Source organism: Bradyrhizobium sp. 35 (assembly GCF_023073215.1).
In the GTDB taxonomy this organism is placed as follows: Bacteria; Pseudomonadota; Alphaproteobacteria; order Rhizobiales; family Xanthobacteraceae; genus Bradyrhizobium; species Bradyrhizobium canariense_D.
This window is the reverse complement of the sequence record NZ_JADPJC010000010.1, coordinates 1-57671: the sequence shown is the minus strand read 5'-3', so window position 1 is coordinate 57671 and position 57671 is coordinate 1. Positions and strand designations below refer to the sequence as shown.

The 57671-nt window shown below is 61.5% G+C and carries 46 protein-coding genes and 1 tRNA gene (1 of these 47 running past the window's edge); 23 read left to right on the top strand and 24 right to left on the bottom strand.

Annotation, left to right across the window (positions count from 1 at the left end):
• The 3 genes in view from IVB36_RS00880 to IVB36_RS00870 are tightly spaced (at most 17 nt apart) and all read left to right on the top strand, a layout consistent with a single transcriptional unit that may run on beyond the window.
• On the top strand, positions 1-1220 hold the 3' portion of the coding sequence (locus IVB36_RS00880) for an MFS transporter (RefSeq protein WP_018458110.1). The gene continues 139 nt to the left of window position 1, outside the view; 1220 of the gene's 1359 nt are visible here — the last part of the coding sequence; its start codon lies beyond the left edge, outside the window; the stop codon is at positions 1218-1220.
• Positions 1217-1714, top strand: a complete 498-nt coding sequence (locus tag IVB36_RS00875) for a GAF domain-containing protein (protein WP_247362237.1) — start codon at positions 1217-1219, stop codon at positions 1712-1714. The genes IVB36_RS00880 and IVB36_RS00875 overlap by 4 nt, the downstream gene beginning before the upstream one ends.
• Positions 1715-1731: 17 nt before the next feature.
• Positions 1732-2985, top strand: a complete 1254-nt coding sequence (locus IVB36_RS00870; protein WP_247385904.1) for an amidohydrolase family protein — start codon at positions 1732-1734, stop codon at positions 2983-2985.
• Positions 2986-2987: 2 nt separating this feature from the next.
• Here IVB36_RS00870 and IVB36_RS00865 read toward each other — a convergent pair whose 3' ends face one another.
• A complete protein-coding gene (locus IVB36_RS00865) occupies positions 2988-3968 on the bottom strand; it encodes an NADPH:quinone oxidoreductase family protein (protein WP_247385908.1) in 981 nt (326 codons plus the stop codon).
• A gap of 56 nt (positions 3969-4024) precedes the next feature.
• A complete protein-coding gene (locus IVB36_RS00860) occupies positions 4025-6082 on the bottom strand; it encodes an ATP-dependent helicase (RefSeq protein WP_247385911.1) in 2058 nt (685 codons plus the stop codon).
• A 127-nt stretch (positions 6083-6209) separates the two neighbouring features.
• Between IVB36_RS00860 and IVB36_RS00855 the strand changes: the two genes are divergently transcribed.
• The gene (locus tag IVB36_RS00855; protein WP_085351217.1) at positions 6210-6800 is read left to right on the top strand and encodes a TMEM175 family protein; all 591 of its coding nucleotides are present in this window, start codon (positions 6210-6212) and stop codon (positions 6798-6800) included.
• 9 nt (positions 6801-6809) lie between these two features.
• Here the strand turns inward: IVB36_RS00855 and IVB36_RS00850 are convergent, their stop codons facing one another.
• A complete protein-coding gene (locus IVB36_RS00850) occupies positions 6810-7196 on the bottom strand; it encodes a YciI family protein (RefSeq protein ID WP_247336197.1) in 387 nt (128 codons plus the stop codon).
• A 197-nt stretch (positions 7197-7393) separates the two neighbouring features.
• On the opposite strand from IVB36_RS00850, the gene IVB36_RS00845 reads away from it, so the two are divergent.
• On the top strand, positions 7394-7573 hold the full coding sequence (locus IVB36_RS00845) for a hypothetical protein (protein ID WP_085351218.1): 180 nt from the start codon (positions 7394-7396) through the stop codon (positions 7571-7573).
• 29 nt (positions 7574-7602) lie between these two features.
• On the top strand, positions 7603-7806 hold the full coding sequence (locus IVB36_RS00840) for a hypothetical protein (protein WP_247385942.1): 204 nt from the start codon (positions 7603-7605) through the stop codon (positions 7804-7806).
• 7 nt (positions 7807-7813) lie between these two features.
• Here IVB36_RS00840 and IVB36_RS00835 read toward each other — a convergent pair whose 3' ends face one another.
• Entirely contained in the window at positions 7814-8527 is a 714-nt protein-coding gene (locus IVB36_RS00835) for a transporter substrate-binding domain-containing protein (RefSeq protein WP_247390239.1), read from the bottom strand.
• Between the two features lie 360 nt (positions 8528-8887).
• Between IVB36_RS00835 and IVB36_RS00830 the strand changes: the two genes are divergently transcribed.
• Positions 8888-11299, top strand: a complete 2412-nt coding sequence (locus IVB36_RS00830) for an ATP-binding protein (RefSeq protein WP_247385917.1) — start codon at positions 8888-8890, stop codon at positions 11297-11299.
• Between the two features lie 352 nt (positions 11300-11651).
• A tRNA-Gly gene (locus IVB36_RS00825) sits at positions 11652-11725 on the top strand.
• Here IVB36_RS00825 and IVB36_RS00820 read toward each other — a convergent pair.
• The 6 genes from IVB36_RS00820 to IVB36_RS00790 all read right to left on the bottom strand — a co-directional run bounded on the left by IVB36_RS00820 (position 11714) and on the right by IVB36_RS00790 (position 18723).
• On the bottom strand, positions 11714-12742 hold the full coding sequence (locus tag IVB36_RS00820; RefSeq protein WP_247390237.1) for a hypothetical protein: 1029 nt from the start codon (positions 12740-12742) through the stop codon (positions 11714-11716). The two genes, IVB36_RS00825 and IVB36_RS00820, sit on opposite strands and share 12 nt — an antisense overlap.
• 903 nt (positions 12743-13645) lie before the next feature.
• Complete coding sequence (locus IVB36_RS00815) at positions 13646-13867, bottom strand: hypothetical protein (RefSeq protein ID WP_247385921.1); 222 nt, start codon at positions 13865-13867, stop codon at positions 13646-13648.
• 2 nt (positions 13868-13869) lie between these two features.
• On the bottom strand, positions 13870-14229 hold the full coding sequence (locus IVB36_RS00810; RefSeq protein WP_247385923.1) for a hypothetical protein: 360 nt from the start codon (positions 14227-14229) through the stop codon (positions 13870-13872).
• A 782-nt stretch (positions 14230-15011) separates the two neighbouring features.
• Positions 15012-15236 (bottom strand): hypothetical protein, encoded by a 225-nt coding sequence (locus IVB36_RS00800; protein WP_247385927.1) that lies wholly within the window; start codon positions 15234-15236, stop codon positions 15012-15014.
• A 1769-nt stretch (positions 15237-17005) separates the two neighbouring features.
• Entirely contained in the window at positions 17006-17185 is a 180-nt protein-coding gene (locus IVB36_RS00795; protein WP_247385928.1) for a hypothetical protein, read from the bottom strand.
• Positions 17186-17844: 659 nt separating this feature from the next.
• Positions 17845-18723 carry a hypothetical protein gene (locus tag IVB36_RS00790; protein WP_247390235.1) on the bottom strand — a complete coding sequence of 293 codons (879 nt, stop codon included), beginning with the start codon at positions 18721-18723 and terminating at the stop codon, positions 17845-17847.
• Positions 18724-19023: 300 nt separating this feature from the next.
• Between IVB36_RS00790 and IVB36_RS00785 the strand changes: the two genes are divergently transcribed.
• Positions 19024-19566 (top strand): hypothetical protein, encoded by a 543-nt coding sequence (locus IVB36_RS00785; RefSeq protein ID WP_018457641.1) that lies wholly within the window; start codon positions 19024-19026, stop codon positions 19564-19566.
• 89 nt (positions 19567-19655) lie between these two features.
• Here the strand turns inward: IVB36_RS00785 and IVB36_RS00780 are convergent, their stop codons facing one another.
• From IVB36_RS00780 to IVB36_RS00740, 9 genes are all read right to left on the bottom strand, one after another.
• Positions 19656-21242: a class I SAM-dependent methyltransferase gene (locus IVB36_RS00780; RefSeq protein WP_247390341.1), complete on the bottom strand. Its 1587-nt coding sequence runs from the start codon at positions 21240-21242 to the stop codon at positions 19656-19658.
• A 5-nt stretch (positions 21243-21247) separates the two neighbouring features.
• Positions 21248-23887: a type VI secretion system ATPase TssH gene (gene tssH, locus IVB36_RS00775; protein ID WP_247362313.1), complete on the bottom strand. Its 2640-nt coding sequence runs from the start codon at positions 23885-23887 to the stop codon at positions 21248-21250.
• 97 nt (positions 23888-23984) lie between these two features.
• Positions 23985-25049: a type VI secretion system baseplate subunit TssG gene (gene tssG / locus IVB36_RS00770; RefSeq protein ID WP_018457638.1), complete on the bottom strand. Its 1065-nt coding sequence runs from the start codon at positions 25047-25049 to the stop codon at positions 23985-23987.
• Positions 25013-26980: a type VI secretion system baseplate subunit TssF gene (gene tssF, locus IVB36_RS00765; protein ID WP_247362314.1), complete on the bottom strand. Its 1968-nt coding sequence runs from the start codon at positions 26978-26980 to the stop codon at positions 25013-25015. The genes tssG and tssF overlap by 37 nt, the downstream gene beginning before the upstream one ends.
• A 1-nt stretch (position 26981) precedes the next feature.
• Positions 26982-27530: a type VI secretion system baseplate subunit TssE gene (gene tssE / locus IVB36_RS00760; RefSeq protein ID WP_026233415.1), complete on the bottom strand. Its 549-nt coding sequence runs from the start codon at positions 27528-27530 to the stop codon at positions 26982-26984.
• Positions 27531-27711: 181 nt separating this feature from the next.
• On the bottom strand, positions 27712-28197 hold the full coding sequence (locus tag IVB36_RS00755; RefSeq protein WP_018457635.1) for a type VI secretion system tube protein Hcp: 486 nt from the start codon (positions 28195-28197) through the stop codon (positions 27712-27714).
• 49 nt (positions 28198-28246) lie between these two features.
• Complete coding sequence (gene tssC / locus IVB36_RS00750) at positions 28247-29749, bottom strand: type VI secretion system contractile sheath large subunit (RefSeq protein WP_204511553.1); 1503 nt, start codon at positions 29747-29749, stop codon at positions 28247-28249.
• A gap of 16 nt (positions 29750-29765) precedes the next feature.
• Positions 29766-30293 carry a type VI secretion system contractile sheath small subunit gene (tssB, locus tag IVB36_RS00745; RefSeq protein WP_026233414.1) on the bottom strand — a complete coding sequence of 176 codons (528 nt, stop codon included), beginning with the start codon at positions 30291-30293 and terminating at the stop codon, positions 29766-29768.
• 124 nt (positions 30294-30417) lie between these two features.
• Positions 30418-31758 (bottom strand): type VI secretion system ImpA family N-terminal domain-containing protein, encoded by a 1341-nt coding sequence (locus IVB36_RS00740; RefSeq protein WP_247371738.1) that lies wholly within the window; start codon positions 31756-31758, stop codon positions 30418-30420.
• 321 nt (positions 31759-32079) lie between these two features.
• Between IVB36_RS00740 and tssI the strand changes: the two genes are divergently transcribed.
• From tssI to IVB36_RS00695, 9 genes are read left to right on the top strand one after another with little or no spacing between them, the layout of a single operon-like run.
• Positions 32080-33948: a type VI secretion system tip protein TssI/VgrG gene (tssI, locus tag IVB36_RS00735; protein ID WP_018457631.1), complete on the top strand. Its 1869-nt coding sequence runs from the start codon at positions 32080-32082 to the stop codon at positions 33946-33948.
• A gap of 5 nt (positions 33949-33953) precedes the next feature.
• On the top strand, positions 33954-34517 hold the full coding sequence (locus tag IVB36_RS00730; protein ID WP_026233412.1) for a hypothetical protein: 564 nt from the start codon (positions 33954-33956) through the stop codon (positions 34515-34517).
• Between the two features lie 12 nt (positions 34518-34529).
• Positions 34530-35900, top strand: a complete 1371-nt coding sequence (gene tagH, locus IVB36_RS00725) for a type VI secretion system-associated FHA domain protein TagH (RefSeq protein WP_018457629.1) — start codon at positions 34530-34532, stop codon at positions 35898-35900.
• A gap of 48 nt (positions 35901-35948) precedes the next feature.
• Entirely contained in the window at positions 35949-37286 is a 1338-nt protein-coding gene (gene tssK / locus IVB36_RS00720; protein WP_018457628.1) for a type VI secretion system baseplate subunit TssK, read from the top strand.
• Positions 37283-38809 carry a type VI secretion system protein TssL, long form gene (gene tssL, locus IVB36_RS00715; RefSeq protein WP_247390233.1) on the top strand — a complete coding sequence of 509 codons (1527 nt, stop codon included), beginning with the start codon at positions 37283-37285 and terminating at the stop codon, positions 38807-38809. The genes tssK and tssL overlap by 4 nt, the downstream gene beginning before the upstream one ends.
• A 44-nt stretch (positions 38810-38853) precedes the next feature.
• Positions 38854-42384: a type VI secretion system membrane subunit TssM gene (gene tssM / locus IVB36_RS00710; protein WP_247362320.1), complete on the top strand. Its 3531-nt coding sequence runs from the start codon at positions 38854-38856 to the stop codon at positions 42382-42384.
• Positions 42381-43082 (top strand): type VI secretion system-associated protein TagF, encoded by a 702-nt coding sequence (gene tagF, locus IVB36_RS00705; protein WP_018457625.1) that lies wholly within the window; start codon positions 42381-42383, stop codon positions 43080-43082. Before tssM ends, tagF begins: the two co-directional genes overlap by 4 nt.
• 6 nt (positions 43083-43088) lie before the next feature.
• Entirely contained in the window at positions 43089-43865 is a 777-nt protein-coding gene (locus IVB36_RS00700; protein ID WP_085348552.1) for a protein phosphatase 2C domain-containing protein, read from the top strand.
• Entirely contained in the window at positions 43862-45670 is a 1809-nt protein-coding gene (locus tag IVB36_RS00695) for a serine/threonine-protein kinase (protein WP_085348553.1), read from the top strand. Before IVB36_RS00700 ends, IVB36_RS00695 begins: the two co-directional genes overlap by 4 nt.
• Positions 45671-45679: 9 nt before the next feature.
• On the opposite strand, the gene IVB36_RS00690 is transcribed toward IVB36_RS00695, so the two are convergent.
• Both IVB36_RS00690 and IVB36_RS00685 read right to left on the bottom strand, forming a co-directional pair.
• Positions 45680-46663 (bottom strand): DUF4424 domain-containing protein, encoded by a 984-nt coding sequence (locus tag IVB36_RS00690; protein WP_018457622.1) that lies wholly within the window; start codon positions 46661-46663, stop codon positions 45680-45682.
• A gap of 98 nt (positions 46664-46761) precedes the next feature.
• Positions 46762-47322, bottom strand: a complete 561-nt coding sequence (locus IVB36_RS00685; RefSeq protein WP_247390347.1) for a hypothetical protein — start codon at positions 47320-47322, stop codon at positions 46762-46764.
• On the opposite strand from IVB36_RS00685, the gene IVB36_RS00680 reads away from it, so the two are divergent.
• Genes IVB36_RS00680 through IVB36_RS00670 form a run of 3 tightly spaced genes read left to right on the top strand, consistent with a single transcriptional unit; the run spans position 47204 to position 51433 of the window.
• Complete coding sequence (locus IVB36_RS00680) at positions 47204-48931, top strand: hypothetical protein (protein ID WP_247390232.1); 1728 nt, start codon at positions 47204-47206, stop codon at positions 48929-48931. The genes IVB36_RS00685 and IVB36_RS00680 overlap by 119 nt on opposite strands.
• 57 nt (positions 48932-48988) lie before the next feature.
• Positions 48989-50767: a caspase family protein gene (locus IVB36_RS00675; protein ID WP_039800154.1), complete on the top strand. Its 1779-nt coding sequence runs from the start codon at positions 48989-48991 to the stop codon at positions 50765-50767.
• A gap of 18 nt (positions 50768-50785) precedes the next feature.
• Positions 50786-51433, top strand: a complete 648-nt coding sequence (locus tag IVB36_RS00670; RefSeq protein WP_247390231.1) for a DUF4384 domain-containing protein — start codon at positions 50786-50788, stop codon at positions 51431-51433.
• An 18-nt stretch (positions 51434-51451) separates the two neighbouring features.
• Here IVB36_RS00670 and IVB36_RS00665 read toward each other — a convergent pair whose 3' ends face one another.
• Both IVB36_RS00665 and IVB36_RS00660 read right to left on the bottom strand, forming a co-directional pair.
• Positions 51452-52438, bottom strand: a complete 987-nt coding sequence (locus IVB36_RS00665; RefSeq protein WP_026233408.1) for a hypothetical protein — start codon at positions 52436-52438, stop codon at positions 51452-51454.
• Between the two features lie 154 nt (positions 52439-52592).
• A complete protein-coding gene (locus tag IVB36_RS00660) occupies positions 52593-54437 on the bottom strand; it encodes a caspase family protein (RefSeq protein WP_247368062.1) in 1845 nt (614 codons plus the stop codon).
• An 863-nt stretch (positions 54438-55300) separates the two neighbouring features.
• Here IVB36_RS00660 and IVB36_RS00655 point away from each other — a divergent pair.
• Together IVB36_RS00655 and IVB36_RS00650 are read left to right on the top strand one after the other, a co-directional pair.
• The gene (locus IVB36_RS00655; RefSeq protein ID WP_240543159.1) at positions 55301-55705 is read left to right on the top strand and encodes a hypothetical protein; all 405 of its coding nucleotides are present in this window, start codon (positions 55301-55303) and stop codon (positions 55703-55705) included.
• 644 nt (positions 55706-56349) lie between these two features.
• Positions 56350-57309, top strand: a complete 960-nt coding sequence (locus tag IVB36_RS00650; RefSeq protein WP_018457614.1) for an OmpA family protein — start codon at positions 56350-56352, stop codon at positions 57307-57309.
• Positions 57310-57388: 79 nt separating this feature from the next.
• On the opposite strand, the gene IVB36_RS00645 is transcribed toward IVB36_RS00650, so the two are convergent.
• The coding region (locus IVB36_RS00645) for a hypothetical protein (RefSeq protein WP_247390230.1) at positions 57389-57671 on the bottom strand (283 nt) is incomplete at its 5' end.

Genomic DNA, 57671 nt, shown 5'->3' with positions numbered 1-57671 from the left:
CGACCTGGAATCTGTCGAGCGTCCAGATCGGCGTGCTCGGCAGCAGCACCTATATCGGCTTCCTGTTCGGCGCGCTGCTGGCGGGCACGCTGGGTGACCTGATCGGCCGTCGCGCGGTGATGATGTCGGCGCTGGCACTCTATTGCGTCGCATCCATCGTCAGCGCTGCGGTGAACGACTGGTCGTCCTTCTTCGCCGCGCGCGTCGTCGCGGGCATGGGCACCGGCGCGGAGAGCGCGATCATTGCGCCCTATCTGGCGGAATTCGTCGCACGGCGTTACCGCGGCAGCTTTACCGGCGCGCTGGCCGGATTCTTCTCCTTCGGTTTCGTCGCGGCGGCCTTGCTCGGCTATTTCATCGTGCCCGCCTCTGAGAACGGCTGGCGCATCGTTCTGGTGATCACCGCGGTGCCGGTCGTCATGCTGCTGTGGTGGCGCAGGGCGCTGCCGGAATCGCCGCGCTGGCTGGAAAGCCGGGGCCGGGAGAAGGAAGCCGCAGCCGTGCTGGACAGGATCGAGGCCGGATTTGCGAGCCAAGGCCATGTCCTGCCGCAACCGGTCGTCGAAATCACGGCGCCTGCCGTGACTGGTGGGACGCTGCTTGCCAATTTCGCCGCGCTCCTCGCCGGCCGCCAGGCGCGCATCACCATCATGACCTGGATCATGTGGCTTACGATCACGTTCAGCTACTATTCCTTCTTCGTCTGGATCCCCGGCCTTCTGGTCCAGAACGGCATGAGCATCACCAAGAGCTTCGCCTATTCGATCGCGATCTATTGCGCGCAAATTCCCGGCTATTTCAGCGCTGCGTACTTCAACGAGCGCATCGGCCGGCAGGCGACGATTGCCTCCTACATGGTGCTCGGCGGCGCCAGCGCGCTTGGACTTGCATTCGCGCAGAGCGATCAGCACATCATGGTCGCCGGAATCTTGCTGTCCTTCTTCATGAACGGCACCTATGCGGGGGTCTATGCCTATACCGCCGAGGTATTTCCGACGGCCGTCAGAACCACCGGCGCCGGGCTCGCCTCCGCGATCGGCCGCATCGGTGCGATCGTCTCGCCGATCCTGGTCGGCTATCTCTATCCCAATTTCGGCTTCGCCGGCGTGTTCGGCCTCACCACGAGCGTGCTGCTGTTAGGCGCGCTCACCGTGGTGCTGATGGGCGTGCCGACACGCGGCCGTTCGCTGGAAGAGATCGCGGCAGGCGAAGTCGCATGAGGGAGACGAAACACCGATCCGATCCGCTGCTCTGCGCGGTGGCGGCCGCGCAGGGCAGGGCGGATCAGCCGGATGCCCTGTACTCGGCGCTGGACGGCGCCCTGAAGTCGGCGATCGGGCACAAGCTGTTCACGATCCTGACCTATGACGACGACACGAGGGAAGCCGCGCGGGTGTATTCCAATCTGCCCGGACCTTACCCCGCGGGCGGCCGCAAGCACCTGGCGCCGGGGCCGTGGACCGAGGCCGTGCTCGACCGCGGCGAGGCCTATATCGGCCGCACCCGGGACGATCTGCGCGAGGTGTTTTCCGATCACGAGCTGATCGCTTCGCTCGGCTGCGAGAGCGTGCTCAACATGCCCGTGCGCTGGCGCGGGCGCACGCTCGGCTCGCTCAATCTGCTCCATGAGGCAGGCTGGTACGGCGAGGACGATGTCGCTGCGTGTCTCCCATTCGCCCAGCTCGCCTTGCCCGCGCTGCTCATCCAGTCCTGATAAGACAGGAAGTCGTCATGTCCCGTGTGCTCTTCAAGAACGCCGCTCTGCTCGATCCGCTTCAGCCGGACCTCCTGGAGGGACATCACATACTGGTCGAGGACGGTCTGATCAAGGAGGTCTCCGATCGGCCGCTCCAGGTGGAAACCGACCGCACCGTCGATCTGAAGGGCAAGACGCTGATGCCCGGCCTGATCGACCTGCATGTGCATGCGATCGCCGTCGAACTCAATCTGGCGCAGCAGGTGCACATGCCGAACGTGCTGGTGACGCTGCGCTCGACGCTGCTGCTGCGCGGCATGCTGCGGCGGGGCTTCACCACCGTGCGCGACGCCGGCGGCGCCGGCCACGCACTGAAGCAGGCGATCGAGACCGGTCTCACCGACGGTCCGCGGCTGTTCGTCTCGGGACGTGCGCTCAGCCAGACCGGCGGCCACGGCGACATGCGGGCCCGCTCGGATTATCTTGCCAGCGACGCACCGTGCCCCTGCTGCGTGCGTGTCGGCGCGCTGGCGCGCGTTGCCGATGGTGTCGACGGCGTGCGCAGGGCGGCGCGCGAGGAACTGCAGATGGGCGCCGACCAGATCAAGATCATGGCCTCCGGCGGCGTTGCTTCACCGACCGATCCGGTCGGCGCCTTCGGCTACTCCGAGGACGAGATCCGCGCCATCGTCGAAGAGGCGCGCGGGCGTCAGACCTATGTGCTCGCCCACGCTTACACCGCTGCCGCGATCGAACGGGCGGTGCGCTGCGGGGTGCGCACCATCGAGCACGGCAATTTGGTCGATGCTCCGACCGCGCAGCTGATGGCCGAGAAGGGCGCCTATGTGGTGCCGACGCTCGTCACCTACGAGGCGCTGGCTAACGAGGGTGCCCAATATGGCCTGCCGCCCGAAAGCGTTGCCAAGATCGCCGATGTCCGCGACGCGGGCCTGCGTTCGCTCACGATCTACCGCGACGCCGGCGTGAAGATGGGGTTCGGCAGCGACCTGCTCGGACCGTCGCAGCGTCTGCAGAGCGACGAGTTCCGCATCCGTGCCGAGATTCTCGGTCCCCGCGCCGTCATCGCCAGCGCGACATTGGTCGGCGCCGAGGTGCTCGGCATGGAGGGCAAGCTCGGCCGCATCATGCCCGAAGCCATCGCGGACCTGCTGGTGGTCGACGGCAACCCGCTGCGCGACGTGGCCTGCCTGCTCGGCCAGGGCGAGCACATTCCGCTGGTGATGAAGGCAGGCAAGGTCCAGTTCGACCGGCTGGGGGCGCGTAGCTAATCCTATTTCGAGATGCGCACGACCATCTTGCCAAGCGCCCCGCGCGTCTGCATCGTCCTGAACGCTTCCCGGAAATCATCCAGCGCGAAGACGCGACCGACCACAGGCTTCAGCTGGCCCTCGACCAACCAGGCCGTCAGCTCCGACATCAGGCGCTTCTGCACCTCGGGCTCGCGGATTGGAAGCTGCGCGAGGTCGACGCCGAGCAGGGCGCCGCCCTTCAGCAGTGGCAGGTTGAATGGCAATGCCGGGATCGCGCCGGCGGCAAAACCGACCACGAGATGACGGCCGCGCCAGGCGATGGAGCGAAAGGCCTGTACCGAGACTTCGCCGCCGACGGGGTCGAAGATCACGTCTGCGCCGCGTCCTGAGGTCAATTCCTTCAGCGTGTCGCGCCAGTTGGTCTGCGTGTAGTCCACCACAGCGTCGGCGCCGTGCTGTCGCGCGAACGCGCGCTTGTCTGGTGTCGATGCCGCTGCGATCACACGGGCGCCGAGCAGCCTGCCAATCTGGACGGCCGCGATTCCCGTGCCGCCCGCTGCGCCCAGCACCAGAAGCTGTTCGCCTGCGCCGAGCGACGCGCGCGCACTCAGCGCATAGAGGGCGGTCAGGTAATTGGCACGAAACGAAGCGGCGACCTCCGCCGCGACGCTGTCCGGCAGGGGATAGAGCGCTTCGGGGGGGACGACGATCTCTTCGGCAAGCGCGCCCGAGCGCGTCATCCCCATTACGCGCATCCCGGGTTGATAGCCGCCCGGTGCGCCGGGGGCTTCGTCCACGATGCCTGCGAATTCGGTTCCGGGAATGAAGGGCAGGGAATCCTTGGTCTGATAGCGCCCCTCCATCTTCAAACCGTCAACAAATCCGATTCCTGCAGCCTCTACCCGGACACGCAGCTGTCCGGGCCCGATGCGTGGAGACGGAACGTCCTTCAGGGCGATTTGATCGATCGGCGCGTATTGCTCGACGACGACGGCTTTCATGTCGGACCTCTGTTGTCCAGTTATGCTGACAGGTCTCGACACCAGCCTCTTGTGTCTTACCGCCACATTCCGCGCATCCGCGCCCTGATGTCGACCTTCGGCCCTTGCGCCGCCGTGCGGGCCGCGCTTGCCCCAGCCTTCGGCCAGGCGGTGCGCTCGAACAGATAGACCAGCGGCTCCGGGATGAAGCGGGTGCGCGAGGCGTAGACGTGGCGGTCGCCCTTGGCTTGCTGGCCGTGGGTGAAGAAGCGCTGCGGCACCACGAGGTGCAGGTCGTCCTTGGCGCGCGTCATCGCGACATAGAGCAGGCGGCGTTCCTCCTCGAGCTCGGCGCTGGTGCCGGCGCCGAGATCCGACGGCATGCAGCCGTCGACGACGTTGAGCACGAACACCGATTTCCACTCCTGGCCCTTGGCGGAGTGGATGGTGGAGAGGATCAGATAGTCCTCGTCGCGCAAGGGCGGCCCGGATTTGTCGCTGGTCGCATCCGGCGGATCGAGCGTGAGCTCGGTCAGGAATTTCTCGCGCGAGGCATAGCCACTCGCGATCTGCTCGAGCTGCATCAGGTCGGCGCGGCGCGTCTCCGAATCCTCGTGGAGGCGATCGAGATGCGGTTCGTACCAGAGCCGCACGCGTTCGAGATCGGCCGGCCATTCCGAATAGCGCAGATTTTCGATGGTGCGGACGAAGTCGGTCCAGTCCGCGCCGGTGCGCGGCGGCACCGGGAGCTGGCCGAGCGCGGCGAGCGGATCGGAGCTCTCCGCCATTTGATCGAGCACGCGCTGCGCCGTCGCGGGTCCGATGCCCGGCAACAGATGCAGGATGCGAAAGCCGGCGACGCGGTCGCGCGGATTCTCGGCGAAGCGCAGCAGCGCCAGCACGTCCTTGACATGCGCGGCGTCGAGAAACTTGAGGCCGCCGAACTTGACGAAGGGAATGTTGCGGCGGGTCAGCTCGATCTCGAGCGGGCCCGAATGCGAGGAGGTCCGGAACAGCACTGCCTGGTGCTTCAGGAGCGCGCCTTGCTCGCGGTTGGCCAGCACTTCCTCGACGATGTAAAGGGCCTGGTCGGTCTCATCGTGCACGGTGACGAGCTGCGGCTTTTGCGCGGAGCTGCGGTCGGTCCAGAGGTTTTTTGTGAAGCGCTCGCGCGCCAGGCCGATGACGCCGTTCGCCGCCGCCAGCACGGGTTGCGTCGAGCGGTAATTGCGGTCGAGCGTGATCATCTCGGCGCGGGGCGAGAAGCTCTGCGGAAAATCCAGAATGTTGCGGACCGTGGCGGCGCGGAACGAATAGATCGACTGCGCGTCGTCACCGACGACGGTGAGGCCGCGTCCGTCCGGCTTCAGCGCCAGCAGGATCGAGGATTGCAGGCGGTTGGTGTCCTGATATTCGTCGACCAAGACGTGATCGAAGCGGCCGCCGATTTCTTCCGCGATCAGCGCATCGCTCATCATCTGCGACCAGTAGAGCAGCAGGTCGTCGTAATCCAGCACGTGCTGGGCCTGCTTGGCCTCGACATAGGCCGCGAACAGGCCCTTCAGCTCGGCCGCCCAGCCTGCGCACCAGGGATAGTGCGCCCCCAACACCTTCTCGATCTCCATCTCGGCATTGACGCAGCGCGAGTAGATCGACAGGCAGGTGCCTTTGGCGGGAAAGCGGCTCTCCGTCTTCGACAATCCGCGCTCGTGCCGGACCAGATTCATCAGGTCGGCGGAATCCTCGCGGTCGTGGATGGTGAAGGCAGGATCGACGCCGATCCGCTCGGCATATTCGCGCAGCAACCGTGCGCCGATGCCATGGAACGTGCCGGCCCAGGTGAGCGCGTCGCGCATGATCGCGGCATTGTTCTCGCCGAGCACTTTCCGGGCGATGCGCTCGACCCGGCCGGCCATTTCGGCCGCGGCGCGGCGCGAGAACGTCATCAAGAGGATACGGCGCGGATCGCTGCCCGCGACGATCAAATGCGCGACGCGGTGGGCCAGCGTGTTGGTCTTGCCGGAGCCCGCGCCGGCGATGACGAGCAGGGGCGCGCCCACGGTCGCACCATCGGCCACGCCATGCTCCACGGCGCGGCGCTGCTCCGCATTGAGCGTGTCCAGATATGTCGCCACGAATCGCCCCGGTGAAACAGCCAGAGTCGGCGATCCCGCTGCGAATCGCAATGCGTCTGGACGGGACCGATGTTAAGACCTAGGGACAAGACGGCCCAAGGTTCCATTCCGAAAAGCGCCACCCGGCATGACCGAGCTCAAATCCGACCAGTTCGAGATGCGACGGCTGGAATCGCTCAGCAACACCATCTTTGGCGTCGCCATGACGCTGCTCGCCTACGACCTGCCCAGGGCCGCGGTCTTCACCAGCGCGCCCGACTGGAACGATCTCGCCCGGGTCTATTCCGGCAAGCTCGCGGGTCTTGCGCTCAGCTTCATCATCGCCGGCGTGTTCTGGATCAGCCATCACCGGCGGCTGGCGCGCCAGCCCGTCGGCAGCCGCGGCGCGGTGATCCTCAATTTGTTCTTCCTGCTGTCGATCGTGCTGCTGCCGGTGACCAACGGCCTCTACACCAACTACGCCACGAGCAGTGCGGTCGCCGTGCTCTACGGCCTGCACCTGACTGCAATCGCCGGCCTCAATGCCTGGCTGTGGTGGAGGATCCTGGGTGGCTGGCGCCACGAGATCATGGCCTCGCTGTTTCCGCTGCTGGTGTTCATCCCGGGCACGGTCGTTGCGGCGTTCGCGCCGCAAGTCGCGCCGTTCGTGTGGTTCATCGCCTTCGGCGGGCTGCTGATCCAGCGCTTCTATGTCGGGCCCACCGGGACGGACAATTAGGCCTGCCGTTCATTCGCCGGAGGGCGTCGCGCCGAACCCGTCGGCCGGCACGTAAAGCTTGACCGGGCGGATTTCGTAGACCGCTGAGGGATTGACCTGGCGCAGCGTCCGCGCCGCCGCGATCGCCGCCTCTTCCGTGTCGTACTCGACGAGGTGGAAGCCCAGAAGCTGCTCCTTGGTCTCGGCAAATGGGCCGTCCAGCACGACGCCCGCGCCGGGGCCGCGCAAGGTACGGGCCTTTCGGGTCTCATCCAGGCGGGCGGCCGGGCCAAAATGCCCGCTTGCCCGGAGGGGAGCCTGAACCTCGATGACCTTTGCCACGACCGCGGCGTCCTTCTCGGGCGTCCAGGACAAGATCTCGTCTTCCACATGATAGGCCAGGATGGCGTAAAGCATCGTCACCTCGTTGATTTTCGCTGCGCGCGTCCAAAGGACGTATCACCACCCTCGCAGCCGACAATGGGGCTGCGGAAAATATTGCGTCGCGGGGTGTGGCGACGAAACCTTCGCGAAACCCGATTGCGGCCGAAAGGTGTGAACGCCGCGCGAAATCGGCGCGACTGATTGCCACCAAGAACACTTCGGAGGCGGCCATGTCGACCATCAAGATCATCTGCGACGCGCGTCGGACGGGAAAGTCGGAGCTTGCGGATCTGCACGACCAGAGCGGCCACCATCGCTATTACGGCAGCTCGGCCGAGAGCGGCGGCGAGCGCATCGTTGAAAGCCGGCGCGGCAAGCGCCCGCGCGCAATGAACGTTTGCGGCTTCTAGGCCCAATGCTTGCGAAACAGCCTGCGACCATGAACGTCGTGCAGATATCGATCGCCGCGATGCCGTTCCTGCTCTCGCTCGCGAGCAGGTCCGGCAAGGCGATGGCGCCATGCCTGCTCGCGGGCATCTTCACCGTGCTTCTCGGCAGCGAGCCGCCGCGGGCGACCATGGCCTGGTGCGTCGGGCTGTTGATCGCGGCGGTTGCGGTGCGGGAGCGGACTCGCACGACCTGACCGCGTGTCACATCCCGCTCAGCACCTGCTTGATCAGGGTTTCCCGCAACCGGGCGATTTCGCCGCTCGCCTCCATCTGCTCGATCATCCTTCCGACCTTCGGCACGAGATTGCGATGCCGTTCATGCAGATGGTGATAGATGCTGATGCGCTCGAGGGGTGGTGAGAGCGGATGGATCCTGGCCTGGAGATTGAGCTTCCTCACCGCAGCCAACCCGCTGAAGAAGTCGGTGACCATCACGTCGATGCGGTCGGCGTCGAGCATCTTGACCATGTTGTCGAGGCTTGTCGTCGCCGTGACCCGGGTCATGCCGCGCGTACCGGCTTCCGACGAGCCGACGCCGCGTACGATGCCGATGCTGTAGTCCCTAATTGAATGCCAGCCGGCGACGTCGAACTGCAGTTTCGTGGTGAAGACAGTAGGCTCGATGTAATTGATCGCAGGTGTCACCTGGATCAGCGTCGGATAGTCGCGAGAGAGCGTTCCAATCCGCTGGACCTCGCCGTCGACCTCGCCGGTGCTCGACAGCGCGAGCGCGCGCTTGCCGGGCACATCCTCGAATTCGAGCTTGATGTTCAGCCGGGCATAGACCGCGCGGAGCATCTCGCCGCCGACATATTGATCGGGGATATCGGCGATGCGCGCCAGCCTGATGACCTCTTGCGCCTGCGACGGGCCTGCCGCGAGCAGCAACAGGCAGACCACGACTATCCGCCTCATGACGCATCTCCCTGGCCATGCCTCTTCGGCGTGCCCTGCTACCATCGGATTCTGGGGCCGCGCGATCTACCGGAGATGGCGGCTGCGCCGGCCCGCAACGTTGAGAGCGCGTTCCCGCTGTACGGGCTCCGGACTTTCACCGATGTCAATCTAGCACGCGAGGTGGTAGTTTGCCTGGGAATCCTGCTGCTGGGCGCAAGATATGACCCCGTCGAGCTCAAGCTGCCAAGGGCCGACAGGATCATCGGCCGACAGGATCGCCACGTGTATCGCGTGCTGAGGCAGCGCCTCAACCGTTCACCTGCTCGCGGCTGCGATCGGTAAGCTGAGCAGGTGCCGCCATATTCGAGGACATGGTGCATGGGCGACGCAGGTGACGATGATATCAAGCGTGGCCGCGCCATTGCGCCGGCGGCTGCGAAGCAGGATTTGACCGGCATCGGCGCCCCGCTCGCGCCTCCGATGTTCGCGGCGCTCCTGTCGCGGATCTTCAACTGGTCGCGCAGCGGCGTCGGGCCTCGGCTGCTTGCCGCCGTGCTGCTGTTCTCGTCGGTCGTGACGCTGACCCTGACCGCGCTCCAGCTCTATCTGGATTACAATCGTGAGGTCGGACTGATTGAGACGCGGCTCGACGAGATCGGCCGCAGCACTACGGGCAGCCTCGGAGAGAGCCTGTGGAATCTCGACCAGAACCAGCTCAAGCTCCAGCTAGATGGCATTCTGCGGCTGCCTGACATCCGTGCGGCGGAAGTCCGCGAGATCGCCGATCGGCCCAATCCGATCCGCGTGGAAGTCGGCGAGCGAAACACTCGTTCGATCATGACCCGGGAGTTTCCGCTGAGCACGATGGTGCAGGGGACCTCGCGTGCCATCGGCACGCTCCGGGTCGAGGCGACGCTGACCGACGTCTATCAGCAATTGTTGAACAGGGCCCTCGTCATTCTGGCAAGCCAGGCGGCAAAGACGTTCCTCGTCTCGTTGTTCATCATCTACATGTTTCATCTGCTGGTGACCCGGCATCTCGTCGCGATCGCCGAGTACGTCGGCAAGTACAGCCTCGGCCGGCCGCCGCCGCCGCTGCGCCTGGAGCGCCGGCCGCCTGACGAGGCCGACGAGCTGGACAAGGTGGTCGTTGCTTTCAACGCCATGTGCGCCAACCTCGAACATGCCTATGGCGAGCTGCGCGAGGCCAATGGGAATCTCGAGCGTGACCTGAAGATCCGGCGGCATGCCGAGGAGAACGCCCGCGCGAGCGAGCAGCGCTTCCGTGACTATGCCGAGACCGCATCCGACTGGTTCTGGGAGACCGGCCCGGATCACGTGTTCACCTACATTTCAGAGCGCGCCGATGCTTTCGGCATGGACCACACGGCGCTGATCGGGAGGCGCCGTTCAGATGCCGCCTTCGACCGCGATGCCAAGCCGCAGAAATGGCGCGGTCACCTGGCGACGCTCGATCGCCACGAGCCGTTCCGGAAGTTCGAGTATCGCGGCCGCGATGCGGCTGGGCGCGCGCGCCATTTCAGCGTCAACGGCCAGCCGGTGTTCGGCGCCGACGGGCGCTTCATGGGGTATCGTGGGTCGGCCACCGATCTGACCGAGCAGCACGAGACGGAGGAGCGGCTTCGCCAGTCGCAGAAGATGGACGCGATCGGTCAGCTCACCGGCGGCGTCGCGCACGACTTCAACAACGTGCTCACTGTCATCACCGGCACCATCGAGATCATCCGGGAGGGACTGGCGGACAAGCCCGACCTCGCCGCGATCGCCCAGCTCATCGACGATGCGGCGGCGCGAGGCGCGGAGATCACCTCGCAGCTGTTGACCTTTGCGCGTCGCCAGCCGCTGGAGCCGCGCGAGATCGACGTCAACGGCCTCGTGCTCGAAACGGCGAAGCTGTTGAAGCCGACCCTGGGCGGAAACATCGAAATCGTGACCCACCTCGCGGACGACGCCTGGCCGGCGATGGCCGATCCGTCGCAACTGTCGTCGGCGATCATCAATCTCGCCGTCAATGCGCGCGATGCGATGCCTGGCGGCGGCACGCTGACGCTCGAGACCGCAAACCGCGAATTCGATGGCGCGGATGGTGCCGGTGACGGCGACGCCACGCGCGGCGCCTTCATCATGGTCGCGGTGGCGGACACCGGCCATGGCATCCCCGCCGACATCCGCGAGCGCGTGTTCGAGCCGTTCTTTACCACCAAAGGGGTCGGTCGCGGCACCGGGCTCGGCCTCAGCATGGTCTACGGCTTCGCCAAGCAGAGCGGCGGCAGCGTTGCGATCGAGAGTGAGGAAGGCCGCGGCACCGTGATTCGGCTGTTTCTGCCGCGATCTGCGGGCGGAGCGCAGGCCAGGACCGGCTCGCTCCAGGCGCCCGCGGCGGCACGCGGGCACGAGACGATTCTCGTCGTCGAGGACGATCCGCTGGTGCAGGGCTATGTCATCGCGCAGCTCGGCAGCCTCGGCTATCGCATCCTCGCAACCGGCGACGGCGCAACCGCGCTTGCGCTGGTGCAGCAGGGCGCCCAATTCGATCTGCTGTTTACCGACATCATCATGCCCGGCGGCATGAACGGGCAGGAACTGGCCGAGGCCGTGTGGCGCCTCCGCCCGGGGATGAGGGTGCTCTATACGTCCGGCTATACCGACAACGCCCTCGACCACGAGGGTCAGCTCGGTCCCGGCGTTGCGCTGCTGAGGAAGCCGTACCGGAAGGCGGACCTGTCATTGAGGATCCGCGAGGTCCTCGCCGGCGAGCCGCCCGCCTGAGCAGCCGGCGCGCGATGCCAACGAAAAAGGCGCGGCGGGGGAAGGCCCCCGTCGCGCCCGATTTCTTGCTCGCTGGTCCAGGGCTGAGAGCGCCCCGATGCCAAGCCTCTATTCAAGGCTTAGCGGGCGATCCCAGCGAGGTGACAGCGCTTGGTAAAAGACACTGGATCACCTCCTTTCGTTGGTTGCGGAAGATTTCAATATAGGCGGCAATTCCGCCATTGTTAAGGGGAGGCGGGTCCGGAGGAACCAGCGGCTGTTCGCAAGGCCGGGAAAGCGCTGGAAGCCCCATCTGGGCAGTTGATCCTGGGCAGTTGAGACCGCCGCCCGGCCGTGTTAGGGAGCCCCTGTCGCGGGTGTAGCTCAATGGTAGAGCAGCAGCCTTCCAAGCTGAATACGAGGGTTCGATTCCCTTCACCCGCTCCAATGTTTTCGAGTGCTTGTCGCATAGTCTGTTTTCCATTCGGACAAATGTCCGCCTTTTGTTCGAGACGCGCGGCGTTTCTTGGCCCCGTTCATCACCTGTCGTGTCGTGCGCTTGGTGTATTTCGGCAGCACCTTGACCGCCGTATGTCGCCCCTGCGCGAGCATCTCGCGGTCGGTAAGCTCGGCATCGCCGCCCTCGGTGAAACCCCCGTGACGGAATGACGTGAACGACAATTCGTCACGCAAGCCAGCGGCGCGGATCACGTCTTTGACCTTGCGGCTCAAATGCGTGAAGTCCGGTTGATTGGGCTTGGGCCAAGTCGGCCACGGACCGCGCTCACCCCAATCCCGGCACAGCATCAAGCCGCCGATGCGCTGGCGCTTGATGGCGTCAAGTTCGGCCATCAATTCGGGATAGATCGCTGCGCCAGCATCATCGATAGGCGGTATCCAACTCTCCTGTTTTGTTTTTTCGTCCACGACGCGGACCATGTTCGGGCGCTCTTTCGGTCGATAGTGCGACACGTCGAACGTGGCGAAAATATCAGTCTCGCGTTGCAGCCATTCCCAACCGATCAGTGCAGCGGTCGCCAGCGATGGCAGGCTAAGTTCAACCGCCTTGGCGCGGAATGCCAACAAATCGTCAAGGGTGGCGGTCGGCGTCTCACGGACAGATGACCGCAGGCCCATAAGCGCGAACGGGTTGACCAGCGGCAACTTGCCGGGATGACGACGTGCAACCACGTTCCAGGCACGGCGGCTTGACTTCATCGCATGGTTGACCGTGGTGCGGCGTTCGCGCTCGACCACGTTGCCGTCAGCGTCGGCCGTTCTGAGGATCAGCAATTTTTCGTAAAGGTGATCGGTCAGCGCGGTATCGATGGCGCTCAAGCGCTTCTCTTTTTTTGCATTGCCTTTTTCAACCGCCGCTTGCCAGATACAGCTGCGGTTATTCAATAGGCGCTGGACCGGAACGATCACCAAGCGTCCGATAAGTTTTTCCTGTAAGAGCCCCACACTCGGCTCCACTTCCGCATTTGGGTTTCCTGGTCGAACGGGAGGCTTTTGGGGACGCGAGGTTTTCGGCGGCTTAGTCATAGATCGCCCAGGTGTTTTCGGACGGCTGCGCTGCGTAGGTGCACTCGGGCCAAAGAAGAAAAGCAGCAGCCCGCCTGAGAGCCACTGCCTTTCTGTTATCCTACCAACGCAGTGATGATAGCCGCTATTGCCCAAAGGCAACTGGCTACATTGACGTTGATTTGCATTGTGACACGAGTTCTCATTGTTGAGCCCTCGGATCACGCCGGCACAATCCGTAAGGGTTGCGTATAGCGCCCAGTATCAATGGCAATTGACCGGCCATTCACTGGAGTATCGGTCCACCATTGGCGTTCTAGAACCCCCGCTGGCGGGCCCCATGTCGCTCCTGGGTGTCCCTTCGCTGGGTCGCGTCTGAGGCGAGAGCGTTGGGGCCAAGCATGGGCTGTTACTTATCCAACCGGATGGCTGCATTGCGAGTGCAGGGCCGAGTCGGGGCAACAGTGTGTTGAGGATGAACCGAGTTGCTATCTGAAGTCGAGCCAAGAACTTGGCTTATCCTCTGCTATTCGACAGGCGGTACGGTTGTCCGGCGTCCGCCTAGGTCGCGGATGCACCCGCGCATCGACCACGCCCTTGCCGGCGCAAGTGACCTCGGAGAACTCGCCGACTATCTCTTCCGGAAGAATCGGGCCAAGTCCGTCAATAGGCCGAAGCTGAACCGAAATCCCGCAGGTGGGCGCGGGGGCTCGGCCTCGGTGGGTGCGTTGCACCTCGGACAGGGCTCTCCTGCTGCACCACAGCCGCACGCGTTTGGGCCATCCCAAGGGCGGTCCGGGTGGGCTTCGCACACCCAGCCAGTGTCCTCGCAGGCGGCGCAGCTCATGTGTCAACCTTCGGAGCATCAGCCCTCGACCTGGGATGCACCCGCGCGTCAACCAAGACCTCGGTAATGGCGTCGCGCAGGCTGTCGCGGTCCAAGATGCGGATCAGCCGGTCGACCGTCTCCTTCGCATCGCTCTCCCGCGTGAGATAGTCCGCCAGCGCAATCATGGCGAGGTCGTAGCTCTGCTCAATCTGCTCGGCGGGGTTCAGGCGCACCATGCTCAAGCGGCTCCACGCAGGGGCAGCGCCAATTGGATACCGAACGGGCGGGTCGAGTTTGCCTCGATGAAGGCCCGCAAGGCTGCCGTGATCTCGGCGCGCCCTGTGACGCGCTCGGCAAGCTCATCGGCGATCTCGCTGGTGGCATCGCGAGACCAGCCCTCGATAGCATTGAAGGCGATGATCCGGACCGGATAGGCGTACTGGCCGGAGAGCAGGTCGCGGATGATGGTCTCGATGTCGGTGTCCTGCTCGTCGGTCTCGCGCCAGGAGCAGCCAGCAGGGGCGCCGAAGTCTTCCAGGACCAGGTAGATGTCCCGGTCCAGCCGATCCAGCGGCACGATCGACGGCGCATGACGCATGACGCAACTCCTACTCAAAGAGGAGCAATTGTCCGGCTGGCGGATCGTTCCGGCAGCTACTTCTGGCTGGCTGGGCCAGACCGGGACCCAAGCATGAAAGAGGCCGCCCACTGAGGGGGCCTTACTTCTTGTGTTCCGCAGGCGGATACGTTCGCGTTCGCAACGTGTTCACGGGCGGATTGAATACCTTGAGATAGCTCAAGGTAAGCACAAAACGAAAACTCCGCACGATGGCTTACTTCGGAGACTGTAGGCCGGGAGAGGCCAGCCAATCGCTGATGTGCGCGCCAGTATTAGCTAGCCGTGCTTTCCTAAGCAGGGCCTCGCGTTCCGCGCCTGCCGGTAATGCGCTGGCCTGCTCTTTGTACCTTGTTGCCAAATCGTCCAATCGTTCCTCAAGAGAGTGGGTCTGCTTCACTCTGCGGCGCTCGGTCATGGCGCTTTCCTCGGGCGGCTAACAACGACTCCAAAACGAGAAAAGGTAGGTTCAGTTCCAGCGCCGGAACGAACTTAGGCCACTGTCAAAATCAAATTAGGCCACTGCGGTCGGAAACAGGCCAGTCCCCGGCTATCCATGAGAACAGGTCGCCAACCTAGAACACAGGGCCAGCTCGGCCACCACGTAGGAACGATGCCCATCGGCCAACCTTGGTTCTACATGCGTTTCAGACGCATGAGGCTATCGGTTCGGTAGCTAGGAGCGGCCTCAGCCCTGGGTCGTGCCACCTTGGCCTGGGGCCGTTTTTTTGGAATGGAGGCGCGCAAGCTGCGGTCCGATGAGGTTATTCCACCACTCGCAGCCCTTGCTCGGTCGGCTCGTATCGGTGCCCGTACTGTTTCAGCCAGCCGCCTTCGACCATCTTCCGGGCCAGAGCCATCGTGCATGCTGGCTGACTGCCACCAGGGTGGTAGAGGCTGTCTCGGCGCTGGATCAAAAACCCGTAGACGCGCGCCAGCCGTAGCGGCTTGATCATCGCCGGAAAGAGAATGATGGACTTGTCGGTCATTCTTCTCCGAAGCGGCGGTATGGACGATCGTTCCGGAGTACTTGGGCTGGGTGTCGCAGGGCAATTGGATAGGCTCGACGCTCTGGTTCGAGACGAAAAGTCCCAGAGACTCTCGCGCGGCAGCTCAGAACGGTATTCAAGCCACGTCCCGCCGGGCGTCCCTAAGGCGCGCGCATTGCAACACGAGAACTCCTAGCGGTCGTCGTCCAAGCGTGACATGATCCATATTCGCGTTTCGGAGGGAAAGCCCGATGCGCCTTGCATTGCCTTATGTCGCAATCGCTGTCTGCGCGTGCCTGACCGTTTGGCTGTCTTCCATCCTCATCTATTGACGACCGAGAAGGTCCTCACCGGGCGTTAGCAGCTTCACGTAAGTGCCGCTCTCGTGCAGCTCCAGCCAGCCGCGCGCAGCGGCGAACTTGAGCGCGGAGCCGAACTCGCTCCCCGCTCCCCTTCAAGGTGAACAGAACGGCGCGTTGGATCCGCTCGATGCAGATGCGGCCGTCCTGGGCCGGCTCGAGTGCTGGCGGCGAGGCTCGGCGCTTGTTTCCGACCTCGGTGGCCTAAATTTGGGTGGCCTGATTTGAAATAGGGGCGAACCCAAGGAGCCACTCAAACGTTCTCTTCCCATGGAACACAACGGCACTGAATACAACGTGGTCCAGACTGCCAATCCCGTGGGATGGAAATGGACGTTCAACTACCGGGCCGCAAGCCCAAGACCGGCGTTGAGCCGAGCCGAGCTGCGCAATCGCGATCATTTCGGCAAAGTTCGCCATTGAAAAAGCGATCAAGGTTCAGCCCGTCACCGGCTTCGACCAAGCAGTAAGACCGCCTTAGTTTTCGTGCGACCCTTGAGATGCATCAAGGAATTTAGTCCGCAGTGAACACGTGGCGAACGCGAACGTATTCGTCTGTGGAACATGCAGGTAAGGCCGCCTCGGTGGGCGGCCTCTTCGTATGCAGCAGTTCTCGCCGCCAGACTTTTCCCATGAACGGAACTTCTGGATCAGTAGCGCCGATAGTGTCGATGGGCATAAGGCCGACGAACGACGACTACGCCACGGCGATACGCAGGACGATAAACCGGGCGAGTTCGAACGCATCCGTGCCGACCACACACCAGGGCTACTGTCTCAACGTTAGCGAGTTTTGATTGTCCCAGCGGAGCAACCGGCATTGCCGATGCCGTTGCAATTGTGAATGCGGTCCCACCGAGAACGGTCAGGGCGGCAAGAGTAAGTTTGAATTTCATCCATGCTACTCCAAGCGGAGACTATCCCCGCCAACCAAGTTTAGGCGTTCCTCCCTGAACCTTGGATGACCAAGCAGCCTCACGCTCTCAACGAGCGCCCCGGAAGGCGCGCGAACTACTGCGCGTCGGGGGTAGACCTTGCACATGAAGCGAACCGGCCCGGCTTGGCGGCCGGATGCGGGGGTCAGTGTGCGATAGTTTGATTGCGGCAGGAAGCTGGCTTGAACCTGGGCACCATAGGCGCATATTCGGCGGATGTTCGAGCAGCGACCAATTTTCATGGCTCGAAAAAATCCCGGACTTGGCTGGGGGGTCGATATTCTGTGGCCCGATGGCGAAACGGAAGTAATCAAGGGCTTTATTTCGGAAGGCGACGCGGTCAAGTGGATTGCTGAGCATGAGCACTCGAAGCCCTGGCAGGGAAATACGAATCAAAAACCACCCCTACAGCCTTAGAAACCCGGAATCGCCAATCCTCACTGGATTCTCGAAAGGCCGCCGCCGCCTATCTTCATCAATCGTGCTTCACGCTGTCCGCGATTACGCGTTCAACTTGTGAGGCGAGAACCGTCAGGTGATCAGCCAGCCTCGTAAACAGCTCTCGTTTCTTCGAGTCGGTCGCCAGATCTCCGATCAGCGCGCACTCGGCCGCATCCTTGCGGAGCTTTTCCAACTGAGCCTGCGTGTCTTTCATTGCAGCTACTCGTTCCTGCCGATGGAACTCTATAGCCAATGTGCGGAAGCGAACAGTGCTGGTTGCTGATTTTTCCTAGGCTCAGGACGCTTGAGCTTTCCCAAGGTCCAAGCACCTCCAGCGGCCCCGGCCCACACTCCCCAAAAGCCCCCCACGGCCGGGGCCGTCTTGTTATCGACATCCCATGACGGCGACCGCCAGGCCGGCCCCATTGAAATTCGGCCCGACGTCCGCCGCGCATCCGGCAGGCCGAACAGACAAAGCGCTCCTCGATGTCACTTAGCCGGAGATTGTCCGGCCAGGTGTCGGCGCTGACCGCGACGTGATGGCCGCAACGGTAATCGGCGGCCCTACAGCCCAAAACCGTGGCTAATCTCCCGCACAAGCCTGAACGCAGCGTCTGTATTTCGGCCGTAACAGAGCGCCTGATCGACCTGCGAAAGAATGGACAGCCCAAATAGCGCGATTGCAATGCCTCTAAACATGATTGTGGACCGGGTTGAACGATACAGCGAAAGTTCAAAACGGCCCCAGCCGCAGGTCGCCGTTACCTTGAGGCGGTTCGATGGTTCCATTCATTCGGACCGCGAACAGGTAGGCTAGGGAGGAGCCTCATTCGTAGCTTGGAGGCGTGGACAATCGAACCAGCAATCCCCGCTTTAGCGTCGGCCTTTTGACCTCGAGCCTAGCAGGTCATGCGTGCCGCTGACGCTCACGGTTTCGGAGCACTCGAAACCGCCAAAAATTCCGCAGGAGCCGGTGACCGTGACGCGCAGATCTTTGCGCTGGTACATGTCGACCGAAACGCCCACGCGCGAAAAGTCGTTCGCGCTGTTCGGCAATATCAAGTCGATGTGTTCGGCCGCCCAACGCGGCACATGTGAGTTGCTCTTCCAGAACAGCTCATTGCCGGCGTGGTGCATGAAGTTCGGCCCGACCGTAAGGGCACCGTCCACGCCCTCGAACACGAAGCCTGTTTCGTCGATGTGCACGTTCACCCGGTCGGGTGCTACTGCGAAATGCAGCGAGGTGATGTCCTGGGGCTGCGGGTCTTTGCCGAATTGCGAGCTGTAGGCATCGCTCCATTGTCCGCGGTCGCGTCCGAGCCCGAAGCCGTGCCGGCCCGGGAGATCCCGCGTTGAGAGTGGCTTGTCGGACAGCTTTGGGCGCCAGATCTCCCGAAACCCCTTGCCGATCGTTGCCGCCATCGACAGATCGAGAGCCCAATGCGACGCCTTTTCCGGGCTTTGCCCTTCGGCGAATGCGTCGAATCCGTCCGTCGTCTTGGCAATGCGCAGCTTCTTGATCAGCTCTTCCCAGTCCTTGGGCAGGAAGGTGACGCCGTCGAGCGTGGTCGTCGCGGCAGCGACACCATACTTCTCGAGTTGGTGTCGGATGTAGGGCTTCTCGTCATAAAGGCGCACATTCGGGTTGGCGCCGGCAAAGTAATTCTTCAAATCGATCTGCGGTCGCAGCATGGTCAATCGCGCCGCGATCTTCCGGTAAGTGTCGGTCGTCGTCGGATCGGTCGTCGTCATGGCGCGCCCTCCGTGGCAATCCTCACCTCAGATTGGTCTCGCCCGAACGGGTTCGGGTTCAATGTCTGCTCGTTCTATGAAGTTGCCGAAGGCCCCATGCCAATTCCGGCAAGAGTCAAACCCCTATTGCCCCAGCACCGATGCAGTTTGAACCCGCCAACTGGAATCGGCGACCACTATGCAGGGGGTACTTTAAGCGGCGAGGACGATCAGATGTCACTGCGAGGCAGGGTATTGGATATACTCAATGGGCCGGCGGTAGCACGCATTCGTTTCCGATTTCCGATCCGCGGCAGCCACGTGACGATTGCGCCGCAAACGTTCCATCACGTCGCCCGCGCGATCCGGTTGGGGCGAGTCACCGTCAGGGCTCCGACGGATCTCGCGGCAGGCGTTGCCGCACAATATAACGATGTGGCGAGAACCAGGGCGGACGGCACAGCGGTCGCTGCGAACACGCTGGAGGTCGTGTCGGCGGCGGGGCGGATGGACGGAGCCTATATCGTCCATGAGAGCCTGCATGCAGCCTACGATCTGTTGCGTACCGGCCTCGACGCCAATGCCGAAGAGGCGTCCGCGTACGTCTGCACGGCGCTCTATTGCCGCATGACCGGCCTCCCGCGGCCGCGCTGGGCCAACGGCCCGATTTACGCCAATGCCGCTGAGGTCGCCAAAACGTTACTGTCGCAATACCAAAAGGGCGATCCTGGCATTCCCTGGGTCGGCGAGAGTGAATGGCGGATGCTGCGCGCCGGCGTGGGCCTTCATCCGGTCTATACCAGCGGACCCGGTGGTATTCTCACCGGATGGCTGCTCGGCCAGCAGTACACCCACGATGGCTGAGTGATGGGCACCTCGCCTGTTTCGGGAGGTAGCAGATCTTCTGGTTCCTTCCGCCACTCCTTCCACGGTGCCCGGCGCACATGAGCGCGTCAGGCGATTAGCAAGCCCAGCTTGCCGACCATCGCAAGCGAGCGTTGAACGCTTTCTCGCGTTGATAGCAGCAGCGGCTCGGCGGGCTTCCTGGCACGATCCTTCTGACCTACCTGGATGGTCGGGCCGAATTTCTCGGTCATTTCGGCCGTGATCTGGTCGATAGTCCGCGTACCATCGAGCAATTGCAGGAAATCCCTGGTTCGGTCGTCCTCCAACTGCACGGTTTGGTGGAGGAGATTGGTGACGAGCGGACCTGTTTGCGCTTGTTTTCGCGCGAGCAGGCTCGCCTGCGGATGCTCGGTCGCTTCCGTCAATAAGAAGGGACGCGACAGCAGGAACGAGACCTCGCCGCTGCAAGCCAGGATAAACATCGCCTCGGTCAACGCCTTTTGGTCATCATCTGCCTGCCCGCCGCCAAGCAGCACTCGCGCCCCATCGAGCAATTCGTCAAATGACAGCGCGCGAGGCCAAGCGCGGCCGAGGCATAGGTGCGCCGCCTTCAAGAGCGAATTGGTCACCGTGATCCTGCTACCGTCCTCATTTTCGAATTCCATCGCTGAATCGTCCGTTACGCAGGCGTCCGGATCAACCGGGCTCGTCGTGCTCAGCAAATAGAACCGGGTGACGAAATCGAGGTCGGTCTGGCGGGAGAGCGAGACGTTGTCGTGGCAGAGCAAGGTACGGCGAAAGCCGTTACCGTCGATAAAGTCCTGATACTGATCGCGTGCCATGAACTCGGTTTCCGGGAAGCGTTGCAACGTCGCGCGTACCTCCTCGGAATAGCCCGCCAGATTGCGTCGCGAGAAATCGGCGTCGCTTAGATATTGCAAGCCATGAGAGCCTGCAAGCTCGACAACCTCGTGCAGCAGGAAGGCCTCGGCGCCTTCGTCGAGATCGTCATGAAACAACAGCTCGTCGGGCGCCTTGAGGACGCGGTTGTACTGATCGCGCATGATCGCGCCGTGAACCGAGTTGGCTTTCGATCCCTCGCTCAAGAACTTCAAGATTGCGCGGGCCTGTCCTACTTTTTCTTTCATGCCGGTGAGGCGGCGGGTGTGATACCGCATCATGTCGCGGACCATGTCGCGCATATGTGAGAACGGGTGCGCATTGTAACTGACGTAGCAGACCCCCTGCGGCGCGAGGTTCTGTTTGAAGATCATCATCATCTTCTCGCGCACCGCCGGTGGCACCCAGGAATACACGCCGTGCGCGATGATGTAGTCGAACCGTCCGAAGCTTGCATCGACATTCATGATGTCGCAGTGGAGAAGCTTGATGTTCTCCAGGCCCAATGTAGCGACATTGTTCTGACCGCGCTCGATCGTCACGCCGCTCAGGTCGACACCGACGAATTCGCTGTTCGGGTATTGAAAGGCCATCGGCAACAGGTTGCCGCCGACGCCGCAGCCAAGCTCCAGCACCCGGCAACGCTCGACCGGCGCCGACTGCATGCCGTAAACGGCGGCCATGGTAGCAAGATGGTTGGGATGAGTAAGCCCATAAACATGGCCCGGGTAGTAGACCTCGTCGTATGGCGTTGGACCGATGTTTGGGTGACGATGCTCGGTTTGAATGTTCATCGTGCTCAATTCCACGAATATGCGAACTTGTTGTTGTCGATCGAGACACGTGCTTCCTTCACCTCTTCCTTGGCGAGCGACTTGCTGAGGAATTCGCGCGACAGCTCGGGGAGCAGGGTGTTGGTGATGATGTTGTCAATCATTCGCCCACCGGAGTCGGGGTCGTTGCAGCGCGACACAATGTGCTCGACGACCGCGTCGTCATAACCGAAGGTCGCGTTATGATTGTCGCGAAGGCGCCTTCCGATGCGGTCGAGTTGCAAACGCACGATCCCGGACAGCATCTCGTCCGATAGCGGGAAGTACGGTATCGAGACGATGCGTCCGAGCAGCGCCGCTGGGAACACCTTGAGCAACTCCGGCCTTAGCATCCTGGCGAGCTCTTCCGGCTCGTCGCGATACTTTGGATCGCGTGATAGGCCCATGATCATATCGGTGCCGACGTTGGTGGTAAGGATGATCAAAGTGTTCTTGAAGTCGATCCGTCGCCCGTTGCCGTCCTCCATGGTTCCTTTGTCGAATACCTGAAAGAAAATCTCATGGACGTCGGGATGAGCTTTCTCCACCTCGTCGAGCAGAATGACGCTATAGGGCTTGCGCCGGACGGCCTCGGTGAGGCGCCCACCTTCGCCATAGCCGACATACCCGGGAGGTGCGCCTTTCAAGGTCGAGACGGTGTGCGCTTCCTGGAACTCTGACATGTTGATCGTAATCATGTTTTGCTCGCCGCCATAAAGAGTCTCGGCAAGCGCCAGGGCGGTTTCGGTCTTGCCCACACCGGATGGGCCAGCCAACATGAATACGCCGATCGGTTTCGACGGGTTGTCCAGCTTAGCGCGGCTGGTCTCAATTCGCTTGGCGATCATTGTCAGCCCATGGGACTGGCCGACGACGCGGCGGTTGAGGATCTCCGGTAGCTTCAGCACGGTTTCGATCTCGTCGCGCATCATCCGGCCGACCGGGATGCCGGTCCAATCAGAGACAACGGACGCCACCGACTGCTGGTCTACATGGGCATAGACCATTCGCTTTTCCGGATTGATGGTCTCAAGTGTGTCGAACTTGCCGCGCAGCTCCGCGCGCTTGGCAGCCGGATCTTCGCCTTCCTTGGGCCTGGACAGGATTTCACGAATGCTGCGGATGTCCTTGATGAGCTCCTGCTCGACCGCCCAATCGCCATCGAGGTTCGTCAGCTTGTCTTTCAGTGCGGCGATGTCGTTGTCGATCGCGACAATGCGCTCGTTGTCCTCTATCCCAAGGTCGCCGTCGCTGACGAGCGCAGATCTCTCAGCTTCACGAGCGGCAATCGCCACGCGTGCATCCTCGATCAAGGCCGGCGTCGCGCTCTGGCTGATGGCTACGCGTGCCGAGGCTGTATCAAGCAGGCTGACCGCCTTGTCCGGCAACTGCCGTGAAGGAATGTATCGGTGGGACAGGTTGACTGCTGCGACGATCGCAGCATCCGAAATGCGAACGCCATGGTGCTTTTCCATCGGACCGAGAAGTCCGCGAAGCATGATGCAGCAGGTCTCCACATCAGGTTCATCGATCTGGATTGGCTGGAAGCGCCGGGTGAGTGCGGGATCCTTCTCGATGTACTGGCGATATTCCGCCCATGTGGTGGCGGCGATCGTACGCAGCGTGCCACGGGCGAGGGGAGGTTTCAGGAGATTGGCCGCATCGCCGGTACCGGCGGCGCCGCCGGCGCCGATGAGTGTGTGGGCCTCATCGATGAACAAGATGATGGGAGTAGGTGAGCTCTGGACCTCGTCGATCACCGACCGCAAGCGCTGCTCGAACTCGCCCTTCATGGAGGCGCCGGCTTGCATCAGGCCGATGTCGAGTGCGCAGAGCCTTACACCGCGCAGCGGTGGCGGCACGTCGCCGGCGGCAATGCGCTGCGCAAAGCCTTCGACAACTGCGGTCTTGCCGACGCCAGCCTCGCCGGTGAGAATTGGATTGTTCTGCCGCCGACGCATCAACACGTCGATCAGTTGGCGGATTTCTTCGTCCCGGCCAAGGATCGGATCCATTTCGCCCGATTTAGCCTTGGCAGTGAGGTCCTGGGAGAACCGGTCGAGCGGCGTCGTGCCCTTCGGACCAGCTTGGGCCGCGCCTTCCGTGCCGGCGCCAACCAGGCCCGATCCGTCCATCGGCCGCATGTTCTCCTCGTCGGAGCCGGTCCAGACAGCGCGGCGTTCCGCCGCCAGTGCGTCGACGTTGACCTTGGCAAATTCCCGCGAGAGGTTGTTCAGCGCGCGACGAATATCGTTCGATTTCAGGCCGGCAACGAGCAGATGACCGGTGCGGATCTGGGTCTCGCCAAAGAAAAGCGTGGCATAGTGCCAGCCGCGATCGAGCAGATCGATGACCGAATTCGCGACGCCCGGCATGTCGGTCTCGTTCTTAGCAAAGCCGCTGATCACGCCGGCCAGGTCCGACAATAAGCGCGCGCGGTCGAGCTTGTAGTGATCGACCGAGAGGCTGAGATCGTTGCCCTCCTGCTGCAGAATATGAAACAGCCAGTGCGCAAGCTCGACGTTGCGATTGCCGGCGCTCTTTGCGTGGCGGAGGGCCTGTATGAAGGCATCATAGCCGGCCCGGTTCAGCTTGCCCGTTACAGCTTCAATGCTGATGTCGGTCACGGCGGCTCCTCCTGCTCAACTCCTCCGCGGATGCTTGTCATCATGCGGAATTGGCTTCAAATTCCATAGTATTAGGCGATCAGCACTATGGATAGGTTCAAATCGCCGTGGCATTGGCTGCGGCGCTCCGGCGGGATCTCAATCGCTCCCCGAGCTGAAAGCGGGCATCGCGGCGATATTCTTCTGTGGAGGCCCAGTTCGGCGAGACCCAAGAAGTCCATCCAAGTCGACCACTTTGTCCGAGCCTGACCGGTACAACCTCTCCGGCAGGAATGGCGAGCTCTACCTCCCATTCCAATTCGTCGCCGACATAGAAGAAAACGGCGTCGGCCAGTGGCTCCGACAGGTTGGGTGTTTCGGTCGGCAGGAATTGTTCGTACTGAGCAAATGTTCTGACAAAGACCCGAACTCTGATCTTGTCCTCGACGCTGAACACGCGCGAGCCCAGAAGGGCGTCCTGACCGAGCCTCGCATGCGTTCCGCCGAGCCGGCTGCAGTGACTTGGGTCGAACGAGAGCCAAGTGCCGACGAATTCGTCGATCTCGACTTTGACCTCGAACAGTCCTTGCAGGAATCGCGTCAACCGTGATGCACACTTCGCCCTTGGCGCGACCAGTCCAGCGAAGCTGAGCTTCGCCATGTCCGGAACGGTATCGCGATCGGCGAAAACATCGGTGCCCAAGCCGGCGAAGGAGCCGACATAGGCAATGAAGCGATCGTCCGCCGGGCGGTCGTGCTGCGCGATCGGGCGCGCGTCGGCCCAGGCACGAAAGAAGAGTTGCAGGAAGCGCCCGTTAAACAGATCGAGAAAGCGCGGGAAAGCGTCATCCCGCATCAGCCACCAGCTGAGGCTTTCGTCGGTGGTGGCAATGGGCAGGGCGCCCTGCGGGCCCAGGAGGCCGAGAAATTTGACGAGTATCCTGAGCCGGCCACTCTGGTCGTCCACGGCCGCGAGATTCGAGGCGGGAAACTCCAGATAAGGCACTTGGCCGAGGTCGACATATTCGTCGCGGCGCGCGGCACTGTCACCGATCCGCGGTCGATCCGGGTTGGCGCGCTCGAACTGGCGTAACGTATGGAAGAAATCGAAACGCCAGGGCTCGGCCTTCATCTGGTCGATCAGGGTCATAGCGGTCTCCGCGTGCCCATGCGCGGCGGCCATCGCATGATCTCGCCGCGCTCCGGCGTCGAGATGACCGTCTGGGTGAAGGTGTTGAAGCCGGAATAGTCGGCAAAGAAGCGTTCCAGGATCGCCCCGAGCAAGAACACGCCGCTGCCCTCAAATGCCTTCTCGTCGAGTGTGACGATAATCTCCAAGCCACGTGCTGCGCCGCTGCCGGTGCGCTCACGCACGCGTCGCACGATGGGGCGGCTTTCTATGCTGCGCACGCCGCGGATCTTGCGTTCCGTGGCGTCGTCGAATTGGTCGGCGAACAAGGACAGCATCTCGCGCAGCGCTCCGGCGTTCTTGCCGCCACCGCGCTCGACGAGCCCAAGATAGTTGAGGCTGAGCATGTTGATGAGCCGCCAGCTGACAACGCCGCTGTTGACGATTTCGCTGCGGCTGCGCAATTGGGCCACCACCGGCTCGCGCGGCGGCGTCGGACCAGCGACGCACATCAGATCAAGAGATGTGTCGTCCAGCAAACGAAAATCGGCGCCGCCCTGGCCGACCGGCAAGTGCTCCGTGAGATGGCGATTGGAGCAGAGAGCCCGAACGCTCAGTTCGGCGACAGAGCCTTTGCCGCTCAATTCACCGGGCTCGAGCAGTGACAGGAACATGTCCGTCCCGGTGTAGTCTGAGGAGGCGCCGTATGTCTTTTCTTCCACTGTGCGGCGCCGCGGCAAGCGGCGCACAGTGAAATAAAGCCTGTCGGCCGACCCGCCGCTCCGGTCGACGGCGGCCGAATATAGCGGGCGCACGGGGCGCTTATCCTTCTCTGCCGGAAGGTGTGCGTAGACTTCGAGCACCTGGTGCGGTTCGTATTCCAGATAGCGGCTGCGATCTGGCACCACATGGTACTCGTGCGTATTCGACTTGACCGGAATACGATCACTCGTCTTCTCGAACAGATTGATCGCCGGCGCGGTATAGAGCCTGAACGTCTCGGGGCGCACCGAGGCGGCCAATCGTGAACTGTGTTCATCGAATGCGAAGACAATATCGATCGATTTGCTGCGCAGCCGTGACATCACGCCGCGAAGTCCGGTGAGGGTAATGCCGAGGAACTTGCGTGGAAACATGAAATATTCACGCAGCAATTCCGAGCCACGAAAGATCCGGTTATCGTTAGGAAATAGAGACTCATTCTCGTCGAAGCCAATTTGCTGCACGCTGTCATGGGGGGCACGAGTCACCACCGGATCGCCAAAGTCGTCGAGATGCCGGAAGTAGACCCCCCTGCAATTCGAGATCAACTGCTCGTAAAGCGCGATGGCGTCGGATTCCGCACCGGACAGGTAGATCGGAAGCTCGCTCACGCGGCAGCCTGCGAACCACGTTTCCGGCTTGGTCCGAGCCTCCGCGTCCGGCGGCTCGTCCTCGAGCCGGGCCGCACTACGATGGGTCAACGATAGCCTCAGCCCCGCGATGACGTCACTGCCGATCGGGATACCAAGCGCCTGCAGAGCGCCCGCCGTCGAGAAATACTCGGCGCTTGTGACGTCAAATGGCCAGAGCACGATGTCGCGGCAAAGTCGAAACCGGCAGGAAAGACTTCGCTCTCTCTCGCGATAGGTCGCGTCGAAATAGGCGCCGCGCGCGATCTTCCTGCCGTCACGCAGCGCCGGGTCGGCATAGGGTGGCCGTGCGGTCACCAGCATGGCCGAAGGTGTCGGCGCAAGATAGTTCGGTACCAGTTGCTCGAGCAGGTTTGCAGTGAATTCCGGGAACTCGTGCTTGAGCTTGAGTTGAACGCGGGCGGCAAGAAAGGCAGCGCCTTCCAGCAGTCCCGTGATCATCGGGTCCGAGCGGTCTCGGATCAGGCCGCCGAGGCGCTCTGCGATACCTGGATATTCTTCGGCGAAATCTCCCGCCTGCTCGTACAGCAATGACAGTTCACGATTGTAGAAATCGAGGAATTCGCGATTCATGCTAAAGTCGATTGATCTGGATGTCGCCGCTGTCGAGATCGACGTCGGCGACAAATTCCACGGGGACGTTGAGCGGCTCAGCTTTGAGGTCGGCGTGAACGATGAAGCGCAGCTTCAGCTGCTCAGGGCCGACCGAGCCGTCGCGACGAACCCGAATCGTCTTGCGGTCGAGTCTGGGTTCGTAGGTCGCTAGCGTCTCGCGCAACGCGTCGGTGAGTTCGTCGTCCGTAACCTCGTCGATCGAGCGGTGGGCGATATCGGGGAAGCCGTAGTTCAAGATCGATCTCCGGACGCAATCCCGGTCGCTCAGATCCAAAGTCGATTCCAGAGCAATGGTATTGAGAAGGGCTTCTAGGTCATGAGAGATTTCCCGCCGCAACAGCGTTTCCGAGATCGGAAAGCGGCCGGCGCTACGCCGTCCGGCAATGACCCGTTCACCGAATTCATCGCGCAAATTGAGCTTCTTGCGCGCATCGCGAGCTTCATGAGCCAAGCGAAAGGCCAGCATTAGCGGGGGAGAGAGACGATCCCTCTTTGGAGTAATGGTCATTTACCTTCCCCAAGATGCCGGGCCCGCTATGCCCTTCCGCGGAGCATCAGCTGGTCTCCAGGATGGTTGTCGCCTCGGCAGGCGGTCGTGCTCGTAACCGCTCCCGCCGAGACGTCAACGCAATCGCACCGTGCGGCGCCGGCTCAGCTAATCGCAACCAACGCCAAGCAGAAGCCGACGATCAGGCCCATTCCTTGTTGGCGGGAACGTCCCAGCCAAACACCGGCGCCGCTCCAGCGCCGCCTTTTTCCGTCTGGGTCTTGTACGTCATCTTGACCTTGGCGAAATTCAGACTCACGTTTTCAGTGAGGCGATCTTCGCCGTGCGATCCGCCCGTCGATACACTCGTGACCAGAATGTGCTTCATCTCGATCTTGAGATACTCCAGCGGATTTTCACCCGCCTTGCGCACCGTGAGGATCGCCGTATCAATGTGCTTGCCGTTCGCACAGACTTTGAAAAGCTCCGGCGTGGCCTTGTCGACGAAGTGCGTGAAGTGCAGGTCCTGGATGCTGACCTTGCCGGCACCGCCGCCCGAACCGCTGTGGAAAGTGCCTGACTGGCTCTCGCCGAAAGACCAGCTCAAAATATCGATTTCGTCCTTGTGCTTGTCGTCCAGCGACTCGCCCTTAATCGGATCGAGTTTCAGGAAAATGTCGACAGCCATAGCATAGTCCTTTCAAATTTCTGCATGTTACGGTTGCGATGCTGCGGCGTCAGGAGCCGGGGCCGGGAAGGCGCGAAACCAGACTGAGGCCGACGTCCATCGCCTCCAACTGAAAGTGTGGACGAAGAAAGAAGCGCGCGTTGTAATATCCCGGGTTCTCCTCGTTTGCTATGACCTCTACCTTCGCAGCGGCCAGCGGCTTGCGCGCCTTCTGAGCTTCTGACGACAGGGCTGGATTGGCATCAACGTACTCGTTGATCCAGGTCTGCAGCCAGACCGTCAGCTCATCCTTCTCCTTCATGGATCCGATCTTGTCGCGAACCATGCACTTCAGATAGTGCGCAAAGCGAGACACAGCGAACATGTAGGGCAGTCGTGACGACAGGTTATCAGAGGCGGTGGCATCCACGCCTTTCTCGCCGAAATACTTCTTCGGCTTGTAGAGCGACTGAGCGCCGATGAACGCCGCCTTGTCGGTGTTCTTGCGATGGATCAGCGGGATGAGGCCCGCCTTCGCAAGTTCGTGCTCACGGCGATCGCTGATGGCGATCTCGGTCGGGCATTTCAGGTCGACGCCGCCGTCATCGGTCGGGAACGTGTGCGTCGGCAGGTTGATAACTTCACCGCCGGACTGCACACCGCGGATGCGCGTGCACCAGCCAAACTCCTTGAAGGCGCGGTTGATGTTGACGGCCATTGCGTAGGCGGCGTTGATCCAGCCGTATTTGTCGCCGGTGTGTCCGTCCGTCTCCTCTTCGAAGGCGAACTCTTCCACGGGCTCCGATTTTGCGCCGTAGGGGAGGCGGCCGAGCGCGCGCGGCATGCACAGGCCGAGATAGCGCGAGTCGTCCTGATCGCGCAGTCCCTTCCATGCGGCATATTCCGGCGTGTCGAACACCTTGCCGATGTCCCGAGGGTTGGACAGCTCGGTCCAAGAGTCCATTCCCATCAGCGTCGGCTCGGCGCCGCTGAAGAAGGGGGCGTGTGCGGCGCCGGCGATCTTGCTGAGATCGCGGAGCAGTTGCACATCGGTGGGGAGGTGACTGAAATAATAGTCGCCGATCAGGCAGCCGAAAGGCTCGCCACCCAGCTGGCCGAATTCATACTCATAGATCTGCTTGAAAAGGGGGCTCTGGTCCCAGCGTGCATCGGGATAAAGCCGCAGATTTCGATACAGCTCGTTCTTTGAGACGTTCATCACCCGGATTTTCAGGTTGGCGTCGGTCTCGGAATTGAAGACGAGGTAGTGGAGACCGCGCCACGCACTTTCGATTGCCTGGAACTCAGGTGTATGAAGAATCTCGTTCATTTGCGCGGTCAGCTTCTGGTCGATCCGCGCGATCATCTCCTCGATGGTGTCGAGGACGTCCGACTTTATGACGCTTGTGTCCTTCAACGCCTCTTGAACGAGCGTGGATACGGCGTTTTCGACTTCGGTCGCTGCACGTTCAGTGCGCGGTTTGAAGCTTTGCTTTAGCAGGCTGGTAAACTCATCAGCTTCGACGGTTTTGACTTGGGTAGGGCTCTCTGTGTGAACAGCTTCTTTTGCCATGGTCCCCATTCCTTCCTTAGCTCTCGGTGCCAGGTTCGCTCGACTGGCTTGTCGCGCGTTCCCGCAGCGCTGCCATCAGTTGAGGATCGGCGAGAAGTTTTTTCAGCTGGTCCTCGGCGGCCACCTTGCCGTCCATGTAGCGCAGCAGGTTGGCGAGTTGTTCGCGTGCCTCGAGCAGCTTGGCGGTGGCCGGCACCTGGCGGGCGACTGCCACCGGAGTGAAGTCTGCCATCTTGTTGAAGCGCAAGTTGACCGAGATCTTTTCGTCGGAACCATCGCTGAGGCGATTGGCGACGCGCGCCGTCACGCCGGGCTGGATTGCGGCCATGCGGTTGTCGAAATTGTCCATATCGAACTCGAGGAACTTACGCTCCTCGACCTTCGACTTCTCGATGCCGGGGTTGTTGCCGGAGAGGTCGGAGAGGACGCCCATGACGAACGGCAGCTCGATCAGCCGCTCGGCATCGTAAGGATCCTCGTATGTTATGTGCACGCGTGGTGCGCGGTTTCGTCGAATGAATTTTTGACCGCTGTCAGTAGCCATGGTTCCCCTCCCTGCGAAATCGCATCAGAAGCCAAATTGCACGACGCAGATTGACTAAGGCGTCTCAACTTGCGGTCGGCAAAACATTCTTATGTCCAGTTAGTGCCTTCGAGAGAAAGGTGGTTCAATACGATTTGTCGATTGTCTTGAGAGCGCCCTCAGGAAGGACATCATTCAGAAGGCTGAGGAAATCCCGCTGTGCGAGGTCGCGCGCGCGATCGACCAAAAAGGGGATCGGGCTGGACGGCTCCGTGGTTCGGAAAAACGACGCCACCTTCGTCAGCAGACCCAAGGCCTGCGCTCTAGTTTCCACCGAAAAAACAATATCTTGGGCGCTCTCATCCGTCGTTGATGAGAGCGGGGTCGCGAGCTCCGCCATCCGTTCGATCGGCAGGTCGAAGACTTTGTCCCGCCCGATGTTGATGGCAGCGCTCTCCACGTGGGACGGCACCAGCATCCGCATCACTTCAATAAATGATTTGCCGACCATCTCCTGCGCTTGACGTACCAGCAACAGCGCCGGGTTGGATGGTTCCATTCGGGCAAAATAGGCGGCCGCTGCGCCGAGCGCTGCGGACGCCTGTGCAGATGAAGCAAACATCGTGGTTGCGTCCAACGGCACCTGCGTATCGACGGGACCGGCATCTTCCGCAGTTGCGGCAATCGCCACCGGATCACGCAATGCGACAAGACCCGCAAGCCAGGCAGCCATGCCGTCAACCAAGCCGGAGAGCCTGTCGAGGCTGATAGGTTGCCCCGAATTCATCTTCTCACGCCAGGTCGCCTTGATACCTGCGATTTCAGCAGCGACCGCGGAGCACCGCGCGCTGATTGCCTTGAGAGTATCGAGATCCGTCTCGCTGACGATGCGCTCGATAGTCGCGAGATCGAGCCCGTCGGCGTCGGCATCGCCGGCGGGAATTTCGCCTTGCGCGATTTGATAGGCACGGTAGTGGAGGTTGCCGTGTCTGCGGTTCTCGATCAGGGGGAGGAACTGGAGCGGGTTGATCACGGTCGGAAACACGTCGATTGCTTCGACCGTGACGGCCCGAAGCGCGTAGTCGCCGTTCTCGCCCCTCGGATGTACCGCTTCCCACTGCTCGCGCAGCAGCAAGTTGGTCGCCCTCAGGCAGTTAAGAAAGCCGTCGAGATCGCGGTTGAGGATTGAAAACTTCGCGAGCAGCAGGTTTAGGCGCAGATCGCGGGTACGCGCCAGGAGGGGCTGTGCAGCGGCAAATTGGCCGGCAAAATCGACTGCCTTTGGATCGAAGCGTCCACGCTCCCCATTGGCATTGACGACCTCGAAGAACGACATTGGCAGCAGGGATTCCGCACCTGCGAAGAAGTTCAGATATTGGACGTCTCCGATGGCGTCGAGATCCGGTCCGCAGGGATCGTCAGCGGTAATGGGCAGCGTCAGGGAGGCGACATCAAGCATGCGAGGATCGTCCATCTGCTCGGTCACGGCCCCGCTGCCGAGCCGTGACGACTAAGGGATCGCGCGGGGCGCATGATCCGATTCTATACCTATGGGTCAGATGCCTGCTGATCTTGGTTCATTCCCGAAGATCATGCCATTTTCCCGTGAACCGGCAAGCTCTTGGAGCCGACTACTTGATGGCCGGGGTGGTTCTTTGGACGGCTGTCGTGAAACGTCAGGAGGCCAGCCCCGGGGCGGACTTGCCGGCACTGCCAATTGGCGGGGCAGGATTTCCGCGGATCTTGCATACGTCTGATCAGCTCTTTGCAGCGGGTCATTCGATCGAAGGAGGGAGTTTAAGCCCACATGGGCCAGCTTACTCAGGATACCCGCCTCTGCGAACTCAAGACGCCTCTTGGCAAGGACGTTCTGGTTTTTGCCGGATTCGAGGGCTCGGAAGGTCTCAGCGAACTGTTCGAGTATCGCATAGAGTGTCTCAGTGAGGATGCCGACCTCGACTTCGACCGAGCCATCGGTCAGCAATGCACGCTGACCATAAAGCTGCATGAAAAGGAGCGCGAGTTCAGTGGCATTCTGACAGAGGCCCAGTGGCTCGGGGTAAGGAACGACTATTTCAGCTACCGGATCGTGCTGAGGCCCTGGTTTTGGCTGTTGTCGCGGACCACCGATTGCCGGATCTTTCAGGACAAGAAAGCGCCCGACATCATCAAGGAGGTGTTCAACGAACGCGGCTTCACCGATTATGAATCCAAACTGACCGAAGAGGGGTCCTGTCCGAAGCTCGAATATTGCGTTCAGTACCGCGAGACTGACATGAATTTCGTGTGCCGGCTGATGGAACAGCACGGCATCTACTACTTCTTCAAACACGAGGGCGGCAAACATACGCTGGTGTTGGCGGATTCCAAATCGTCGCATAGCCCGATCAACGGTCTTGCTACGATTCCCTATATCCCGTTAACGGGGGCCGATCGTCGAGGCGAGCAGCATATCTACGAATGGGTCTCGGAGCGCCGGTTTCGAACCGGCAAGATCGAGCTTAACGACTACAACTATCAAAAGCCCAACGCGCAGATGATCAGCGACGCCAAGGGCTCCGAGCACTACACCCGGTCGGAGATGGAGTTTTACGACTATCCAGGGAAGTTCAAGGAAAAATCCGACGGCGAGCGCTACGCGAAGATCCAGCTCCAGGCCGAGCAGGCAATGGACCGAAGGCGCCGCGGCAACGGCGACGCCGTCAACCTGTTCCCCGGTGGGTTAACGAAGCTTGAAAAGCACTCCAAGGATTCGCAGAACGTGGAATATCTCGTGGTGCGAGCCACGCACTCGTTCTCGATCGAATCTTATCGCACCGGAGGTCCGAGCGACGCCGGGCAACACGTCTATTTCGGCAGCTACGAGTTTCTGCCGAGCGATCGGCCGTTTCGAGCGCCAATGACGACGCCGAAGCCAAGGATCAATGGCATCCAGACTGCCAAGGTAGTGACCAAAGACGACAATTCGAGCGAGGAAATCGACGTCGAGTCGCTCGGCGAAATCTATGTCCGCTTTTTCTGGGATCGCAAGAAGAAGCGGTCGTGCCGGTTGCGCGTCGCCCAGGTTTGGTCCGGCAAGCGCTGGGGCGGTCAGATCATTCCGCGTGTCGGACAGGAAGTCGTTGTCGAGTTCCTGGAAGGGGATCCGGACCGGCCCCTGGTGATTGGCACCGTGTACAACGACGAATACAAGCTGCCTTACGATCTGCCGTCGAAAAAGACGATTGGCGGCTTGAAGTCGGACTCCACCAAAGGTGGCGGCGGCTTCAACGAGTGGAGCTTCGAGGACAAGAAGGGGTCCGAGAAGATCACGGTGCATGCCGAGAAGGACCATGACGTGACGGTCCGGGACACCGAGACACGGACCATCGGCGAAGCTGCATTCGGCGGCGATACCCGCAAGACCACGCTCAAGAAAGGCAATGACAAACTCGATATCGAATTGGGCGGTCAACACATCACGCTGGCCATGGACCAGTCTGTCAATGCGGGCATCAGCATCACGCTCACGGCCAGCGCCAATATCACCCTGCAGGTTGGTCCCAGCCAGATTATCCTGACCCCGGCGGGCATCGTCATCAACGCGCCGACGATCGCCATGACAGCGCAGGCCGGCATGGCGCTTGCTGCCGGCGGTCCGCTGGTCGCTCACGGCACTCCAACTCTTGTCGGCTGACGATCATGGGGCAGGTTCGATTCGGAACGGTACAGGATCTGTTTCAGGCCTATCCGTTGGCGCGCTATGATGTCGGCAGAGCCGACGCTGACAAGCCTTCGCTGGATTTCCTTCAGGAGGCCGCCGACGCGTGCAATTGGCACCCGGCCGTGTCTTATTGTGCATACCTACTTCCAAGGCGTGTGGCAATTGGCTGGGGATGTCGCTCTCTGCGGCGGATGTTCGATCATTTCGATGCCAGCGATAGCAGGTCGCTCAATATTGTGGAGACCTGGGTCCGGCAACCGGACGAGCAGTCCCGGAACAAGGCGCTGGCTGTCGGCAATGCCAACGATCCTGAGCAGCCGGCAACGTGGCTGGCGCTGGCGGCCGGCTGGTCCGGCGGAAGCGTGGTTCCCCCGGAATTTGCGCCCGTGGAAGCCAAGCCAGATCAGGCCGCACGGGCGGTGCGTACAGCACTGCTGATTGGCCTCTGCCGGCTCCCTCGTGACTTCCGGGACCAGATAATGACGTCGTGCCTGGAGGATGGTATTCAATTGGCACGCGGCGAACCGCGCCCTCCGCGCTAACGAGACGATGTGATGGTGCTTCGCTTTAATATCGAGAACGAACCGAATCTTCCGGACGGCGGACCTGTGACGTTTACGGTCACCGGCAGGCGTTCGGTCGATATTGGCCGGGACCGTCACCTCGACTGGACGCTGCCGGATCCGGCGCGGACTATTTCCGGAAAGCATTGCGAGGTGCACTTTCGCGACGGTGGCTATTGGCTGCACGACGTCTCGACCAACGGCACCTTTCTCAATGGTGCCGACCAGCGCATGCGGGGGCCGCACCGCTTGCGCGACGGCGATCGGCTCACGATCGGCCACTACATCATCGGAGTTTCGCTGGAGGATGAGGCTGGCGGGCGTATCCCAAATCAAGCGGCGCAACTGCACGAACCCTCGGTCCAGCAGCATGCGGATTACGGAGAGCTTTGGACGGCCGATCGTGACGTTCCGCCGCCGATCGATCCGCAACTGTTGAAGAAGCCACGCGAGGCGGCGCGGCCCGTCAATCCGGGGTTCCTTGATTGGGCAGCGAGCGTGCCGGCGCCGGGTGTAGACCCATTTCGATGGTCATCGCCGACGTCTACGTCCCAACCGTCCGTGCAGGACGATGACATGAACTGGGCAGCCGGTCCGGTCACCGCGCCGAAACCGCAAGTCGAGCGCCCGCAAGCCATCCCGACTCCACGCCGGCCGTCGGTTTGGATCGATGATGAACCAGTCGCTGCCCAGCCGCCAACATCGCCATCGCACCCGCAGGTCGAGACGGCGCAAGCAGCAGACGAGCGACCTGTCGCGGCCAAGCCAGTCGGTGGTACCGAGTTCGCGCGACTGGTGGCGCGCGCTGCGGGATTGCCGGAGAATTTCTTCGCCAGCAAGTCCGATGCCGAACTCGCCGAACAGCTTGGCATCATCTTGCGTATGACCGTGGACAATCTGATGGCGCTGCTGCAAGCGCGAACCCAAGCCAAGCAGCTGACCCGTAGCACCAGCCAGACCACCGTCCAAGCCCTCGAAAATAATCCGCTGAAATTCTCGCCGACCTCGGAGGAAGCGATGCGCATTCTCTTTGGGCCGCCGACACGCAGCTATCTCGATGCACAGCGCGCCTTTGCACAGGGCTTCAGTGATCTCAAGTCACATCAGTTGAGAACCTATATGGCGATGCAGCACGCTGTCCATGAGCTGATTGCGGGCATAGATCCGACGCTGATGGCGCGCGAGCTCGAGCTTCAGCGTGGCGCAAGCTCCTGGCTCGGCACGAACAAGGGCAAACTCTGGGACGAGTTCTTGACGCGCTGGAAAGCGCATCTTGGCCGCGACAACAACGCCCCGATCGAAACCTTTATGTTGCTTTTCTCGAACTATTACGACCGCGGTGATAAGCCCGGCTCAAAGTAAACTCTCGGCGACCACGAGGTTGCCTACAATTTCTAAGTGGATATAGGAATGTCTTGGTACAGCAAGGTCTTCTGGTCGGAAGGTTTGTTTCTGCGGCCGCATCATCTGCAGCAGAACGACCGCTACATCGAACACTTGCTGGAAAAGCGCGTTCGCTACACGACACCATACCCTTGGGGCTTTGCCGAGCTAGAGATCGATAGGGATCTTACCGAACAGAGCAAATTCGCGGTGCGCAGTGCGTCCGGCCTCATGCCGGACGGTACGCCGTTCGATATCCCTGCGGACAGCCCAATACCCGAATCGATCGAGGTGCCGGAGACGGCTGCAGGCCAGATCGTCTGGCTGATGATGCCGGTCGCGGCGCCAAACACCCGCGAGGTTGACGAGGACCGCACCGACAGCGCCAGTCGTTATGTTCGCACTTCGGAAACCTTCATCGACTCGACCTCGGCGCTCCGCATCGAGGAAGAGATCGACATCGCTTATCCGCGCCTGTCTTTCGAACTGCGCAAGACGAGCAAGCCCGGATACATGGGCCTGGGCATCGCGCGCATTCTGGAGGTGCGCGACAAGAACATCCTGTTCGACGACAAGTTCGTGCCGCCGATGCTGGTCTGCGCCGCGCATCCGATCATCGATGGCTGGCTCAACCGCATCATCGGCTGGGTTGAGACTAAACTCGACGAGTTGGCGCGTTACGCCGTCGATCCGTCATCCGGTGGTGGGTTGCAGAGCGTCGACTATCTGGTCCTGCAAGTGCTGAACCGTACCATTCCCGTGCTGACTCATTTCCAGCGCTCCGGCAGCGTTCACCCGGAGCGCCTGTACGAGGAATTGCTGAGGTTCGCGGGTGAACTTGCGACGTTTTCCACGGCGGAACGGCGGGCGCGCAACTATCCGGCGTACAATCACGACGATCTCGAGAACGTCTTCACACCCTTGGTGAGCGACATCCAGGACTTCTTGAGCGCGCGGCTGGGTCGGCGGGCGATCCGCCTGGAGATCATCGAGCGCGCACAGAATGCGTTCGTATCGCCGATCCGCGATCGAGCGCTATTCCGAAATGCGACTCTGGTGCTGGAAGTTGCCGCACGGCGGCCGCTTGTGGAGATCCAGAACGATTTCCCGCACCTGTTCAAGGTCGGGCCGAACACAAAGATGAACGAGATCGTGCACGCAAACCTGCCGGGCCTCACGTTGGCGCATTTGCCGACGCCGCCGCCGCATATCCGGGCCATCACGGATCACGTCTATTTCTATCTCGACCGCAAGTCACCGCTGTGGCCCGAGTTCAGTACGGCTGCGTCGATCGGAATGCATTTTTCCGGCGACTGGCCCGAGCTTGAGCTGTATCTTTGGGCTATCCTGGAAGACAGGCCATGAGCGACAAGGACAAGCCGGTCAATCCTTTCGGGCGGGGCGAACGGACGATCATCCGTCCCAACCCCGGCGGGAAGTTGCCGCCGGCGCCGATCTCTCAACCTCCGCCGGGCGGGGGGCCCGCAGCACGCCCAGCCTATTCGCCATCACCCGTACCCTCTCCCGGCACGCCGGCCCCACCACCATCCTTTTCGCCCGTTCCACAGGGCTCGAACTACGCCTCCGCGCCGGCCAGCCATCCAGCCGAGGAATGGATCTCGACACCCGCGCAAGGCCAGGTGCCGCAACCCTTGATGCCGCCAGGGCCGCCGTTGCGCGTTGACGATCTGGTCGCGCCAAATGCCAATCCGGTGATGCGCGCTGCGGGCCCGTTGCTGCAACTGCTCGGTCGGTTGCGTGTGGCGCTCATGCGAGCGTCATTCGCCAGCCTGATGGAGCAGGTCGCAGACGCGATCAAATTCTTTGAGAAGGACATCCGTTCAGCGGGCATTTCCGAGCACCAGGCCAACACAGCAAAATACATCCTGTGTGCCACTGCTGACGATATCGTGCAGCACATCCCAACCGAAGAGCGTCACGTCTGGACGCAATATTCGATGCTGAGCCGGTTCTTCGGCGAGCGTGTCGGCGGCGTCCGTTTCTTTGAGATCCTCGACCATTTGAAGGTTGATCCACTGGTCAACTATCCGGTCCTCGAACTTCAGCACGCCTGCCTTGCGCTTGGTTTTCAGGGCATCCACCGGACGTCAGGGGGCGGACTTGCGAACCTGCAACTGATCCAGCGCAACCTCTATGAATTGCTGCGCCGGGTTAGACCGAAAACGATGAGCGACCTGTCGCCCAACTGGCGCGGGCAGGCGCTGGCGGGGCGCCGGCAGCGTCTGCGTGTTCCGGTCTGGCTCGTGGCAGCCGTGGTCGCCGCGCTGCTGACCGGGTCCTATTTCGTTCTGCGGACGCTCCTCGCTGGACGGGCAGAGAATGCTGCTGAGGTGGCGCTCGCGCTCCATCCGGCCGGTCCGATCGAACTCAAGCGTCAGGTCGTTGCACCACCCCCACCGCCGCCGCCTCCGCCGCCGCCGGATCGCATTACCCAGTTGCAACGCATCCGCAATACGCTCGCGAAGGAGAACACCGCCTGCGCCATGACGGCGGACCAGACCCCCAGCTTCATCGTGATCAGGGTCTGCGACCTGGCCTTGTTTGCATCGGGCCAAGCGACCATCCTCGACGGCTTTAAGCCGATCGCTCTCCGCGTCGCAGCAACCCTCGACAAGGAGCCGGGACGGATCCGGGTCGTCGGCCATACTGACAGTTCGCCTATCCGCACAGTCCGCTTCCCGACCAATTTCGAGTTGTCGGTCGAGCGCGCCAAGGCGGTTGCCGCGGCACTGAAACCTGGCTTGAACGATGGTTCGCGCGTCGACGTCGAGGGCAAGGGAGCAGATGCGCCGATTGCCAACAACACAACGCCGGAGGGACGTGCCAAGAACCGGCGCGTCGAGATCTTTATCGAACGCAGCGAATAGGCACACACCGCCGGATCAGGTGGTTTTGCGACGGGTACGGTTAGATGCTTGCCAAGGACATTCTTCGCATCGTTCTCTACGGGGTCGGGCTCAGCTCGCTCGGAGCGGTGATCTATTTCGCCGGTCCCTTCATCGCATTCGGCGATTGGCGGCCGCTGGAGAACCATATCGTCCGGCAGATCGCTATTCTGCTGCTCACCACGGCCGTGGCAGGCATCGTTGGCCTCAATCTGTTCAAGCGGCGCAAGGGTGCCAAGGAGATTGCCGATGGTATCGCTGGTGCAGACCAGCCCGTCAGCGATGAACCAGTGCTCAAGGAGCGCATGAAGGATGCGCTCGCGACGCTGAAGACCGCCAGCGGCAACAAGTCGGGCTATCTCTACGATCTCCCCTGGTACGTCATCATCGGTCCGCCCGGCGCCGGCAAGACCACGGCGCTTGTCAATTCCGGGCTCAAATTTCCGCTCGCGCGCGGGGCAACGCCCGCGGCGATCGCAGGGGTCGGCGGTACCCGCTACTGCGATTGGTGGTTTACAGAGGAGGCGGTGCTGATCGATACCGCCGGCCGCTACACCACCCAGGACTCCAACAGCAAGGCCGACAAGGACAGCTGGCTGGCGTTCCTGGACATCCTGAAGAAAAGCCGGTCGCGCCAACCGATCAACGGCGTTCTTGTCGCCATCAGTATCGAAGACATCCTGACGCTGCCGAAGCAGGAGCTCGCACTTCATGCCGATGCCATCAGGATGCGCCTGCTCGAGCTGCATCAGAGACTCAAGGTCAGCTTCCCAGTCTACGCGCTATTTACCAAAGCGGATCTCGTTGCCGGCTTCACCGAGTATTTCGCCTATCTCGGGGAGGCCGGCCGCCGTCAAGTCTGGGGTGCCACGTTCCAGACCGCCGACAAGACCCAGAATCTGGTTGGGCAGATCCCGTTCGAGTTCGACCGTCTGCTGGAGCGCCTGAGCGAAGAGACGCTCGACCGTCTGCAGGACGAGCCGACGCCCCAGCACCGCGTGCAATTGTTCGGTTTTCCGGCACAGATGGCGCGGCTCAAGCCTCAGATCCACGATTTCCTCAACCTGATCTTCGAGCCGACGCGCTATCACGTGAACGCGAACCTGCGCGGATTCTACTTTACCTCGGGTACGCAGCAGGGCACGCCGATCGATCAATTGATCGGGTCGCTGGCGCGCACGTTCGGCGCTGAGGAAGTCGGTTCCGGATCATATTCGGGCACGGGCAAGAGCTTCTTCCTTGCCGATCTGATTTCCAAGGTCATCATCGGCGAGGCCGACTGGGTCTCGACTGACCGTGCCGCGGTGCGCCGCGCGCTGGTCCTGAAGACCGCAGCCCTGTCATTGATCGGTCTGGTCTCGATCGGGCTGATCGCAGCTTGGCTGGTGAGCTACAAGCGGAACGCCGATTTGATCGAGCAAAGCCTGCAGGCGGATAGCGAGTATGCAACCGCCGGCGCGGCACTTATCAAGCAGACGTTGATTGCCGATCATGATCTCGACAAGGTGCTGCCGCTACTCTACCGGCTTCGCAACGCCCCGGCGGGCTACGGATCGCGCGGCGAATCGGTGCCTCTGTCGGCTCGCTACGGGCTCAGTCAGCGCGCCCGGCTGCTGTCGCCCTCGAAAGCGGCCTATCACACCGCGCTTGAACGCATGTTCCGACCGCGCCTGCTGTATCGCCTGGAAGAGCAGCTCAATGCGCGCATAAACGAGCCTGCCTTCGTCTATGAGGCGCTCAAGGTCTATCTGATGATCGGTGGCCTGCAGTCGCCGGATCGCGAGCTGATCCGCTCCTGGATGCAACGTGACTGGGCGGATAATCTCTATCCTGGCGCCACCAACGCAGAAGGGCGGCGCCTGCTCGACGAGAACCTCGTGGCAATGTTCGACCTCGAGACCGAACAGCCGCCCTTGGTCGAACTCGACGGCCGGTTGATCAAGCAGGCCCAGAACTCCTTGGCGCGCCTGAGCGTGTCGCAACGAGCGTACGAGTTTCTGAAATCGGAGGCTCGCGCGTCGATCGCCGGCGACTGGATCGCCGGCCGCCATGGCGGACCCGACATGGGTGTCGTGTTCGAAACCACGACCGGGCAGCCTTTGGACGCCGTGCGGGTACCTGAGTTCTTCACGTATAACGGCTTCCATCAGAAGTTCGTCGCCCGGCTGTCCGGATTGTCTGAGCGGATGAAGCGGGAGCGATGGGTTTTGGGGGATGCCGGCCAGCAGTCGGCCATCAACCAGCAGTACGACAATCTGGCCGGCGATCTGCTCAGCATCTATTCAAACGATTTCGTGACGACCTGGCGAACGGCGCTCGGGAGCCTGCGCCTGAAGAAGCTGCTCGCCGACAAACCGAAATATGAGGTGCTTCGGGCGCTTTCGGCGCCGACCTCGCCGATGCGGCAAATTCTGGAGTCGGTGCGCGACGAGACGGTGCTGACCAAGGAACGGGCGAAGAGCGCTTCGGCGCCAGCTGCCGCATCGGCGCCAGCACTCTTCACGAATGCTCAGGACGGACCGCCTGGCACGATGATCGAAGCACAGTTCAAGCCTTACCACGCAGCGCTCGAAGGCGAGAGCACCCGCCGGCCAATCGACTCGACCGTCGCGAACCTGAACGACATCGCGCAGAACCTGACGCTGATCATCGAGAATCCCCAACTGACCGCACAAGCCACAGCTGCGCTCCAGAACCAGGTCGCAGCGCTCCGCAACAACGCCTCGCGCATGCCGCCGCCATTCTCCGATATGTTGCGAGCAGCAGCCGCGGAGTTCGAAGGTAGCATCGCTGCTTCAACCGCCGGACAAATCCTGCAAACGTTGCGCGATCAGGTCACGCCGGTCTGCCAACAGACCGTGACTAATCGCTACCCGTTTATCCGCGGCAGCGGCCAGGAAGTTCCGCTCGCGGATTTTGCCAAATTGTTCAGTCCGAATGGCGTTATGGACAGGTTCTTCACCCAGTACCTGGCACCTTATGCCGACACGTCGCGGTCGGACTGGGCTTGGCGAAAGGAGAGCCCCGTTGGTCGGTCGTTCTCGCCCGAGACGCTCAAACAATTCCAGAATGCGGCTTATATCCGGGATGCGTTCTTCCAGACGGGCGGCGGTGTGCCCGCCGTTTCATTCGCGATCCGACCCCCTGGGGCACCGGGACCAGGCGTGACAGTTAAGACCGAGATCGGTGGCACCACAATTGCGAGCCCAACCATTGCCGGATCGGCCCCTCCGTCCTTGTTCGGCGGGCCGCAACCTACGCCACCGCCACAGCCGCAGACCAACTCGCCGACTACTATCCTATGGCCGGGCCCAGCGCCGCGAACGGCAATTTCAGTCAGTAACGATACCGGCCCGCCATCCGTACTTGAGCGCATTGGTCCCTGGTCGTTGTTTCGGATGTTGGAGGCGGGCTCGTTAGTGGTGAAAGCGGAAACGGCCAGCGCGAGTTTCATCGTCGCCGGGCGCGAGCTCAACTATCAAATTTCGACCGGATCGTTGCGCAACCCGCTGAACCTGTCAGTGCTGCGCGAGTTTCGTTGCCCGACCGGGATATGACCATGCGTTGCGGGATATTCGGCAAAATCGGTGCGAAGCGCGATTTCATCGCGATCGCGACCCCGCGCAGCTTCCTGGAAGCCTGGGAGCCGTGGGTACAGGCTGCGCTGTCAGCAAGTCGCCACCAGCTTGGCCCAGGATGGCAACAGGCCTTTCTGACCGCGCCGGTCTGGCGGTTTTGGCTCGGCGCCGCGATCTGCGGCACGACAGTGGCGGGTGCGATCATGCCCTCGCTCGATGGGGTGGGGCGATACTATCCCTTGACCCTGCATGCGGTGACCGGCGAGGCCGTCTCGCTGCCGCCGCCGAGCATTGATCCGCAGGACGAATGGTTCGGGCAAGTGGAGGCGTTCCTGCTTTCGACCCTGGATCGGGCCGCAACCTTCGAGCAGATCTCCGATGCATTGGATCGGCTTTCGGTGCCACGACTGCAGGAGACCATCACCGGCGATCCGCCGGTCACGTCGCTTGGTACTGCGGCAATGGGGAGGGCTTCGGCGGTCGAAGCCTTCGCGGCGTCGTTTGCAGCACTTTGCGCTGCCAACCCACAGGTCTACGCCGCGGCTAGCTTCTGGTGGACCGCCGGAGGGGAAGGCTTCCCGCCAATGGCGCTGAGTTGTCGCGGATTGCCAGATCCGTTCCACTACGTCACGCTGCTGACCGGTGATCTCGGACCCGCGGCATCCGGGAATGGATGACGCGCGATGGTGCATATTCCGTCCTTGTTCGATGTTGGCAGCGTCACCCATGCCGGACGCGTGCGGGAGCGGAACGAGGATTCATGTTTGGTACGAACCGACGTTGGTCTGTGGGCGGTCGCCGACGGCATGGGGGGGCACGAGGCCGGTGATCTCGCCAGTCGCATCGTAGTGCAGTCGCTCGACGCTATCGCTACACCAGAATCAGCCGCAGACCTGCTGGCGGAATGCGAGGAGCGGCTTTTCAGCGCAAACCAGCAGATACTGGCGCTTAGTCATGAACGACAGGGTGCCACCGTCGGGACCACAGCGGCGGTTCTGCTCGTTCGCGATAACTACTATGCCTGCATATGGGCGGGTGACAGCCGGGTCTACCTTATTAGTCGCGGCGCAATTCGCCAGGTCTCGCATGATCACAGCGAACTGGAGGAGCTGATCGCAAAAGGTGCGCTGTCGCGCGAAGACGTGAATGATTGGCCGAGCAATGCCATTACGCGTGCCGTCGGTGTCGCCGATGATCCGGAATTCGAGGTGGTGACAGGCCCGGCCGAGCCAGAAGATATCTTCGTGATCTGCAGCGATGGCCTGACCAGGCACGTGCAGGACGACGAGATCCTGCAGCACGCGGCTACGCGACGCGCCCAGGCGGCTTGCGATGACATGCTCGCGCTGGCTCTTGATCGTGGCGGGCTTGACAATTTGACGATTGTGATCGTGCGACTACTGACGCCACGATCTCAGGGGACGACAAGATCTCCGCTCAATCGGGAGCCGCAACCATGAGTCCGAGCGATCCGTTCCGATCGTCCTATCACGGCGTGCCGCCCGGCACCCGTCTCAATGGCATTTACGAGGTCGAAGCGGTGATCGGCGCGGGCGGCATGGGTGAGGTCTACAAATGCCGTGAGATCCAGACTGGATCGCCTATTGCGGTGAAAATGCTACTGCCCGACGTGGTTGATAACGAGGCCGCGCTCGCGCTGTTCCGTCGAGAGGCCGCGGCACTCCACAATCTTCCGCACGACGCGATCGTTCGCTACTTCCTGTTTACCGTCGAGCCGGTGCTGCAGCGACCTTATCTCGCGATGGAGTTCGTGAATGGCCGCTCGCTCTCGAACATGCTCGATGATGGGCCGTTGACCTTCGAGGCGCTGATCCGGCTGAGGCAGCGTGTCGCATTGGGACTGGAGGCCGCACATGAGCACGGCATCATCCATCGCGACGTGTCTCCGGACAACATCATCATTCCGCTCGACGACGTCAGTCGGGCCAAGATCATCGACTTCGGCATCGCTCGGTCGACCCAAATGGGCGACAAAACCATCATCGGCTCGGGCTTCGCCGGCAAGGACAACTACGCATCGCCGGAGCAAGTAGGGTTGTACGGCAATGACGTGACTGCGAAATCCGATGTCTACAGCCTCGGTCTTGTGCTGTTCCATGCGCTGACCGGACAGAAACTCGACATGGGCGGCAGCCAATTTCAACTGGTGGAGAAGCGCCGGCGTGTGCCCGATCTCGGTGGTGTGGATATGCGCATCCGACCTTTGCTGGAGCGGATGCTGCAGCCTGATCCGGCATTGCGCCCCACTATGGGGGAGGTCGCCAGCTGGACGCCAACCGGTTCCGCCCAGACGCCGGCCGCGCCGTTATATGGCTTCGATCCGCTGCGGCGGCCGGAAAGCGCGTCGCCGGCGCCGCAGGACAGGATGCCGGAGATCGCGCGGAGTCCGCGCCGCCTCTGGCTGGGGGCGGGCGCCGCGGCATTGTTGCTGCTGGTCGGCGGTGGTGGATATGCCTTCTACAAGCTGGTTTGGTCAGCGCCAGGCACCGCGGTCTTGTCGCCACCCCCGAAACTCGCCGGAGCAATGGCGCCGCCGAAGGTCGAGCCCGCTGGACCACAGCCCGGACGCCAAGAGCCGGAGAAGTTGCCCGCGCAGCCGACGGCGACGCAGTCTCCGGCACTCGATGGGCCAGGGCGCGCCGAGCGCATCCGCAAATACGTGGCCCAATATTCCGGCGGTGACTGCTTCTTCGTGTTGCCGATTGCCGTGAGCCCAAATGCCGCTGTCATCGAAGGGTTCGGTGCCTCGACCGTCCCATTCGACACGTTCGACAAGGCGTTTCGGCGTGAGCAGGGTTTCGAGGCTTCGATCGGCGTCAGGCAAGTGACCCAGGCGCAATGCCCAGCCGTCAAGTTCTTGAGTCAGGTCGGGAGCGATCAGGCGCGAATGCCACGCATCACCTTGTCAGCGACAGAGCTGAAGGGCGGTGAAACCCTCAATGGGACCATCGAGAACTTTGCCAACCGCGTGGTGGAGCTCCTGATGGTATCTGATCGCGGCGAAGTTCAGAGCCTGTCTTATCTTCTGAAGCCGGGCATCGACTCACTTTCGTTTACGCTCCCGACAGCGCGCGCGAGCGGTCCGCAACTGCTATTGGTCGTGGCGGTCCCGCAGGTTCTCGACTCGTTGCGCCAGCCGCGACCGATCGCCGCCGACACGTTCTTCCTGCAGGCGCTAAGCGAGGCTCAGCGCAATAAGATGACCGTCATCGCGGCCGTGCGCTACGTGCTGCTCACCAATTGACCGGCACGCTCAGAATGTTCCGATCACCAGAATTTTTAGGTCGGCATCCGGCTTGAAGTCGCTTGCCGTATATTCAAGCGTGTTTCCAGTAGCGGACGATGCCTTTAGCCGCCCAGGACAGAAGCTCACCAAGCGGTCGCTGCCGCCTGGGTCGATAGTCAGCTTGAATGACCGGATCGGCCCAGCCCAATTCGCGCCGGTCTTGAGCACGTACGATATGCGCCGCTCCTGGAGATTTGCGCCGTTGGTCTGGTTATTGCCCGTGCGCTTGTCGAGCTCGGCAAGGAACGTATCCTGGATGCAGTATTCTTTCCGGTAACGCGCAACTTCCTGACCGAGTGCGCTGCTGCGGCGCAGGCTCGAGCGCAGAATGGTGTCAGGACTGGAGCCGACGCTCGGCCGGTACTGGTGTTCGACCGTGACGCTGCGCACGGGCGGAAACAACTGCTGGCGCACAGCCGAGGTCTTGACGGTCCACCCCGGCGCATATTGCTGGCGACCGTTGTCGCTCATTCCGGCAGGCATCAGAAGTCCGTCGTCCACAAGCCGGGTCCGGGTCGCCGCGGGCAGGTCGGTCACCCGGATCTCGCGGCCACCAATCGGCAGCAGCGGCAACTTGAGTTCGCGGAGCAGGGCACTGACATCCCTGTTGCCAACCATGGCGCGCTGATCGACGGTCAGCGGCGCCGGGTTGCCATCGACCTTGGTCTCGAATTCGACGAAGTTGATCGGATCACTTGACGGCAATGCAACATTCTCAGCCTCCGACAGGTCGATGTCGGGCAGCGGAAAGGCAACATTAAGCGTGACCGGCTTGGCGGTGAGGTTCGCGAATTGGTAGCGAACGCTGATTCTGTCGAGCGTGATACGAAGGTTCTCGCTCTCCATGGCCACGTCATTGGTGCGTACGAACTGGAGCCCACCGATCGACAATTCCGCAGCCGAGTCGTTGGCGCGTGCCGGCCAGCCTGTCGCAACGAGCAGCGCGACCATCAGGGCCGGTATAAGGAACGACAGTCGGGCGGAGGGTTCGTTCGGCAAGCTAGTCTGTATGCGGCGTCGCAGCATTTGCCGGCTCCATCCGATGCGGGTCAATCGATCGGTTGATAAAGATCGCCCCATTCGGGCTTCCAGACCCCGTCTGGATCGCACACCACGAGCGCGAGCTTGACGTCGTTAGCCAGCCGGATCGCGCCGCGAAAAGCATCCTGAGCCGGCAATTGCGCGCTGACTTGGTCGGTGGTCAGCCGCCCTTGGCTCGCGGCGGCAGGCAGCACGATCGCTCCGGAGGCACCGTCACTGTCGCGTTTCAGGAGCAGCGTGACCGCGTCGGGCTGGACTTCGTTCACTTGCTCAAATCTATTCCGGGCCATGGTTTTCCTCGGCAAGCTGAAGAAATTTCGGACTATCACCGTCCAGTGATAGAATTGAACGCGATTGAGATTGCTCACCACTAATTGACGCGCGGCATCAACGGCATCTCGGATTAGTCGATCCGACGCGGCGATCGGTTCGGGGTACATTGAGGCGAATATGCTTCGTCCAAAACATTGGATCTGGGTCTTCGTCGTTAGCGCGGGCATTTTCGGAACCAAGGCGCACGCCGACGATACTGTCGTACGCAGCTTTACCGGCGGTTCGGCTGCTTCCATGGTCGGCATAGTCCCGGCCAGCGAGGACGTGGAACTCGCGGGACCGCAAGCACTCAGCGCCGACGGGAAGGGCAACCTGTTTTTGCTCGATCAGATCAACGGTCGCATCATCCAGTTTGACCCGAAACAGCCAAACTCCGATCCCAACGTCCTCAAGATGCCGAAAGACGTCCAGCCGACCGATCTCGTCGTCCATGACGACGACATAATGGTTTGGGACGGTGGCGTACGGACGCTGAAGGCGGCGCCGGGGCAATCCACGCGCGGACTCGGCGGTGACGTGATCCAGCTTGAGGAGGTCTCGAGCCGTGGGGCAGACGACCAGGTTGCCGTCTCCGCTTTCGCCCAGATGGGATCGCAGGCACCCGGCAGCGCGGCGGACCTGCTCGATCAGAACACCCGCGCGGCCATCATCAGGACGACCCGGCAGCCTGACCGGCAATACGTGGCTTCTCGAAGCAAGGGCTCGGTGATCGCCGACATCATTCCGGACAAGGGCAATGCCAGCGTCCGGGTCGAGATCCAGACCATGGTCACCAACGAAACCATCGGCCAACTCGGCCTGCGCGTGCGCAACCAGCTCGGCACGGTGGAGTTTCTCGAGATCGACAACAGCGACCGCTTCTACGTGCTGGCCGAGGACGTTCCGCCATCAGGAAAGAACGCCTCCACGTTCGTCGCACGCTATGCGGCGAACGGGCGTCTCGAGGGAATCTATGAGCTTCCTCTGGAAAATACGCCGCTGACCAGACGGTTCGTCACGGTGTCGGGCAGTGGCGATGTCTATTTCCTGCGAACCAAGCCGGACGGTATCGAAGTGATTGGCGTCGGGTTCCGACCTCTGACCAATGCCTCGATTATCGACGTGCGGCCGTCGCGAACGACGACGGCGCCGGCACCACAATCCGGCGTCAAATTTGACGCTTCGGCCGCCGTGAGGCCGTCCAATCGCCAGCAGGCGATCGAGACCGCGTTTGCGTTCGAGGGTATCCAGTGGAAGCTGACGCAGGCGAACTACGGCAACGATCCCGACAGCCAATGCAGCGGCTTCAGCCGTGTTCGTCGGCCGTGGTATCTGCAGGGAAAAGTGAACCAGGAGGTGCGCGGCGTACCGTATTGCTGGGGCTGCCACGGTTCGCTCGCGAACTTCCGGCAGCGGATCGAGAGCGGAACGCTGGCTGGCAATGTGTGCACCCGCAATGCGCCACGGCCCGATGTGGCGGGCGTCGACTGTTCGGCATTCGTCAGCGCCGCGTGGGGGCTCTCCGTCCACTATACGACTGCAGCTATCCCCGCGATCGCTGCGCCCGTGGCAAATCCTTGGGACCTGAGGCCCGGCGATGCGCTGAACAAGCCAGGCTCGCACGTGATGCTGTTCCTGCGGTTCACGCCTGATCGCAAGGCCGAGGTGATGGAATCCTCGACCGGTGGCTGCAACGGCCGCGTCTGTCGCAACGTCTATCCCTTGGCGAGCTTGCTCGCGCGCGGCTATGTTCCGGTCCGCTTTCGGGCGTTCGCGGATGATCAGACGACGGTTTCAGCGGGCGCCTATCAGGAGCAGACTGAACAACCGCCGGCGGGCCGCAAAACGGCAGGCAAAAGGCGCTGAACCCAGTGTGTCGCCAGAGCTACAAAATGGGTAGGCATGATGTCGAGGTGGATCACGATGCGGATGCCCAGAGGACTTGACTGCGGGATAGGGCGGCTGTGCGCCACCATCGGGCTCGCCGCGTTGATCGGACTGACAATCCCGCGGGCGCATGCGGCAGGAGATTTGTCGCTCAGCAATCCAGATGGGGCGGCGGTGCGTGCGCTCGTGATCGGGATCGACGACTACCAGCACGTGCGCAAATTGAAGGGTGCGGTCGCTGACGCTACGGACATCGTGACCAGCCTTAAATCCATGGGGGTTGGCGACGTCGTCGAACTGACTAACGCGCAGGCCGACAGGGCAGGCGTCCTGCGCGAGATCAGTGCACTGGTGGAGCGGACCAAGAACAACGACCTCATCTTTCTGTCGATCGCCGGCCATGGCACCCAGGAGCCGGAGCGCGTCAAGGGCGCGGAGCCGGACGGGATGGAGAACGTGTTCCTGCTGCCAGGCTTTGAAACCACGCCAACCGGGTCCGTTGAGCGGGTTCTGGGCAGCGAGTTCAACCATTTCATACGGCAGTTCGAGCTGCGCGGAGCGAGGGTGATCTTCGTGGCTGACACCTGCCACGGTGGCGGTATGGTGCGCGACATCGATCCGCGTGCCGCTGAGATGAGCTTCCGGCAGGTCCCGCGCTACACGTTGCTGGTCGACGAACTGAAGCCGGTGTCGGACAGCAACGATCCGAAGTCTGAACTTGACCTTGACCACACGGCGTTTCTGGCCGCGGTGGACCGCTACACCAAAGCGCCGGAAGTCCGCATTCCTGGCATCGATGGCCTACGCGGGGCTCTCAGCTATGCGGTCGCGCGTGCGGTCGAAGGTAGCGCGGACATCAATCACGATGGGAAGGTGACGCTTAAGGAGCTTTTCAGCAACGTTCGGCAGGTGGTCTATCAGCTCTCGGACCAGCGCCAGAACATCGTGACTGTATCATCGCCAGCTCAGACGCCGGATACCGACGTCGCCTTCGGATTGACGCGCGGTGTCGTGCTGATTCAGGGGCCGGCCGCGAGAGCGGCCTCGGGTCAGGCCGGAGCCGGGGTGCCCGTCGATGGACAGGCGCCCGCACCGTCGGCTGTCACGGCCAAGGCTCCAACCATTCCGACCCTTGCGGGGGCGGCCAAGGAACTTCCGATCGCCGGCGCGCCGGGGCCTCTACGCCTCGTTGCACCAATCCGGCTGGCGGCGCTGGACGGCAAGACTAGCTATTTTGTCAGCGTGAAGCCAAAAGATGTTTCCGTGCAGGCTGTTCAACCGACGGACAATCCCGACCTGATATGGGATCCTGTGTCGCACGACGTGATCGCTTGGGGTGATGTGGTCGCCTACGGGATGGACGTTGCCAGCCTGCCGACGGTGATTGATAGGACTGCGGCAATTCGTGAACTCAAGCGCATTGCGACACGGTCGCCGCAGGTGATGCGTATTTGGCCAGACGATCGCCAACAACGTGCTGGCCAGACCATCGAAGTTGACTTGTCTGATGTGGCATCAAGGGCGGTGCTGCTGTTCAATGTGTCCGGCGATGGCACCATCCAATTGTTGTATCCGGTGGGTGCTGATGCGGCGTTGGCCAGATCGGCGAGTTTGCGCCTACCGCTCAGGGTCGGCGAGCCGTTCGGTGCGGAACAGATCGTTGCGGTGACTTCGCAGCAACGCATGGTCGAGCTTGAGACAGCCCTAGTGCAGTTCAACCGGCGTCGCGCCTCGGGGCAGGTGATCAAGAGTCTCGAGCGTTACTTGCCCGCGGACGCGCGAATCGCCTCGATCGGCTTCTTCAGTGCTCCCTGACTCTTAGGGGAGCACGCCATGCCGTCATCGCAGTCGATCCGCCGCAAGCGAGCATGGTTCGCATTCCTGCTGCTACAGGCGGGCAGCGGACCTGCGTCCGCAGCACCGTTGCCGACGGGGGCGTTGCATATCGGCACGACGTACGTACCTTGGCTTTGGCCCGCACAAGCGGTGCGCAGGCAGACCAATACCGCGAGTGTGTCCCTTCAGATCCTGCCGAGCCAGACCGTCAACGTCGGCGCCAAGGTCTCGTTCGGCGTCACCGCCAGGAGGCCTGGATATCTCATTCTGGTTGACGTCGACTCGGAAGGGCGGATGTCCCAGATCTTTCCGACCCCCGAGCTATTGGCGCAGTCGAACGAACGCGACATTAATCTCGTCAAGCCGGGTGTCGAATTTGTCGTCCCTGCTCCGGCGGCGCGGCAGCGTGGTTTTGAATATGTCGTCGCACCGCCGACGGGGTCCGCAATGATGATCGCCATCCTGAGCGAGCTGCGCGTGCAATTGCTCGATTTGCCGGACATGCCTCGCAAGCTGGAAGGTCAGGCGGACGCGTTGAGCTACCTATCGGCCTGGACCAGTGAGCTGCGCGTGCCGGACAACAGCAGCGGAAAGCTCGTGACGAACAATTGGTCGTTCGACGTCAAATCCTATTCCATCAAGTGAGTCCTGTGAGGCTTGGGGCTATAGCTTGCTCAGTCGGCTGAAGAAGCCACCGCGGGCGATCATGTAATGAATGTCCTTTGGAAAGGGAAAAGCACTGCGAATGTTGGAAATCGCGTGCTGGAGGAATTCCCCGTCCAGCGGCGCAGGCTTATGCCGCGGTTGGTCCGCGACCTGCGGTATCATGAAGCGATCCACGAAAGCCGCGTCAAGATCGTTGACCCTGACCATCTGTCCAAATGCCGGGAACAGGTCGTAATGACCCAAGCTTACGTTGAGATTCTTGAGGGCAGGGCGCTGAGGCTGGGTTTGATTGCCATCGGCCGTCGCCAGCCCGCGCCCGATCAGGTCCAGCTTCACCGATTGCGGGAGAGTTGACGGACCATACACGATCTCGAGGGCGTGGCCGCTCTGCCCAGATAGCCACTGGTACCAAAAGGTCGCATCGTCGGGCCGCGCATTGGCACCGTAAAGGCAATCAAATCCCCAACAAGCCGTCAGCTTCCCCTGATACTTTCCGAGGCTCCCGACGAGATTGCGCATGCCGTTACCACCGCCGGAGTGGCATGCGATGATGAGCTTGCCGATCTGGAGCTGAGGAATGGACGTCGAGGAGATACCCAGGAACCTGGCCAGAGCTCCAAGGATCTCCTCGAGATAGCGTTCACCCCAGTTCGCGGTGGCCAGGTCGGACACGCTGTAGTTTCCGGCAAAGGTGTTGCCCACAGCGTATTCGTAGCCCAGGAACGGCGCGATGAGCACCACGTCCTTGCCGGAATCCCGCACCTGTTCGCGCAGCCGCGCTGGATCGTTGTGGAAAAGGAATTCATGGTTTTTGACGTAGAAGCCGTGAAGCCAGATCACGACATCGAATTTGGTGGCGGCTGTTGGGTGCTTTGGCGGAAGATAAACCGCCGTTGGTTTCATGCCGGGCGCCTGCCGCTTCGTGAAGAGCGTCACCCCAGGAAAGGCGTTGGCGTCCTTTTGCTCAAGCTCACACGCAACCACGCAGGTCGCTCCGATTCGGCCACATCAGGCTTGGCACTTGGTCGACCTGACGTTAGCTCGGCCACTCGTCATGCTTGCGATCCCAAATCCACCGGGCCTCGCACCGTGGCAACTCGGCGCCGTGCCAGCGCGCAGTTGTGTAGGAGCGGTGAGGCTAGTGGCATACCTCGACATTGGCCTCGTTGCCTGGCCCGCCACCGCCGCGATATTCGAGATGGCAGCCGCGCTGGACCGGACGGCAGCTGCTGGCGTTGCATATGATCTGAGGACTGACCGTCGCATGGCCCACCGCAGCGCCATAGCCGCCTGCGCTCGCCTGCGCCCGCTGACGCAATGGCCGATCCTGCCGCTGACTGTCATTGCTCTTGGCGGCATTGGCGGGCCTGGCGCGCTGTTTCTCGCATTCATTGTCGTCGTTGAGGAACGAGCCCCTTGCACAGGAGATTCTGCTGCAGTGGTCGCCGTCAGCCTTGTAGCCATGATCACAGATCAGGGGACAGACCCGGGACGGCTTGAGCTTGATTGCGTCAAGCGCGTCGAGACTTGCGAGCTTGGCGTCAAATTTGGTTCCGGCGTGCTGGTTGAAGAGAGCCAAGGAGCGCTGGGAGGCCGCATTCCATCGGCCATCTACGCTACCGGTGAAGCAGCCGACGCGGTTCAATTCGCTTTGTACGGATTTGGTAATATCGGCTTTTGCGATATCGGTCTGGCGCGGCTCGGCGCTGAGTGCGGCAAGCTTTGGCGGCGTATTGTCGTCAGCCAGCGCAGCGACTGTAGGATTGTCCGCGAAGGCACTCCCAACAGCCGGCTTATTCCCGGAGAGAGCCGCAACGATTGTAGATTCGGACGCAATTCGTTTCCGTTCTGCCTCGGTGGCCTGCTCCTGCGCGGCCTGTTTCGCCTTCTCGGCGGCAATTCGGGCGTCTTCCGCAGCCTTCAGATCCGCGGCCGCCTTCTCTTGGTCGGCACGCTGGGCGCCCTGCGACATCAGCCGAGTTTTCTGCTGTTCCGCCTGCTGCGCCTTCGCTGTTGCCGCGACGCGTGCGTCCTCAGCATCGAGCTGATTAAGCTGCAGCTTGGCAAGATTTGCGTAGTATCCGTCCGGATGCTGGTTCAGGAACGCGTCCAGAGCGGGCTTGTTGCGTAGTTGCAAGGCCAATTCGTAATCACGACGAATTTCTGCCTGGGGGTTGGCTGCTTGCACCGGCTCATCAGCCTTGGCAGCGGGAACAAGTGCAACGTCTTCGCCGCCCAGCGAGCCGTAGACATAGGGCTCCTGTCGGTTGCCGGTGGCTTGCAAGACATCATCGCGGACGAAGCCGAAGGCCCTACGCAAGTCGAGCCCCGGCTTTGCGATGTACTTTACGAGAGCCGTCGCATACGGACTATTCTTGCTGTTGCCATCGAGTGCGGTTAGTCCGGCTTTCGCGGCAAACGCGATCAGCGTGTTGGAGACGGCGGGTTCGACCCTGGCCAGCCCGCGGCTGATTGATCGAGAGGCAACTGTACGCTTCATCGAATCGGCAAACGGATTGTTGCGGCACGCGTCGACGATCACCACGCGCAACTGTCTCGCAGGCTCGATTGCCAGCAGGACGCGGTCGAGTGAGAATGCTTCGTCATAAATATCAGTGTCACGTTCGAGTCTGGCGTCGGTCGGGATCAGATAGTTTGTCCCGTCGATCTCGATGCCGTGGCCAGCATAGTACACCAGGGCTATGTCCGCATTGCGCGCCTGATCGGCGAATTCTCTCAGGGCCCGCCGCATATCGGTCGCGGCGAGGTTGAGCCTTGAGTCAACCACATCGAAACCTGCGCCCTTCAAGGTTTCAGTGATGGCGGCAGCGTCGTTGGCCGGGTTTGGGAGCAGAGGGGCATTCTGATAGTTGGCATTGCCAACCACCAAAGCCACGCGCTTTGTCGCCCAGGCTGGCTGGGCTGCCAGTAACAGCGAAGCGGCAAGAAGAAGCAAAACTCGAAGGTGCCTGTATAACCTCATGGCGAACACCCAACCTATGCTCATCGAATGATAACGTCGCGAAGATGGCCGCGTAAGGCATGATTACTGAATTCACACGCCACTGGCCGCTGGCCTATCTCCGTACAGTACCAGTTTCGAGCCCGATCCATTCCTATGTGTTGTCTGGCACTGCGCTCGCGTTCAAACGGCACGGAAGAAATCGCGGGCCGGCGCTGTGTGCCGTTTCATGTGGATGATGGGCACCCGCCAGTATCGATGTCTCGCGCTGGCGAATTAAGCTTTTGAAATTATAGGATTATTGCACTTAAGGCGTGTTCGCGGCAGCGCAGCAGAGCCTCTGGCTTGGTTCAAACGAAGATTCCGCGGTCGGCAGATCGAGGGGACGTGAAGTCCAGGACGCCGGCTTGCGGGTCAATCTCTCGATTACAGCTTGCGCGGAGGTCAGGAGCCCGTCAGTTCGGCTTTCCATGTTCCCCGGTGCTCGATCTTCAGGTTCCTGCCGGACGCTCGCCCCGGAAACTGCTCCTTCGCAATGCGGGAACCAGTCTCCGAGTCGCGAAGGCGGGCCTTTGGTCTACCAGTCGATCGCGTCGGTGGCCGCTACCGGAAGTCGTCAGTGCGCAAGTCGCCAGCCGACTTAATCAGAAAGCCCTGAATATAAGCCGCTCTATTTCGAACGATAGCGTACGGAGATACAATCGCAATTCCGAACTTTGGAGAAGTTGATGCCCATTCCGTTGAGGATTTACATCACGCCATTTGCCGAGAGAGGGAGCGTTGAGCCCGGGCAATGGAGCAGCGAGACAGCCAAGAAGGCGCTCGACGTGGTCAATACGATCTGGTCAAAGGCCAAGATCGCGTTCGTGATCAGCGATTGCTTGATGGAGAAGCCGCTCGACATGGCAAAGAGCGCGCGCAGCAATGACCAGCGATTGCTGGGTGTTCTTGCCTCTCGGCACGATCCGGACAATGCCGTCCACATCTACCTCGTCAATTCGATTGAAAATCTGGCCGCCGGTGGAAGCTCATACCCCAATAGCCAACCGGAGCCGGCAAGCTTCGTCCAATGGTATGGCAATGACCACGCCAATGGACGCGCCTGGGCTCACGAGCTCGGCCATCTAATGAGCCTCGATCACGTCGAGATCGACTATTCCAATGAGAAGCAGGCGGCGCGGCGTGTCAAGAACCTCATGACGATAGGATTGAGCGTCGGTTCTGACCTGACGGGCCAGCAGATTGATGCAGCCAAGGGTTCAAAGCTGGTCAAGCGATTTGGCGGATAAGTCCGTGGCCGGCCGCAGAATTTGTCAGCTCCGTCGTTCTGCACGTTGCGCGCCTTCGTTCCTATTCGCGAGATCCTCGTCGCTCCAATCCAGGCGTTCGGCGCAAGAGTCCATGATTGCGATCACGCTGGTAACCACTTCTCCCGCTTTGGGAAAAGCCATCCGCAATTAATATGCAAATGACCCCAACGATGAGATCACCAACGACCATGTCAAGTGCTTCCGGGATATTGCAGCTGCGCCAGACGACGCTTACCGTTTCGCTCTATTTTTGATGGGCGATCAGGCAGACGCAGAACAAGCCGGCAAACGTACTATCCAGATGCACTGCCGATTTAACGTGGTTGGGTAGCGGCCCTCCAAGTCTAGGGCGATCGCGCAAAGTCGTCGTGCTGTACGAATTCCAGGGCCCGTCCTATCGCGACTCTCTTATATCGTAGCTGCTCCGATCGCGACAGTGATGTCGCGTATTGCACAAGCGCATACTCCTTCGGTGCCAGATCGAAATGGGAGCAAGATCACAACCTTCGTTGCAGCTGTCGATTTGAACTTCTCTTTTCCTGCCTGCACTAAAACAAGGTGGTCCTGCGGCCGTCCGGACGATCACCGACGAGTTCCTATTTGTCGATTGCAGGTCGAAGAGAATGTTCCACAAAACCGGTCCGGGCAAGGTTGACGTCGATCTGGATTTTTCGGGAGTGGGGGTTTTGCACGCGCGGCTTTGGAATTTCGATTTCGATGACTTTGCCGGCTACCAGTTTCGGGGCTTGAAGACAGAGCACTTCGAATTTCTCAAGAACAAGGTGGTTCCCCTGGTGGAGCACGACGCTGGTCAGATCTGGATGACGGGATCCGCGAGCCGGATCGGTACGGCTGATTGGAATATGACGACATCAGCCAACCGCGTCATTACGGTCGCGCGGTCTCTGTCAGAGATGGGCATCCGCCCGGAGCAAATGCAGACGCACGCCATCGGCAATACGCAGACGGCAAATCACAGGCTGGACGAAGACAACGATAGATCAGTGGTCCTTTGGGTTCTGCCTAAGGTCTATTTCGAACCGATCATAAAGCCAGACTTGCCCCGACCCGTTCCGCCGAAGCCAAAGGTCAGTCGAAATTTCAAGATAGCCATGCTGCTTGAGGTCGACGGTTCGATCTCGTTTGCAGCGAGAGCGGCCATCAAGCGCATCGTCAAGGGCAGGGCCGGAGCCGGGATTGCGTTTGCCAGCGCGTTGTTCTCCATATGGGACACGGAAAACAATTTGAAGTGCACCTACGTCTATGCGGCGGTCGGCCTAGGCTTCGGCTTGACCCTTCCGAAGACCGGCGGCAGATCGGGGACTCTGCATGGCCCCTGGAATTCGTTTACGACCGAAAAGCCCATCTCCTGTTCGCAGTTCGGCAAGTCAATGCGCTTTACGACTATCGGGATAGGGGACTTAAGCAAGAACTGGATCTTGCTGGAAACGCCCAGAGGAGTGAAGGACGTCTACTTGAGCATCAGCACGGGCACGACCATCGGCGGCGGCGCGTCGACCTACCCAGCCCATTTGAGCGCTTTCGTCCCGCTAGAGCGACCGAAGCCGTTTGGCGGGCCTTGAGTGAATCGGCTCATCATAATCTTTAGCCGGCGTCGGCGAGGGGAGCTCCGGGTTGACCCGCCGTGGTGATCTTAATGGGTCAAAAAACGCCGAAAATGTCAGAATAGCCTTTGAAGACACTACAGTATTTCGAGACTTCCAAGCTGAATACGAGGGTTCGATTCCCTTCACCCGCTCCATCCCAACAATTGATGCATCGTAAGCGCGAATTTCCCTGCACCTTTTGCTTTTGAGTGCTCTGATGCATGAGGTGTCCACCAAAATAGGTGGACACCTTGTGATGGCAGACGATGATCAGAAACTGCGGGTCAGGCTTGTTGGTCGGAACGGTCGCCGGCGCTACGAGGCGGCATCGAAGGAGC

Bases quoted from the DNA above. Each gene is read 5' to 3' on its own strand.
- IVB36_RS00875 (WP_247362237.1), top strand. From the start codon at position 1,217: ATGAGGGAGACGAAACACCGATCCGATCCGCTGCTCTGCGCGGTGGCG.
- IVB36_RS00870 (WP_247385904.1), top strand. From the start codon at position 1,732: ATGTCCCGTGTGCTCTTCAAGAACGCCGCTCTGCTCGATCCGCTTCAG.
- IVB36_RS00865 (WP_247385908.1), bottom strand. From the start codon at position 3,968: ATGAAAGCCGTCGTCGTCGAGCAATACGCGCCGATCGATCAAATCGCC.
- IVB36_RS00855 (WP_085351217.1), top strand. From the start codon at position 6,210: ATGACCGAGCTCAAATCCGACCAGTTCGAGATGCGACGGCTGGAATCG.
- IVB36_RS00850 (WP_247336197.1), bottom strand. From the start codon at position 7,196: ATGCTTTACGCCATCCTGGCCTATCATGTGGAAGACGAGATCTTGTCC.
- IVB36_RS00845 (WP_085351218.1), top strand. From the start codon at position 7,394: ATGTCGACCATCAAGATCATCTGCGACGCGCGTCGGACGGGAAAGTCG.
- IVB36_RS00840 (WP_247385942.1), top strand. From the start codon at position 7,603: ATGAACGTCGTGCAGATATCGATCGCCGCGATGCCGTTCCTGCTCTCG.
- IVB36_RS00835 (WP_247390239.1), bottom strand. From the start codon at position 8,527: ATGAGGCGGATAGTCGTGGTCTGCCTGTTGCTGCTCGCGGCAGGCCCG.
- IVB36_RS00830 (WP_247385917.1), top strand. From the start codon at position 8,888: ATGGGCGACGCAGGTGACGATGATATCAAGCGTGGCCGCGCCATTGCG.
- IVB36_RS00815 (WP_247385921.1), bottom strand. From the start codon at position 13,867: ATGGTGCGCCTGAACCCCGCCGAGCAGATTGAGCAGAGCTACGACCTC.
- IVB36_RS00810 (WP_247385923.1), bottom strand. From the start codon at position 14,229: ATGCGTCATGCGCCGTCGATCGTGCCGCTGGATCGGCTGGACCGGGAC.
- IVB36_RS00800 (WP_247385927.1), bottom strand. From the start codon at position 15,236: ATGACCGACAAGTCCATCATTCTCTTTCCGGCGATGATCAAGCCGCTA.
- IVB36_RS00795 (WP_247385928.1), bottom strand. From the start codon at position 17,185: ATGAAAGACACGCAGGCTCAGTTGGAAAAGCTCCGCAAGGATGCGGCC.
- IVB36_RS00790 (WP_247390235.1), bottom strand. From the start codon at position 18,723: ATGACGACGACCGATCCGACGACGACCGACACTTACCGGAAGATCGCG.
- IVB36_RS00780 (WP_247390341.1), bottom strand. From the start codon at position 21,242: ATGAACATTCAAACCGAGCATCGTCACCCAAACATCGGTCCAACGCCA.
- tssG (WP_018457638.1), bottom strand. From the start codon at position 25,049: ATGGCCGCCGCGCATGGGCACGCGGAGACCGCTATGACCCTGATCGAC.
- tssF (WP_247362314.1), bottom strand. From the start codon at position 26,980: ATGAATCGCGAATTCCTCGATTTCTACAATCGTGAACTGTCATTGCTG.
- tssE (WP_026233415.1), bottom strand. From the start codon at position 27,530: ATGACCATTACTCCAAAGAGGGATCGTCTCTCTCCCCCGCTAATGCTG.
- IVB36_RS00755 (WP_018457635.1), bottom strand. From the start codon at position 28,197: ATGGCTGTCGACATTTTCCTGAAACTCGATCCGATTAAGGGCGAGTCG.
- tssC (WP_204511553.1), bottom strand. From the start codon at position 29,749: ATGGCAAAAGAAGCTGTTCACACAGAGAGCCCTACCCAAGTCAAAACC.
- tssB (WP_026233414.1), bottom strand. From the start codon at position 30,293: ATGGCTACTGACAGCGGTCAAAAATTCATTCGACGAAACCGCGCACCA.
- tssI (WP_018457631.1), top strand. From the start codon at position 32,080: ATGGGCCAGCTTACTCAGGATACCCGCCTCTGCGAACTCAAGACGCCT.
- IVB36_RS00730 (WP_026233412.1), top strand. From the start codon at position 33,954: ATGGGGCAGGTTCGATTCGGAACGGTACAGGATCTGTTTCAGGCCTAT.
- tagH (WP_018457629.1), top strand. From the start codon at position 34,530: ATGGTGCTTCGCTTTAATATCGAGAACGAACCGAATCTTCCGGACGGC.
- tssK (WP_018457628.1), top strand. From the start codon at position 35,949: ATGTCTTGGTACAGCAAGGTCTTCTGGTCGGAAGGTTTGTTTCTGCGG.
- tssL (WP_247390233.1), top strand. From the start codon at position 37,283: ATGAGCGACAAGGACAAGCCGGTCAATCCTTTCGGGCGGGGCGAACGG.
- tssM (WP_247362320.1), top strand. From the start codon at position 38,854: ATGCTTGCCAAGGACATTCTTCGCATCGTTCTCTACGGGGTCGGGCTC.
- tagF (WP_018457625.1), top strand. From the start codon at position 42,381: ATGACCATGCGTTGCGGGATATTCGGCAAAATCGGTGCGAAGCGCGAT.
- IVB36_RS00700 (WP_085348552.1), top strand. From the start codon at position 43,089: ATGGTGCATATTCCGTCCTTGTTCGATGTTGGCAGCGTCACCCATGCC.
- IVB36_RS00695 (WP_085348553.1), top strand. From the start codon at position 43,862: ATGAGTCCGAGCGATCCGTTCCGATCGTCCTATCACGGCGTGCCGCCC.
- IVB36_RS00690 (WP_018457622.1), bottom strand. From the start codon at position 46,663: ATGGTCGCGCTGCTCGTTGCGACAGGCTGGCCGGCACGCGCCAACGAC.
- IVB36_RS00680 (WP_247390232.1), top strand. From the start codon at position 47,204: ATGCTTCGTCCAAAACATTGGATCTGGGTCTTCGTCGTTAGCGCGGGC.
- IVB36_RS00685 (WP_247390347.1), bottom strand. From the start codon at position 47,322: ATGGAAGCAGCCGAACCGCCGGTAAAGCTGCGTACGACAGTATCGTCG.
- IVB36_RS00675 (WP_039800154.1), top strand. From the start codon at position 48,989: ATGCGGATGCCCAGAGGACTTGACTGCGGGATAGGGCGGCTGTGCGCC.
- IVB36_RS00670 (WP_247390231.1), top strand. From the start codon at position 50,786: ATGCCGTCATCGCAGTCGATCCGCCGCAAGCGAGCATGGTTCGCATTC.
- IVB36_RS00660 (WP_247368062.1), bottom strand. From the start codon at position 54,437: ATGAGGTTATACAGGCACCTTCGAGTTTTGCTTCTTCTTGCCGCTTCG.
- IVB36_RS00655 (WP_240543159.1), top strand. From the start codon at position 55,301: ATGGAGAAGCCGCTCGACATGGCAAAGAGCGCGCGCAGCAATGACCAG.
- IVB36_RS00650 (WP_018457614.1), top strand. From the start codon at position 56,350: ATGTTCCACAAAACCGGTCCGGGCAAGGTTGACGTCGATCTGGATTTT.